Below are 57,671 nucleotides of genomic sequence, written 5' to 3'. Positions count from 1 at the left end.
TCACAGCCCAGCATGCCCAAATTCACGCCCAGCCTGAACCTTAGGGGGGAAGAGTTTGCCGATGAAACCGCAGAATCAGATGCGTATGACCACCTGTTTGTGCCCGCCGTCGAGCTCGAAGAGGAAAGCACGCCGCCGACACGCATCAATCCACTGATTGCCAGCCGTGAAGATGAACCGCTTCCCTTCCTAGCTTTTGAACAGGATCTTGAGCTGATTCTGCCCGCACAGGAAGCTGGCTATTTACTGCTGATCGATACCACCAGCGCGCATTCGGAATATGTTGAAGCAGAAGAGCACCAAGTTTTGATGCGCAATTATCGTGTTTTGGCCAATTCTGTAGCGTCAATTTACAACGGCCGCCTAGTGGTCAGTGCCCTAGGGGATATGCAGATCATTTTTGATCAAGCACAAGAAGATGACAGTCACGGTATCAACGCCGTCTGTGCCGCCATGCTGTTTACTCACCTGTACAAACAGTTTAATCAGAATCGTATTCGTCTTTTCCGCCCCGTGATGAATCTGCATATGGCGCTGGTCCGAGGTCGCAAAGAGCGTCTGGAGCGATTATTCGAGGAAGCGCAGTTCTTAACACGCAGCACGCAGAGCAATGAACTGATCAGCCATACGGCGTTAACTGAAGCACCAGATCTCAAGCGTTCATTGTTAGAAGGTGCAAGTTTCCGACGTGAAGATGAAGATAAGGTATTGATTTTACGGATTGCCGACTCCTATCAAGAGCTCTTAGAGAAGCAAGCACGCCACCTCTTAAGCAAACTCAGCCAAAAACCTGATCAGGCCGGATAAATAGCCTCCAAACGGCTATTTATCCAAGCCTTCAGGCTCAAGGCTCAAGGCTCAAGGGGTTCAGGTTTTACGCCTGAATCTCAGCCACCACACCTAAGGCATCCACCTTTTGATAACCACGCGGCAGTTTATGTCCGCGACGGCCACGCTCACCCTGATAGGGCTCCAGATCCGCACCCTTCAGCTTAAGCTGTTGACGACCACTGCTGACCAACAGCGTATCGGTTGCTGACAAGCAGGTCAGCGCCACCAGATACTCTTCCCGCGAGGCCGCACGCGCTGAAGGGATATTCAGAAGCTTATTCCCCTTGCCTTTGGACAACTCCGGCAATTCGGCAACGGGGAAAACCAGCAAGCGCCCTTCATTGGTCACGGCGGCGACCCGATCGGTTGCCAAGGAAGCAATCAGTACAGGTGACAACACCCTAGCCCCATCTGGGAGCGTCAAGGCTGCACGGCCATTTTTGGTTTTGCTGCTCATTTCAGCAATCGACGTAACAAAACCATAACCGGCATCCGAAGCCAGTAGCACCTTATCGGTCTCTTGTGCACAGATCAGGCCTTCAATACTAGCGCCTTTCGGCAGAGTCAGCTTACCGGTCACCGGCTCGCCCTGACCTCGTGCCGAAGGCAAGGCATGGGTGTCCAGACTATAACTGCGCCCCGTCGAATCGATTAAGATCGTTGGCTGGTTCATCCGCCCCAAACAGGCCAGCTTAAAACCATCACCGGATTTATAACTTAAGCCTGCCGCATCGATATCATGCCCACGTGCGGCACGTATCCAGCCCTGTTTAGATAACACCACCGTCACTGGGTCGGCACTGAGCAGGTCTTTCTCACTAAAGGCTTGAGCTTCCGCACGTGCCACGATCGGTGAGCGACGCTCATCACCATGCTCGGCTGCGGCCGCTTCAATTTCACTGCGTATGAGATCGCGCATTAACTCATCAGACGCCAGGGTCGCTTGTAAGGTTTGGCGCTCCGCATCCAACTCGCTTTGTTCGGCACGTATACGAAACTCTTCTAGCTTCGCCAAATGCCGCAGTTTCAAATCAAGAATGGCATCCGCTTGTTGTTCACTAATCCCAAAACGCGCCACCATCACCGCTTTAGGTTCCTCTTCTTCGCGGATAATTTGAATGACCTCATCGATATTCAAATAGGCAATCAACAAACCTTCCAGGATATGCAGGCGATCCAGCACCTTTTGTAAACGATGCTGTAAACGTCGACGGACAATCTGCGTTCGCCAGCTTAACCACTCAGTTAAAATTTGTCGCAGATCTTTTACCTGAGGGCGCCCATCGACCCCGATCATATTCAGATTGACGCGATAGCTCCGTTCCAGATCTGTGGAGGCAAACAGATGCGCCATCAACTGCTCAACATCGATACGCCCTGAGCGCGGGATAATCACTAAGCGCGTGGGGTTCTCATGATCCGATTCATCACGCAGATCGGTGACCATCGGTAGCTTCTTCTGCTGCATCTGTGCCGCGATCTGCTCAAGAATTTTGGCACCCGACACCTGATAAGGCAGCGCGGTAATGACGATCTCGCCCTCTTCCAGGCTATACACGGCGCGCATCTTCAAAGAGCCACGTCCGCTTTCATAAATTTTCTGTAATTCAGCCGCGGGGGTGACAATTTCCGCCTCAGTCGGCATATCCGGGCCGGGGATAAACGCACATAACTGGGCAACGCTGGCTTGGGGCTGGTGTAAGAGATGGATACAGGCTGCCGCCACTTCACGCAGATTATGGGGCGGAATATCGGTCGCCATACCCACCGCGATGCCTGTACTGCCATTCAACAGAACATTCGGCAGGCGCGCCGGTAGAACTTCGGGTTCCTCTAGCGTGCCATCAAAATTAGGCTGCCAATTCACCGTCCCCTGGCCCAGTTCACGCAGTAAAACTTCAGCATAGGGTGACAAGCGTGATTCGGTGTAACGCATGGCCGCAAAGGATTTTGGATCATCCGGTGATCCCCAGTTCCCCTGACCATCGACCAGTGGATAACGATAACTAAAGGGCTGAGCCATCAGCACCATCGCTTCGTAACAGGCAGAATCACCGTGCGGATGAAATTTACCGAGTACATCACCGACGGTACGCGCCGATTTTTTGTACTTGGCACTGGCTTTTAAACCCAGCTCCGACATGGCATAGACAATACGGCGCTGTACCGGTTTCATGCCATCACCCAGATGAGGCAAAGCACGATCTAGAATCACGTACATTGAGTAATCAAGGTAGGCTTTTTCGCTGAAGGCTTTAAGTGCCAGCGTTTCGGTTTCGCCATTAAAGGTGGTTTCGATGGACATCGGCTATCCCAGGAAGATTCAAAATTCGCATAAATATCAACAAACAGGCTGCAGAATTTCAAGCCTACAGCCATAATTAAACACGCCCAGTGGTTTATCTTTGGAGACTATACCATGACTGTGAGTAACAACCGGTTATTGTTGGAACTGGAAAAATATCGTCGTGAGATCAATCGTAGCATTATCAACCCTGCGATCCCCGAACTCAGTCTCGAAGATCTGAAACCCCTGCTCTCGATGGTGGCTCACACCCGTGCCGCTTATATCCGTGAACTTTTGGATATTGCGCGTATCTCACCGGATCAGGTGCCCTCACCCGATCAGATCAAACAACTACGTGCTTGTCGTGAAACCTTCGATGAGCTGGTGGCGGCCGTCAATGCTTTAGAAACTGTTATTCAACGTGATTATCTGGATGTCAAAACCCGGGAGCGCTAATGCGATTCAGACTTGGCCTAATTTTTATTCTTCTGATGAGCTTCAGGCTAGGGGTTCAGGCCTCACCTGAAAGCACCGAGCCGTCCTTGAATCCTCTGCCTGGCCAAGTTTGGTCACGTGAACAGCAGACATTAGGGCCACTGAACACGTGGCTGGATCAACTGAAACCCGGCACCTGGTTAATTATCGGTGAACAGCATGGCCACCCTGAACACCACGCCGCTCAGCAGAAAATTCTTCAACATCTTGCCGCTTCAGAACAGCTGGGTTATGTGGCTTTTGAAATGCTAAATAGCGGCCAGCAAGCCGCATTGGATGCGCTGCTGGCACAGCCGGAGGCACTCAGTCCCGAGGCGATTGACTGGAATCCTGGCTGGTCTTGGTCGGATTATTCGCCACTCATTCGCTTCGCCCTGGAACAGGCGAAGGGGGTGGTTGCTGCGGATCTAGAACCGTCTGCACAACGCCAGGCCTATCAACAGGGCGCACCCGAAGGAGTATTGGACAGTGCGCACAGCAGTTATATGTTAGAGCTGCTGTGGCAAAGCCATTGTGGCCATCTGCCCAGAAACCAACTGCCCTCGATGCTGAATGTACAGCTCGCAAGAGATCAACATATGGCGCGTCGTTTAAGCGCCTTCACGGCCAGGGATCAGGTGAATCTTCTGATCACCGGCGCGTTACATGCCCAGCGTGATCTCGGCATTCCACGCTGGTTAGGTCCAGAGGCTGTCGAGGTTTTACTCTTAACCTCTATCCAGCCAACTCAACTGCCTGAAGCCTATCTCCCAGCACCCTATACCGAGGCAGACAAACGGCTCTATAGCGCGGATGCGCTCCTCTTCACCCCTGCAGTGCCGGAACAGGATCACTGTGATGCCTTCCGTTAGCCACCGGCCGAGCGCTTCCCAAACCCGTAGAAAGCGCTCCGATCCATTCGCTTTTCTACTGCGCCTTTTACTGGCGTTGCTGTTTTGGTCACTGCTCAGCGAAGGGGCGCTCTCCGCTTGGCTACTGGGCCTACCGGCCTGCTTGCTCGCCGCCTGGTTAAGTCTGCGTCTTAGCCCCACGCCAGAGACAGCCGACCCTATGCAATCGGCGCGCCTGTGCCTGTTCGCTTTACCCTCTTTTTTGCTCTATTTCGTTCAGGCTTCTTGCGTTGCGGGTTTGGATATCGCGCGCCGCACTCTCGATCCTAAACTGCCGCTCCATCCCAGTGTTTTTACCTACCCGACTGAACTGAGTGGATTGCCACTTTGGTGCTTGATGGGTGTCATCAGCCTTTTGCCGGGAACCCTAAGTCTAAATTGGCAACCTAACTGCCTGGAGATCCATTGTTTGGATCAACCCGACAAGGCTGCAGCGGAGTTAGTTCAGGTGGAGAACCGTATCAGGCGTCTATTTACGCTCCCTCTTCTTCAGCTTCCTCTTTTGGATAGGTCAAGGAGTTAAATCCCGATGATATGGGTCTATAGCGTCACGCTTGTGCTTTTGCTCGGCTCATTATTACTGGGCTTGATCCGCATCTGGCGCGGCCCACGCTTGGCAGATCGTCTCTTAGGTGCACAACTCCTAGGCACCACCGGTGTGGCTGTTTTATTGATTCTGGCGGAATGGCAATTGCAGCCGGCCGCACGCGACACCGCACTGGTTCTGGCGATGCTGGCGATGATGCTGGCCGTTGCCTTGGTCGCTGGCCGTCATAAAAGTCGGAGTTCCTGATCATGGAAAGTTTCCTGCCGACACTACTTCTGACCAGTCTACAAGGTCTTCTACTCATCTCGGGAGGAGTTTTATTTGTGGTCGGCTCCATCGGCCTTTTACGCTTTCCGGATACCTGTAGTCGTGTGCATGCGCTGACCAAAGCCGATAACCTGGGACTCGGGTTGATCGTGCTAGGTTTAATCCTCGGCACAAACTCCCTTGGCGTGGCGCTCAAGCTCTTGCTGATCTGGCTGCTCGTCATGTTTGCCAGCACCTTGAGTGGTCATCTTGTCGCTTGGTATGCGTGTTATCACCCGGCAGAGAAGCCCTTGCCACAGGAACCGTCGGATGATTGATCTGCTGCTGGTCTGCGGCCTCTGGTCGCTCGCCCTGACCACCCTCCTGACCCCCAACGCTTTTCGGGCCTTGGTCTTTTTTATTTTATTAGGCTTACTGCTGACACTGGTCTGGATCCGTCTGGATGCACCGGACATTGCCTTAGCCGAAGCAGCTTTAGGAACCGGCATTACGGGCGTGCTGCTGCTCGATACCCTGAAGCAACAGCCGCAACATGCTTTACTTTGCGTTCATCGCACACGTATATTCTGGGCAGTGTTTTCCGGCCTGAGCCTGACACTGGCGCTGAGTTGGGCCTTGCTGCAAGCGCCCGCCATGCCGATTGCGCTCGATCAAACCTTAACGGCACAACTTGATGCCTCCGGTGTCAGCCATCCCATCACAGCGGTGCTCTTGAACTTTCGTGCCTACGATACACTCTTGGAAATAGGGGTGCTCCTGTTAGCGCTGTTCGCGGGGCAAGGCTTACATGAACGCCAGCACCCTCTTGAACAACTCAGCGGCGCCCAGCTGCATAACCCTTTCCTACGCGCCAGCCTCGCACTCTGGTTACCTGGCATGCTGTTATTAGCCACTTATCTCCTCTGGGCGGGCGCTCATCAACCTGGAGGCGCCTTTCAAGCCGGTGCCGTCCTTGCCGCTGCGTTCATCCTGATGCATCTGTGTGGTTTGGCTTTGGATGCGCAGGTCTCACAGCACCTACTGCGCATCGGCGTTCTGGTCGGTTTTGTTCTGTTTCTTGTGGTCGCCAGCAGCTCCATGCTGGCCGGACAAACCCTGCTAACCTATCCAAGCGCCTGGGCCGGAGAGCTGATCTTACTGATCGAGTTAGCGCTCACCTTTTCCATAGGTTTAATTCTATTCAGCCTCTTTACCCTCAATCATCAGATGCGTAAGGAATCGGCATGAACACCTATCTGATCTTTGCCCTCGGAGGGGCCGGTTTGTGTGGAATCGGACTCTTTGGTTTTATTCTGCATGATGATCTTCTGCGCCGCTTAATCGCTTTTAACCTGCTGGGGAGCGGCACCTTCTTAATTTTAGTGGGCTTGGCCCAATCTGGACGCGGCGGGGTGGATGCGGTGCCACAAGCGCTGGTGCTGACCGGCATCGTTGTGGCAGTGGCCGCAACAGCCCTAACACTCATGTTGATTCGACGCTGGACACAACTGAGCCAGCAGAGCCATCTCACCGAGGAGGACGAATGAGCAGCCTTGCCCTCCTGCCTTGGTTATTGATTCTTCCATTAGCCGCCGCCTGCTTAACCGGTCTTCTGCCTTTGCGTGCTACACAAATCAGCAGTCTTTTGGTGATCCTATCGCAAGCCCTCGCCAGCTTACTGCTCCTGCTCTGGATGCCCAGTGATGAGCCTTTGTTTTACTCTCTCGGCAGCTGGGGTGCTCCCCTTGGGATTGTCCTGCGTCTGGATGGCTTAGCCGCCGCTTTTTTGATGATGACGAGCCTAATTGCCTCCCTCTGCGGCCTCTATGCTCTAAGCTATCTTCGTCCCAGCCAACAACCGGGTTTTTGGCCACTCTTTTGGTTCCTCTGGGCCGCTCTGAATGGGATCTGGCTCGCAGGGGATCTGTTTAATCTCTATGTCGGTTTAGAGTTGTTAAGCCTCGCCGCCGTGGGATTAGTCGCTCTAGGCGGCGAAGCAAGTCGGGTCAAAGCCGCTTTACGTTATCTCTTTGCCGCTCTGCTAGGCTCTTTAGGGTATCTACTCGGGGTCAGCCTGCTCTATGGCGCGCACGGCACTCTCGATCTAGAGTTGCTGGCCGAGGTGTTTCACTGGGGGCCGCTCAGTGCTTTGGCCCTAGCCTTGATCCTGGCGGGCTTGGCCTTAAAAACCGCTTTTTTTCCATTACACACCTGGTTACCTCCGGCTCATGCCGGTGCCCTCACACCGGTAAGCGCACTACTCTCCGCCTTGGTGATCAAGGCTTCGTTTTATATCGCTTTACGTCTGTGGGTCGAATTGGAGATGCCAGAACGCAGCCTAGAGGTGGCACAACTGCTCGGTCTGCTCGGTGCCGGAGCACTCTTCTGGGGGGGCTGGATGGCTTTACAGCAGGTGAAATTAAAACAGGTCGTGGCCTACTCCACGGTTGCCCAACTGGGTTATCTCTTGCTGATTTTTCCTTTGCTGAGCAGTAGTTCGAGCGAAGCCAGTCACCTAGCCAGCCAGGGTGGCTGGTTAATGCTCTTATCACACGCGCTGGCCAAAGCGGGAATGTTTCTGGCGGCAGGTAATCTGATTCTTTGTGCCGGACGCAGTGAGCTGAGCGCCTTAGCCGGTTTAAGTCGTTATCGCCCCATGAACATTTTTGCTTTTGGATTAGCCGCGGTCAGTTTGATGGGCTTGCCTCCAAGCGGTGGTTTTAGTGCCAAATGGTTAATGCTGCAAAGCGCTCTCATTTCTGGACAATGGTGGTGGATACTGGTGATTCTTCTCGGCAGTTTATTGTCTGCGGCCTATCTATTCCGCGTCTTCAGTCACACCTATTTAGAAACCCAGGACAGCGTGCAATTTGGTCAACCTAGCCTGATGCTGGAGCTCTGCGCTTTAACCTTGGCGGCACTCAGTATTCTTTTGGGCTTTTTTGCGCCCTGGCCTTTAGCCTGGTTCGCGTTACCCGGTCCCTTTACGGAGGCTTTAGGATGAATCTGCTGCCGCTTGCAGTTCTGATGACCTCCTTCACGGCGGCGATGGTGATCTTTTTATTACCGGAAGCCCGTCACCGCTTACGCAGTCTGATTAATATTGCGGCGGCCTGCTTGAAGCTGGTGTTAGTCATTTTTCTCATCCAAGCAGTACTGCAACAGGATTACCCGGAATTTAGCTGGGAGATCTTACCCGGTTTATCGCTGGTCTTAAGAGCGGATGCACTAGCCATGTTGTTTGCCGGGCTCTCCTCCTTGCTTTGGCTCTTCACGACGCTTTATGCCATAGGCTATTTGGAAAACGCGCCGAATCGCAGTCGTTTTTTTGGATTCTTTAGCCTCTGTGTGGCCAGCACCATGGGCATCGCACTGGCAGGTAATCTCCTCACCTTCCTGATTTTTTATGAGCTGCTGACACTTTCGACCTATCCTCTCGTCGTACATCGTGGCACCCCCGAATCACTTCGCGCAGGACGCACTTACCTGATCTATACCCTGGCAGGCGGTGTATTGCTGTTACTCGGTGTCGCTTTACTCTATGCCGAAGTAGGTGAGCTGAATTTTGGTGACACGGCCGCCCTGGCCGAAGCCTTTCACGCACACCCAGGACGGATGAGTGGCATCTTTTTCCTGTTACTGGTTGGCTTAGGCGTGAAAGCCGCCATTTTCCCTTTGCATGCCTGGTTGCCGACTGCGATGGTTGCCCCAGCACCGGTCAGTGCCTTGCTGCATGCTGTCGCGGTAGTGAAGGCAGGCGCTTTTGGTATTATTCGCCTGGTGTATGATGTCTATGGTATCGAACTGAGCGCACAACAGGGGCTCCTCTTACCCCTGACACTGATTGCCGCATTTACCATTCTGTATGGCTCCTGGCGAGCCCTGCAACAGATCGATATTAAAAAGCGTTTGGCCTTTTCCACGGTCAGTCAGGTGTCTTACATTCTGCTCGGCATCAGCCTTTTTGGCCCACTGGGTACACTCGGCGGCTTAGTCCATCTACTGCATCAGGGTTTAATGAAAGTCACACTGTTTTTCTGTGCCGGTAATTACGCGGAAACACTGGGCATTCATAAAATCCATGAGTTAAATGGTGTAGGACAACGCATGCCTTTGACCAGTGCAGCCTTTACCCTCGGTGCGCTGGGCATGATTGGCTTACCTCCGATTGCCGGATTTATCAGCAAATGGTATCTCGGCCTAGGCGCCTTGCAGGCCGGCATGCCCTGGGTGCTCGGCGTATTGATCGCCAGCAGCCTACTCAATGCAGCTTATTTTTTGCCGGTGTTAAAACGCATCTGGTTCTCTGATCCACCCGCCGCTTGGCCGCAGCAGGCATCTGAATCTAAGCGGCTATGGCGCGACAGCTCACCCTGGTTACTGCTCCCCACTCTCGTGACAGCAACCCTCAGCTTAGCCGCAGGGTTGTTTGCCGCCGCCAGCTGGAGTCCTTTGAGCTGGGCTGAGTTGATCGTGATACGGGAGTATCTACCATGACTTGGGGGTTGCTCTGGATACCTCTGTTACCCCTGACCGGCTTTATCCTGCTGTGTCTAAGTGATTCCAAACGCCTACCTGTCTTTTGCGCGCTACTGGCCCCTCTGCCTGCTCTGATTTACAGCCTGGGCTCGCCGCTGCAATTAGATCTACCGCAACTTTTGTTGGGTAGCCTTTGGCACACCACGCCTTTAAATCAAACCTTTCTACTTTTCACCGCATTGCTGTGGATCTTCAGTGCACTCTACGCTTGGGGTTATTTTAAAGGTGATGAGACGCCTACTCGGCATACTCAACGCTTCTGGCGTCTCTGGTTATTAACCCTCACCGGCAACCTTGGGCTATTAATCAGCGCGGATCTGGTGAGCTTTTACACCTTTTTTGCTTTGATGACGTTTGCTGCTTATGGGCTGGTGATTCACTCTCAATCTGTACAAGCCTATCGTGCCGGGCGCGCCTATCTGAAGATGGCGATTCTAGGGGAGATGCTGATTCTCACCGGCTTCTGGTTAGCCAGCCAAGAACTGTCGGGACAGGTGCCGCGCTTAGAAGAACTAGGGGCTCTCCTCGTAGAATCCCCTCATCAAAATCTCATTTTGTTCTGCTGGTTACTGGGTTTTGGTGTCAAAGCCGGTTTGGCCGGTATGCATCTATGGTTACCTCTTGCGCATCCTGTGGCCCCGACACCGGCCAGCGCGGTGCTCAGTGGTGCGATGATCAAAGCCGGTTTATTTGCCTGGCTCAACCTCTTACCCCTGGGACTGATGACCTCTATTCCTTGGGGACATTTACTCTTAGTCTTGGCGGCGCTGGCGATTTTTGGTGCCGGGCTCATCGGCTCTCTACAAAGCGCACCGAAAGCGATCCTTGCCTACTCCAGCATTAGCCAGATGGGTGTCATGCTCCTGGCGATTGCCGCGATTTTTTATGTGCCTGAAGCCAGTGAAACATTAATCCCACTGATCGCATTTTATGCTTTGCACCACGGCCTGGTAAAAGGCGCCCTATTTTTGTCGGTCAACTTTAATCCCATCGGCAGCCTATTCACCCGCGTGCTCTTGGCCATCAGTTTGATGCTGCCCCCCCTGGCATTGATCGGTTTAGTGGGCGGTGGGATTGCCGCAAAACTGGGTCTTAAAGAGGGTTTAGGCCTCTTTCCGCTGCCCAGCCTGTTTATCACCCTAGTGAGTTTTTCAGCCGTCGCCACCAGCTTGTTGATGAGTCGATTCTTATGGCAACTCCAACGCCATGCCAAAGAGGCCTCTAGCGTTACCCAACATCCCAGCTTGGGTCTGGCTTGGTTAGGTTTGATGCTGGTGGCTCTCTTATTACCCACTTATCTGAGTATCGACCTCGCCCTGCCAGGTTTACTCAATACCCCGAGTGCCTACTTGAGCCTGATCTGGTTGCCCCTCTTTTCACTCTTACTGGCTTATCCCTTGTTACGCCGCAATCTGCCCAGCCTACCTGCCGGCGATCTATGGGTCTTAGGTGAAAAAATGGTTGAAAAATTGGGTGAAAAGCTGAATGCAAAACCTGATACAGAGCAGAATAAGCCACTTGGAAAAACACCGGAAAGGCTCACGGCTGATCCGGCAGCAAACGTGCGCGCCCTTCCAGACTCAGACGATTCTGGCAGAGCGGCATTTAACACCGGGCCTCGGCTTTGGGAGCGTTGGGGACGCACACAAGCCGTGGCACTCTTTAGTTTGATCTGGTTACTGTTATTCCTGGGCTTAGGCCTAGCCCTTTAGGGATCTGGCGCTTTGAAAGCAGGACACTCAAGGCAAGAGTGGACGTGCCGCATTCCACTGGAAGCGCCCCACCTCTTCGACATGAATCATCGGCAGCAAGGAGCCGGCATCTAAACGCGCTTTAAATAGATATTGAAAGCTGTCACGTTGCGTTGAAAAGAGATCACTGAGTAAGCGGGCACTGCCTAGGAGATCGGGGCTAGCCTGAATCACAAAGTCGGCACTGCCATAGGCCGGCACACGTGGCAGATCCGGTGTCGCACCACTGAGGATCCGATACCCCTCTATCTCCACGGCATAAGTCATGCCTTTGAGTGGCAAAGCCACACGATTGGGATTGACCACCTGCACCCCGATTTGAAAGCTCGGTGCCAAACCTGAACTGCCAGGCGCCAGGCTAAACGAGGTGATATTGACCTGTGGCTTTTCCGCGACCCCTTGCAAGCTTGAACAACCCTGCAGACCAAGGAGAAACACACTAAACAAGACAATACTGAACCAACGGGGCATGGTGAGCTCCTCACTTCATCTCGATTACAAATCGCCTGATGAATCTCAAGCGTGGCTCGCAATGAATAAACCTTAAGCCATCAAATGACCTTAGCCCGTTGCAAAGCCTTAGGTCGTTAGAAGCCTTATTAAAAGCCCTTGGGCCTGAGCCTAAGCTGAATATTAGCCCACTTCAGCCAGATTCCCTTTCTCTTCTAACCACTGTTTACGATCACCGGAACGTTTTTTCGCCAGCAGCATATCCAGCACTTCTTGCGTATCATCATTCGCTTCCAGCGTGAGCTGGACTAAACGGCGCGTATCAGGCGACATGGTCGTTTCACGCAGCTGCAGAGGATTCATCTCGCCCAATCCTTTAAAGCGTTGCACCCCAATTTTGGCGTTTTTACGTTCGGCTCGAATACGGTCAATAATGCCATCACGTTCAGCATCATCGAGAGCATAGTAGACCTCTTTGGCGACATCGATACGGTACAAAGGCGGCATCGCCACATATACATGCCCGGCCTCGACCAGAGGGCGGAAATGACGCATAAACAGAGCACACAAGAGGGTCGCAATATGCAGCCCATCGGAATCCGCATCCGCCAGAATACAAATTTTACCGTAACGTAAACCTTCAAGTTTGTCCGATCCTGGGTCAACGCCGATGGCCACCGAAATATCGTGAATCTCTTGTGAGGCCAGAATTTCTGTGGAATCCACTTCCCAAGTATTCAAGATCTTCCCGCGCAACGGCATGATGGCTTGAAACTCACGGCTACGCGCCTGTTTAGCCGATCCACCCGCGGAATCTCCTTCCACTAAAAAGAGTTCAGATAATGCTGTGTCGGCACCTGAACAGTCGGCGAGCTTACCTGGCAAGGCTGGACCTTGCGTCACCTTTTTCCGCACCACCTTCTTGCTGCTACGCAAACGCTTCTGAGCATTGCTGATCACCAACTCAGCAATTTTTTCACCCTCTTCCACATGCCTGTTCAACCATAGCGAGAAAGCATCCTTCACCGCACCGGAAATGAACGCGGCAATACCACGTGAAGATAAACGTTCCTTAGTTTGTCCGGAGAACTGAGCATCTCGCATCTTGGCAGACAGGATGTAACAGCATCGCTCCCAGATATCATCTGGAGCCAGTTTCACGCCACGGGGCAATAGATTGCGAATTTCACAGAACTCACGCATCGCTTCCAGTAAGCCCGTGCGTAAACCGTTCACATGGGTGCCACCCTGCGCGGTGGGTATCAAGTTGACGTAACTTTCCGCCGTCAGATCTCCCCCTTCCACCAGCCACTGTACCGCCCAATCTACGGCATCCTCTTCACCGGTGAGGCTGCCACAGAAAGGTTCAGCCGGGAGAGTTTCCCAAACCTGCGTCGCGCCTTTTAGATAGGATTCCAGCCCCTCCTCATAGAACCATTCCTCTTTTTCCACCTGGCCGCCGCTCAGTTGCTGCGTAAAGGTGACACGCAACCCCGGACAGAGTACCGCCTTGGCACGCAGATTGTGCTTCAGGCGCGACACACTAAAACGCGGACTGTCGAAATATTTGGCATCGGGTGTAAAACGCACGCTGGTTCCGGTATTGCGTTTGCCACAACTGCCAATCACTTCCAGATCGGAAACCTTCTCTCCATCCGCAAAGCCGATACGATACACCTGGCCATCGCGCTTGATCTCGACTTGCAGCAACTTCGACAAGGCATTCACTACCGAGACACCCACACCGTGTAAACCGCCGGAGAAGGTATAGTTGTCGTTGTTAAACTTACCCCCTGCATGCAAACGCGTTAGGATCAGCTCCACCCCACTGATGCCCTCTTCAGGATGGATATCCACCGGCATACCGCGTCCATCATCGGTGACCGACAGAGAACCGTCTTCATGCAGCACCACATCTATCTGCTTGGCATGCCCGGCCAGCGCTTCATCGACAGAGTTATCAATCACTTCCTGAGCCAAATGGTTTGGACGATCTGTCTCGGTATACATACCTGGACGGCGCTTGACCGGATCTAGGCCACTGAGAACTTCGATAGATTCTGCGGTATATTGCTTCGACATGGGGGTTCCGTTCAGCTAGTCACAAAGGGCAAAGGGGTCGCAGGCGGGAGTGCCAACTCACCCTGCGCAAAGTCTAAAATTGCGGGGATGAGTGTAGCAAACTCTTCAAAGCCATGACTGCCCCCTACCTGGACAAATTGGGGAGAATCCGGCAAGAAGGCCAGCGCCTCACGATAATCTAGGGTGAGATCCCCGGTTTGCACCAAGAGTAGGTAACGTTCGGGATGCGTCACACCACCGACACGTAGATCCAATAACTGCTGCAGATGCTCAGGTGTTAATTCATAGGCTTCGTGGGTGTAGAGGTTTTCATTCTGCCCCAACCAATCGGCCAACAAACGATAGGGATAAATCGCAGGATTCACCAACACAGCCCGCAGTTGTGGAGATTGCTCCGCGAGGTAGAGTGCATAATACCCCCCCAAAGAGCTACCAATCAGGGTGATGGGGCGAGCCCCTGCCGCTTGGATACCCGCTTGAAGTTGAGCCATCGCCTCGGCAGGCCAGTGAGATAAGCGCGGCACCCAAAGCTCAAAATCGGCGTCCGGATGCGCCTGCAGCGCGCTGTGCAGGACTTGCGCCTTCCAGGACTCGGGGGAGCTATTAAAGCCATGTATATAGATAAGCAGGGGGGTAGATCGCAGCATCACCTTCTCCAAGCGTTATACCGATCAGCCTTGTGGTGCATCATGCCAAGCCGACGCTAAACGTCGCACCTCACATTCAATGCGGCCATCGTCATGTAAATGATAGAGATTCACGCCCGGTAAGGATGCAGGCAGCAGATGTTCCACCTCAGCATGACCACAAGCCGGACTAAACTGCAAAGCCGTGGAAGGGGCGGACCAGACCTCAATTCCCTGATGTTGCCAATAGAGCGCTCGATGCAGATGTCCACAGATCAGCCCTTTCACTCGCGGAACTTCTTGCAGATAGGCCCAAAGCAACTCAGCATCTTGCAGCATAATGGCATCTTGCCAATCGGTGCCGGTCGGGAGGGGATGGTGATGGAGCATGAGTAGAACAGGCATTTGCTGAGGTTCACTGCGGATCTCTGCCAAAACCTGCCAACTTGCTGGACTTAAATAACCGGCTCCGCGTCCATCCGCGGCATAGGTCGAGTCGAGACAGACAAGCTGCCAAGCTCCCAATAGACATCGCGTTCGGCTCAGCTCAGCAGGCGCCTTGCGTTCCACTTCCTGCATTGCTGTGCGATCATCGTGGTTCCCTGGCAACCAAATCTTGGGACAGGGCAAGGCGGCTAGCGCCGCTAAAAGTGCTTGATAACGCTCAGCCGCACCATGATGAACCAGATCTCCCGTCAGCACTAACAGGTCAGGATAGATAGCTTCATCGAGCAATTGTGCGATCAACGCCTTGAGTTGAGCCTCTGGGTCTTGATCGCGAAACAAACCTCCCGCTTGCGGCATCCAATGGCAATCACTGATTTGCAGCAGCAACTTAGCGGCCATCAAATCAGCACCTTCTGGGTTTCTAAGCCATAACTCAGACATTGATTTAACCATTCCCCCAGGAACTCATTGAGCTGACGCTTTTCATCCGGTTGATGCATCTGCGGATTAGGATAAGGATACACACCACTGAGTTGACGCCGACGACGCGCACAGACCACCTCGGCCAAGCGCGCATCATGATACAAGCGTATCACCAACTCCGGTGATTGCAGCCAAGGCGAAGCATGCCCTTCCTGAACCCCCATTACTACGGTGCTGGTGTAACGAAATTCCTCTTCGACCTCTAAGCGAATACGCTGATGACCACGGCTAGACGCCAACTCAAACTCACGGCGCACGCCGGCCGTTAAATCGGGTAGAAGTTTATACAAACGCAGATAGTTACTTTGCCCCAATGCCATTTGGCGTGTGAGATCGGGCACATATTTCGCTTTCATTCATCTCTCTGGATTTGAGGGCGCCAATCGAGTTCGCCCTTGTGCCAAAATGCGCTCTTGGTGTAAGCGCAACCATTGTACCGCAATGATGATCGCACCATTGTTTAACACCCCTTGATCCAAGAGTTGAAATACCTCAAGCATCGGCAGGGTCAAGACTCGGATATCTTCCCCTTCTGCGATCAAACCGGAGATTTCGCCGGCCTGCGTTGAATCCACAAAACCATAAACCAGATGAATCCACTCATCGCTGCCACCGGGACTGCTGAGATAACCGAGAATCGGTTCTACGGCATCGATCTGCAGACCGGTTTCCTCCAAAGTTTCACGACTGGCCACCTGATCCAGCGCTTCATCTTCCTCGATCATGCCTGCGACCAACTCCAGCAACCAAGGGCCACCTGGCGCCTCTAAGGCACCGGCACGAAACTGCTCGATCAAAACTAAGGCTTCGCGCCAGGGATCAATCAGTAATACGGCCACGGCATGGCCGCGTTGAAAGATTTCACGGGTCACACTCAGGTAACCGCCCTGGAAAGTCGGGTGTTTGAGGTGTAAACGACTCAAGCGAAAAAAACCCTGATAGAGGGTTTCTTCCTGCTCTAGGCTCACCTCTTGTGTCGGCAGTTGCGGTTGCCAAAACGTCATACGCCCTCCTGAGCCAAAGCATGCGACAGAAATTCATCTGCCGGCATCGGGCGACCAAACCAATAGCCTTGGAAAGCCACACAGGCCGCCTCCAACAAAAAGTCTCTTTGCGCTTGGGTTTCCACGCCTTCGGCAATCACTTGCAAATTAAACTCCTGAGCCAAGCGAATAATGATACGGGTAATCGCCGCATCATTGCTGTCTAAGGGTAACCCATCAATAAAACAGCGATCAATTTTGATCTGATCCAGTGGCAACTGTTTAATGTAAGCCAAGGAAGAATAGCCTGTACCAAAATCATCCAACGCAAAGCCAAAACCTGCCGCTTTTAAATAGTGCATACGCTCGATGGCGAACTGGATATCATCGATCAAAACACTTTCGGTCAGCTCCAGTTTTAAGCGCTCGGCGGGAATTGCGTACTTTTGCGTTAAGGCGATTAAGGACTCAACAAAATCGTTTTGGCGAAACTGATGCGCACTGATGTTAATCGCCAGCACCCAATCGCGCGCGACAGGATGGGTTTGCCATACCTGCAACTGACGACAAGCCGCCTCCAAAACCCAGTGCCCTAAATCCAGTATCAAACCTGACGCTTCTGCTATCGGAATAAATTCAGCGGGCATCACCAAACCTCGCTGCGGGTGTAACCAACGGATCAAGGCTTCAGCACCCAGTATCCGGCCTTGAGCATCCACCTGTGGCTGGTAAAAAAGCACGCATTCATTAGTCTGCAGCGCATGGCGCAGCTCATGCTCCAACTGCGCCTTATGCAGCACCTGAGTTTGTAAGGTTGGATCAAAGAAGTGCAAACGATTACGGCCACTCTCCTTAGCTTTGTACATCGCCAGATCCGCTTGTTTCAGCAGTTCTTCAGCAGACGCCTGACCTGCAAACAGGGTGATGCCGATGCTGGGCGTAATCACCTGGGCCTTACCCCCTAAACGATAGGATTGACGCAGGGTATCAAGGATTTTTTCCGCGATTTCACGCACTTTGGCCGCTGCTTTAAGCTCCTCTTTGGTTAAATGTGACAACATAACGACAAATTCATCGCCGCCAAAGCGAGCAACGGTGTCTTCTTCTCGCACACAAAAGCCTAAACGTTGCCCCACCTGAATCAGGAGCTGATCCCCAACATCATGGCCAAGGGTATCATTCAGGGTTTTGAAGTTATCCAGATCGATAAACAACAAGGCCCCTAATTCTTGATGGCGCATCTGACTTTTTAATTGTTGTTGCAGACGATCCAATAACAGGCGCCGATTGGCTAATCCCGTCAGGGCATCATAAAAGGCTAGATGGCGGATTTGATCCTCCATCACCTTACGCTCACTGATGTCCGTGGCGATGCCACAAAGCGCATAAATTTCGCCATTTTCTCGACGCAGTGGCAACTTCACCGTCAGAAAGGTATGCCACGCATCTTGGCTGATTAAGTAGCTCTGCTCCTCAGTTGCCACGCGCTCACCTCGTTGCAGAACACGTGTATCCTGCTCAGCAATCAAGCGCGCACTTTCTGGGCTGAAAAACTGCGCATCTCCTTGACCCAGAATGGCTTCCCGCGGCTGTGCAAAAATCTGCTCGACCTTGTGATTGACATAGGTATAGCGATAGTCACAATCCTTAATGAAGATGTAAGCCTCTACACTGTCCAGAATGGTAGCAAGTTTACTCTCACTCTCTTTCAGTGCCTCAGCCTGTTCTGCGAGACGCTGTTGTTGCTCATGTCGCTCGGCATGATACGCCGCGAACAAACGTCCCGACCAACGCGAAAAGCCCAGTGAGCCCAAAAGCGCTAATCCCAGGGTTAACATCATCACGAGAAGATAATCTTTCCAGGCTAACGACAAGGCCTGCTCAAACGCCTGCATCTCGGATTGCAGTATGCCTTTTGCCTCATCCTCATATAGGGTGGCCACCAAAATCCAATCCCAGAAGGGTGATGATTCCACCCAGGCCGTTTTCCAAACAGGCTCCTCCTGATCCGGCAACCTCCAGAGGTAGCGCAGATAACCACCGCCGGCATTTGCAGTCTGCAGCATCAACGCCAAAGCCGCCGACACCTGCTCGTTGTATTCTGCCGGTGTATCTTGCTCAAGATGGGGGCTGTCCACGGATAACAAGACCTGACCCGAGCGATCCAGAATCGCAATATAGCCTTCCAACCCTATACGGTGAGTTCGCAAGCGCATCAGCATCTCGTATTGCTGACGCTTCTCCCACTCATAGGTGTAATCCCCAGCTCCAATCAGCCAGTCAAAAGGCTCAAAATAACGGACATAGGCTAACTTATCCGCCATACGGCTAGGATCATCAGGGCGATACCAACGGTAACGTGAATATCCCTCCCCCTCCGGCAAACGCGCCGCTTCGATCAGACCCTGCATAATAAAATGACCACGATCATCCTGATTATCAGGCAGGAGCTGGCCTTCAAATTCAGGCGCTGTGGGTAAAAGAATAAAGCGCCCGCTCATATCATCGATAAAATAATAACCACGCTCTTCAAAAAAACGTGCCGGGCGCAGAGCTTCCACAATTAAACGCTGCTGCTCTGCAACAGGTAGGGATTGGCTTTGTGTATAGAGGCTTTGTGCGATCGACCAGGCTTGATCGACCTGCTCTCGCAGATGCATTTTCAGCTGCGCATCCGCCTGTTGTTGGATGAAGTGAATGGACTCCAGTGCGGTTTCCATCTCAGCCTGTAAGCGCGCTTCAATTTGGCGTGAGACAGCCGCCTCGATACGCTGAATCGACGCATTGTGCTCTTGCACCTTGTGCCAGGTAAAGAATCCAGAGAGCATCAGTGTTAAGCAGCTGATGATCAATAGAGTGCCGATAAGGTGTAGACGCGGTAAGGTGCGTGCTTGATCCGACAGTTGCATACTTCTCCAATCTGCCGTGGGCCTTGAAAGATTCTGGCTCATCATAGAATGAAGGCAAGAGGCTGAACAGAGTCAGGGCAACCTCTTGCTGGAATTCGGTTCACAACCTCTGCTTATCGGGTGTTTATTTGACCCGTATCAAGCTTAGCAGACACCCAAAATCCGCGTTTGGGGCCACTAGGCTTGAGGGTCCGCGGCAAAACGGCGCAGTTGCTGTATCTCTTCAGTCCATCTTTCTGGCTCTAGCGTTTCCAGAATCAAAGGCATCTTTTGGAAGCGTGTATCGCGCATCAGATAACGAAACACGTCCCAACCGATCTCACCCTGCCCCAAACACTGGTGACGATCGATCCGACTGCCCAACCCTCCTTTCGAATCATTCAGATGCATCGCCTTGAGATACTGAAAACCGACGATCGAGGCAAACTCATCAAACGTCTGAGCGCAGGCTTGCGGGCTGCGTAAATCATACCCTGCCGCAAAAATATGGCAGGTATCGAGACAGACCCCCACACGCGTTTGATCCTCCACCTGGTCAATGATCTCAGCCAGCTGCTCAAACCTATACCCTAGGTTACTCCCCTGCCCAGCTGTTGCTTCAATCACCGCGCACACACCTGTCGAGCTCTCTAATGCCAGATTGATGGAATCAGCAATGCGCTGCAAACAGGCACTCTCGCTGATTTCACGCAGGTGGCTACCCGGATGAAAATTTAACAGACTCAAACCCAACTGCTGACAACGCTGCATCTCATCTTTAAACGCATGGCGTGATTTCTCTAAGGCTTCGGCATCAGGATGCCCCAGATTAATCAAATAACTGTCATGTGGAAGAATCTGCTCGGGCTGAAATCCGTAGTCTTCACAACGCCGCTGAAAGGCCTCTATCGACTGAGGCGTGAGAGGTTTGGCTTCCCAGCGTCGTTGATTTTTCGTAAACAAGGCAAAGGCATTGGCACCGATAGCCGCTGCATTATCCGGCGCATTTTCAACGCCACCTGAAGCGCTGACGTGGGCGCCTATCCAGTAATCCGTCATCTTGCCTCCACAGACGTATGATGAAAAAAAGCCCGGGCTGCAAGCAGGCCGGGCTTTGAGGAGAACGCTGAGTTATGCCGCTTCTTCGTCTTCTACTGAAGAACGAATCAGGTAATCAAAAGCACCCAGTGCTGAAGCGGCTCCACTGCCCATGGCAATGATAATCTGCTTGTAAGGTACGTTGGTCACATCCCCGGCAGCAAAGACACCCGGAATGCTGGTTTCACCCTGGCTATTGACTTCAATTTCACCGAAACGCGTCAATTCCATATCGCCTTTGAGCCATTCCGTGTTCGGCACCAAGCCGATCTGGACAAAGATACCGGCCACATCCAGATCAAAGAGTTCGTTACGCTCACGATCCTTATAGGTGAGGCCGATCACCTTCTTACCGTCACCCCGCACCTGGGTTGTCTGCGCCATCTTAATGATGGTGATATTTTTCATCGAGCTGGCTTTTTTCTGCAACACGGCATCGGCACGCAGAGTGTCACTAAATTCCAGGACGGTGACATGCTCAACAATACCGGCCAGATCGATTGCCGCCTCAATACCTGAGTTACCGCCGCCGATCACTGCGACACGCTTACCTTTGAACAGAGGGCCATCACAGTGTGGGCAGTACGCCACGCCTTTACCACGATACTCCTGCTCACCCGGTACGTTCATTTCGCGCCAGCGTGCACCCGTGGCCAGAATTACCGCTTTAGATTTCAGAGTCGCGCCGCTTTCCAGATCGATTTCGATCAGCTTGTCTTTACGCAGCTTCTGCGCACGCTGGTTAACCACCACATCCACATCATATTCTTTAACGTGCTGCTCTAAGCTTGCGACCAGCTTGGGGCCTTCGGTGTAATTGACCGAAATAAAGTTTTCGATTCCAACCGTATCCATCACCTGGCCACCAAAACGCTCAGCGACCACGCCAGTACGAATCCCTTTACGTGCAGCATAGATCGCCGCCGCTGCGCCAGCAGGTCCACCGCCTACGACCAAAACATCATAAGGCTCACGCTCATTCAGAGCCGCCGCTTCACGCTTCGCCGCTCCCGTATCCAGTTTGGCCAGAATCTCTTTCAGCGTCATCCGCCCCTGACCAAAGGGTTTACCATTAAGCAGAACGGTGGGCACCGCCATGATCTCACGCTCAGTCACCTCTTCCTGGAAGAGGGAGCCATCGACCATCACGTTGCTAATATTCGGATTCAAAATCGCCATCAGGTTGAGTGCCTGAACCACATCTGGGCAGTTCTGGCAGGACAGCGAAATATAGGTTTCAAAATGAAATTCACCCTTCAGGTTTTTGGCCTGTTCAATCAATTCCGGCTCAGCTTTGGATGGATAACCGCCCGCCTGCAATAAAGCCAAAACCAGAGAAGTAAATTCATGTCCCATAGGGATCCCGGCAAAGCGTACCCGTGCGGCTTGTCCCTGAGGACCGACGGCCATACTCGGCGCACGCTCACTGCCATCGTGAATCTGCGTCAGGCTGATCTTGCTGTTCAGCGCAGCAATCTCCTGACACAAACTCAGTAATTCTTGTGATTTAGCACTGTCATCCATGGACACGGATAGCTCAATCGGATTAACGATATTCTGCAGATAGGTGTCCAATTGCTTCTTAAGATTCGCGTCCAACATGAGACTGTCCTTTAATTTAATCAATCAAAGAGAGGGGGTAGAGAAACCGGCCCCAGATCAGGGCCGGCTATATCACACCTGAGGGGTGAGATTAGATCTTGCCAACCAGATCCAGAGAAGGCGCCAGAGTTTCGCCACCTGGCTGCCAAGCAGCTGGGCAAACTTCGCCGTCGTGAGACGCAACGTACTGAGCTGCCTGGATTTTACGAACCAGTTCTTTAGCAGAACGGCCAATGCCCAGATCGTGAATTTCAGCAACTTTGATCTGACCTTCTGGGTTGATCACGAAGGTACCACGCAGAGCCAGACCGTCCTGCTCGATCATCACGCCAAAGTTGCGAGTAATCACACCGGTTGGGTCGCCGATCATTGGGAACTGGATCTTCTTGATGGTTTCAGACGCATCGTGCCAAGCTTTGTGAGTGAAGTGGGTGTCAGTAGAAACTGAGTAAACTTCAACGCCCATTTCCTGCAGCTGTGGGTAGAAATCAGCCAGGTCACCCAGCTCAGTTGGACAAACGAAAGTGAAGTCTGCTGGGTAGAAGAAAACCACAGACCACTTACCTTTCAGGTCAGCATCAGAGACCTGAACGAACTCACCATTGTGGTAAGCAGTTGCGTGGAAAGGTTTTACCTGAGTATTAATCAAAGACATTGTGTTCTCCTATAAGGGTTGTCGTTACTCAACGAAGCCCATAGTAGGCGAATGTCTAAGATTTTGGAAATTAAGATATGTTACAGTTTTGATTGTTTTTAACTATCAAGAAGCGGAGGGTGTTAAAAAATCCACCATCAACTGCAACTGCGTCTGGCCTCGAAAGTGATTCACATCCAAGCGATAGACAAGATCCACCCACTCAATCTCTGGATTCGGCCAGATCTGCAGATCGATATTAAAAGCAATCGCGTCCCAGGCCTGCTGCCCCTGAGCTTTGGCCAGCAGTAATTTCAGATGTTTTTGCCCTACCAAGCGTTGCTGCAAAATACGAAAACGTCCTTGAAAGAGAGGCTCAGGGAATTGATGCCCCCAAGGACCGGCATCACGCAACAGCTGCGCCAGTTCTAGGGTCATCTCGCTTTCATGCAACTCACCATCTGTGAGCAAACGGCGTTGCAAGGCACTGGCATCTAGCTGACGGCGCACCTCCGCATCAAACGCCTGTTCAAAAGCTGATAAATCCGCACGCGCCAAAGATAAACCTGCCGCCATCGCATGCCCTCCAAACTTGCGGATCAAACCCGGATGCCGCGCAGCGATGGCATCCAGTGCATCACGGATATGCAAGCTGGGTATTGAGCGTGCCGAACCTTTAATTTCATCCCCCTCGCCGGGTGCAAAAGCGATCACAGGCCGATGCACACGCTCTTTAATACGGGACGCCAAGATACCCACCACCCCCTGATGCCAACTGGGTTCAAACAAGCACAAGCCCCAGGGGAGATCCTGCTGATCGAGGCTAAAACGCTCTAACCAAGCCTGTGCCTGCTGCTGCATGCTACCTTCAATATCGCGGCGCTCCAGATTCAGATCATTAAGGGTTTGTGCCATCTCCAGTGCCTCTTCATACACCTCAGACAAGAGACACTCTATACCGATCGACATATTCTCCAGGCGACCCGCCGCATTCAGGCGCGGTGCAACAGCAAAACCAAGATCCGAAGCCACCAACTGCTCACGCCGCCGACCCGACACCTCTAACAAGGCCAAAATGCCAGGGCGCGCCAAACCCGCACGAATCCGCTGCAAGCCTTGATATACCAGGGTGCGATTATTGCGCTCTAAGGCTACCACATCGGCAACGGTTCCCAGTGCAACCAGATCCAATAACTCGGCCAGATTGGGCACCGCACGTTGCTGTGCGATGAAATAACCCTGCTGTTGCAGATGGCGTCTTAAAGCGATCATCACATAAAAGATCACTCCCACTCCGCAGGTCGATTTAGCCATAAACTCGCATCCGGGTTGATTCGGATTAACGATGGCACAGGCTTGTGGTAGCTGCTCTCCAGGTAGATGGTGATCGGTGATGATCACATCCATGCCTAAACGCTTGGCCGTCTCCACCCCTTCTAGGCTGGAAATTCCATTATCCACCGTAATGAGTAGCTGCGGCTGTTGCGCCTGCGCGGCCATGACAATCTCAGGGCTCAAACCATAACCAAAACGAAAACGATCAGGCACAAGATAATCGACCTGTTCTGCGCCCATCATGCGCAAGGCCAAAACCGCTAGTGCCGTGCTGGTCGCACCATCACAGTCAAAATCTCCGATGATTAACATCCGTTCTTGCTGGCGTAACGCCTGCTCCAGACGCAAAACCGCTGAATCCAAGCCCTTTAGCGGTTGATCGGGTAAAAGCTCACTTAAACGACGCCCAAGATCTGCGGGATCTTCAATACCACGTGCCGCATAAATACGCGCCAAAACCGGATGCAGGCTTTGCAGCGCCGAGGGAAGACTGACAGGAAAAGACCGCGCGAGAACCTGAACGTTAGACATGCCAACTCAGCTGTAGGTAAGTGTGGCAGAGACCTTAGATGAGATCCCTGCCACAGGCTAGAACTTAAAACTCTGGATGGGTTTGCAGTGGCGCTTAATGTTTAACGCGCTCAGCCATAAAGGCTTGTACTTCGGCTATGCGATTTGGCAAGACGCTATAACGCTCTTCACGTTCAAACAGATCGCTCAGATGCGCGGGTAACTGCGGGGATTGCAAACCCGCTTTAACCACCGGCTCCGGGAATTTCACCGGATGCGCGGTCGCCAGCGTAATCATCGGCACCTTGCTATCACGACGGCATTCACGCGCCGCTTTCACGCCAATCGCTGTGTGCGGATCCAGCAAATAACCGGTCTCAGCATGTACCTGGCGAATCACATCACAGGTGGTAGCATCATCCACCGCATAGCTGTCAAACAGCGCACGGACAGCTTCCCAACGCTGGGGTTCAAGATGTACCGCCTCTTTCTTAAAGCGTTGCATCAGATCTGCAATCGCCGCACCATCACGGCCATACACATCAAACAACAGACGCTCAAAGTTAGAAGAAACCATGATATCCATCGAAGGTGAAAGGGTATGCTCCAACTGACCTTTGGACATATCGTTACCCGAGATCACACGGTGCAAGATGTCATTACGGTTGGTCGCCACTACGAGCTGACGTACGGGTAATCCCATCTGCTTAGCCAGATAACCGGCAAAAATATCACCGAAGTTACCCGTCGGTACGGAGAAAGAAACCTCACGATGCGGTGCCCCCACCGAGAGTGCCGAAGAGAAGTAATAGACGATCTGCGCCATGATGCGCGCCCAGTTGATCGAATTCACCGCACCTAGCTTTAAGCCTCCGAGGAAGGCTTGATCCGCAAAGCTGTCTTTGACCATCTCCTGGCAATCGTCAAAGTTGCCTTCCAGCGCAATGTTATAAACATTATCCGCTAGAATCGTCGTCATCTGACGGCGCTGAACTTCAGATACACGGTTGTAAGGATGCATGATGAAAATATCCAGGTGCTGGCTGTGGCGACACCCTTCAATCGCTGCTGAGCCGGTATCTCCCGAGGTCGCCCCCATGATCACCAAACGCTCGCCACGCTGGGCCAGCACATGATCCATCAGACGCCCTAACAGCTGCAAAGCAAAGTCTTTAAAGGCCAAGGTTGGGCCATGGAAAAGCTCCAGTACCCACTCATTGCTGCCCAACTGCACCATAGGCGCTACACCGATATGATTAAACCCAGTATAGGTTTCATCAATCATGCGCTGCAGATCAACGTCGGCAATACAACCGGCCACAAAAGGCTGAATGATTTTAAATGCCAGCTCGTTATAGGGCAGCTCAGCCCAAGAAGCGATGGTTGCGGCGCTGAAATGCGGCAGAGTCTCGGGGACATACAACCCTCCGTCTTCCGCCAAACCGGCTAATAACACATCCGCAAAATCCAGTACCGGTGCCTGACCACGTGTAGAGATATATTTCATCTGTTTAATCCTTAATCTGCCAGGTGATCAACACGAATACGAATCACCTCACCCAGAATATCGGGCAGGGCTTCAATTTCACGAATCGCTTCATTCATCATGCGCTCTTCGACACGCTGCGTCATCATGATCACAGGCACTTGGGCTTCCCGTGTTTCTTTCTGAATGATGGCACTGATATTGATGCCTTTTTCGCCGAGGATGCGGGTCACATGGGCCAGAACACCCGGGCGCTCAACCGCCTGTAAACGCAGATAATATCCGCTCACTACGGCCTCTACGGGTAAAACTGGAGTTTCCGCTAACTCAGCGGACTGGAAGGCTAAAGGCGGTACACGACTGTCCGCCGAAGCCCCCAACATACGTGCCACATCGACGATATCCGCCACTACCGCAGAAGCGGTCGGCTCGGCACCGGCACCCGGTCCGTAATACAGCGTTTGCCCTACCGCATCCCCTGAGACCACCACAGCGTTCATCACACCATTGACGTTGGCTAACAGGGCGGAAGCTGGTATCAGGGTAGGATGTACACGCAGTTCAATACCGGCTGAAGTACGGCGACTGATGCCCAGATGTTTAATGCGGTAACCCAACTCTTCGGCGTACTGCACATCATCCGGGGTGATTTTGCTAATGCCTTCGGTGTAGGCTTTGCTGAATTGCAGCGGAATGCCATAGGCAATGGAGGCCAGTATGGTCAGCTTATGCGCCGCATCGATCCCTTCAACATCAAAAGTTGGATCAGCTTCAGCGTAACCCAAGGCCTGAGCTTCCGCCAAAACCTCCGCAAAAGCACGGCCCTTGTCCCGCATTTCTGTCATGATGAAGTTGCCGGTACCGTTGATAATGCCCGCCAACCAATTAATTTTGTTGGCGGCCAAACCTTCACGTATCGCTTTGATAATCGGAATACCGCCCGCCACCGCTGCTTCAAAAGCCACCACAACGTTTTTCTTCTGCGCGGCCGCAAAAATTTCGTTGCCGTGCACCGCGATCAAGGCTTTGTTCGCTGTGACCACGTGTTTACCCTGCTCGATTGCCGTCATCACCAGCTCACGTGCCGTATCATAGCCTCCGATCAGTTCAACAATGATGTCGATTTCAGGATCACGTGCCAAGGCGAGCACATCCGCCTGCAAGGGTATCTCACCCGTAGCACAGGCAGGGTTAGCATGACGGCTAGCAATCGCAACCACCTCGATACGACGACCGGCGCGACGTGCGATCTCTTCGGCATTGCGCGTCAGGACATTAAACGTACCACCACCGACGGTACCCAGGCCACAGATCCCCACTTTTACCGGTTTCAAACGACACCTCACAAACTGATTTTAAGACAGACAGGCACCCAACAGGGCACTGAAAAAATGCGCACTAGTATAACGAAAAACGGGGAGCTTGCACCATGCATCCTCCCCGTTTCCAAGCTCTGGCTCAGAGTTTTAGCGTAGGCCCAGCGCCTGAGCTAACTGTTTGGCCGGTTGATATCCTGGAATCAAACTACCATCTTCCAGAACCAAAGCAGGAGTGCCCCTCACACCCATCGCCTGCCCCAGCTGGAGATGTTCACGAATAGGGTTATCACAACTCTGGTTTTCGATCGTTTTCCCCCCCTTCACCTGATCCATTAAGCGATTACGCTCAGCAGGGGTTTGACCGCACCAGATCGATACCATGGTGTTATAGGTCGCTGAATTCGGCCCCTGACGCGGGAAAGCCAAGTAACGAATCTCGATCCCCAGCTTATTTAACTCAGGGATCTCCGCATGCAAACGACGGCAATAGGTACAATCCACATCGGTATAAACCACCAAGCTTGCTTTGGTTTCTCCTTGAGCCGGATAGGTAATGAACTCGGCTTCCGGCACTTGTTTGAGCGCGGTGACACGCTGACGGTTCTGCGCCAACTCGGTTAGATTAATCAAGCCCGCTTCAGCATCCGCGCGGAACAGATGACCGATAAAAAAGTGCTGACCATCTGCTGTGGCATAAAGCAACTCACCACTGTCGAGCGTGACTTCATAAAAGCCATCCAGCTCTGCCGGGGAAATAGAATCCACCGGGATGCGTGCATCCGCCTCCTGTAACTGCGCACGTATCTGCTGTTCTGCGCTATCTTCTGCCCAAGAAAAACCTGCCAGCAAGAGCAGCACTAGGGTCAGCATCGATTTTTTCATAAATAGCCTCAAGCGTTTTTAAGTCCAAGTTGTACTCAGAGTCTGAGCAAAAAATAAAGTTCAACCTCGCGGATGGTGTTCCAGATGCAAGGCTTGCAAGCGCTGTTGCGCCACATGGGTATAGATCTGGGTGCTAGAGAGATCGGCATGGCCCAGCAACATTTGCACGACACGCAGGTCGGCACCATGGTTCAGCAGATGCGTCGCAAATGCATGACGTAATACATGGGGAGAAAGCGCTTTGTGAATCCCTGCCTGCTGTGCATAAAGGCGTATTCTGTGCCAAAAGGTTTGGCGTGTCATCTGCTGACCGCGCTGACTTAAATACAACACCTCTTCTCCGGACAAAGGGTGCAAATCGGCGCGCGCGCCTTGAAGATAACGCTGCAGCCAGTACAAGGCTTCATCGCCGATCGGCACCAAGCGCTCTTTATCGCCCTTCCCTATCACCCGTATAACCCCCAAACGCAGATTAACTTGGCTTAGAGTCAAACCCACCAATTCACTGATCCGCAAGCCCGAGGCATAGAGCAACTCCAGCATACTGCGATCACGTAACCCCAAGCGCTCCGAAGTATCAGGTGCCGCCAACAGTGCCTCAACATCGGCTTCGCTGAGCGTTTTCGGCAGAGGACGTCCAAGTTTAGGATTCGCCAAATTCAGTGTGGGATCGAGGGTGATATAGGCTTCACGCACCAAAAAACGGTAAAACCCTCGCACACAAGAGAGAAAGCGCGCATTGGAGACAGATTTAAATTCTGCTTGCTGTCGCCTCTCAAGGTAGGCTTGAAGATCGGCACGCCGCGCCTGAAGCAGGGTTAAAGCACGCGCCTCCAGCCAGCAGGCAAAGTGATTCAGATCGCGACGGTAAGCCGACTGAGTTTGAGCACTCAACCCCTTTTCCAGCCAGAGCGCTTGAATATAGTTCGAAATCAACGCCACAGAAGCCTCGGTAGGAATCTGCGCGTTAAAACGACGATCACTCAACGATACACTTCCATGCTTTGCAACTTATCCAGTTCCACTGGATATTCAGCCACACCTCGATTCACCCTCTCCGCAACCCTAACAACACCCCCTTCAACGCTGATCAGCACCCCCTCAATACGCTTACCAAAATAGGTGTAAAAACGCACTGGATGGCCAACGTACTGAGGCAATTCGCCAGCTTGCACCGCTTCAAAGCGCCGACTCATGGCTTGTGGGCGTATTGGCGTCTCGGATCTAGGCTCGACAGCCTCCGGCGTTATAGAAGAAGGACTCTCTAACTCAACGTCTACCTCCGACTCTGCCTCTGATGCCACTTCTGACGTCACCACGTCCGAGCCAGCCGTTGTCTGTGCAGGCACTGAGCCATACCCCTGCCACCACTGCATCCAATCAAACTCATCTTGCAGCGCGAGACTGTGTTCATTCACGTTTAACTGGATGCGGAGGCGCTCAAGCTTCGCCATCCAATCCGCTTCTGACATCATGGTGTCCGCAACCCCCAATCCACCCGGAAGAATCAGACTCACGCTGGCCTGCGCATTGGGTGTTTGCAATGCTTGATACGCACTTTGCAAGGCAGGGGAAAGCTCTACACCCTGGCTTGCCAACCATTGCAAGAGTAAGGCTTGATGATTTGCTTGATAGCTCGCGACATCGGTACCGGCTTGCGCCGCACAAAACTCCTGGCGGCGGCGGTTAAAACCGACATCCTGGTAATCAACACTCAGTTGATAAACACGTAAGGCCAAGGGTGACCAACCTGCTCCGGCGGCCGGTAAGGCCATATTCACACTTAATCCCGTTGTCCACCAACTACGCAGATCGGTATAAAGATTCAGGTCTAAACGTCCAGCGCTCGGATCAGGGCGTAGACTGACATCCATATCCAGCTGCACTTGCCGCATCCCCATCATACGCAAAGCGGTCAGATCAAAACGCCGCACCGGACCACACCCCAATGCCGCAGGATCAATACCTGGTTCAGCAGCATTCAAACTGCGACTCATCTGATCCAAGGAGAGAAACAGCGGTGAGTTCAGATCCAACGCCAAACCACGCAGATGCACACTTAGGTGTTCCGGCAACTCGGCCCGGTTCAGTGCTTTCTGCGGGTTGAGCAAAAACAGAGGATCAGCAGAACGCAGGGTTAGGCTTTCGATCACAATCGGTGCTTGCCCCATGGCCGCTAAGGAGAGTTGTGTTAAGCGCACTGCACCCCGCGGATCCAAACTGAATCCCTTGTAGTCAAGGGTGACCAAGGGCGCCGTCGCGGCCAACGCCGTATCCACTTCTTTTTTAATGCGATAGTAGGCATAGGCATAGACCGTCGCTGCTATCAGAATCAGCAGTAATACAAGCAGCAAGAACCGACGAATCCAACGCATAGTGGCATAATCCTTAGGGAATAATACTTCTCTGCATTCTAAGCTGAATTGTCCGAGAATGCGAAGCAGGCAGGGCCAAATCTGTTGAGGTTTCAAGGCCTCTTTGCACCTAATTTTAGGGCGAAAAAAAACGGCCACCAGGGCCGTTTTTTCTAGCAAGATCGTCAGATCAAGCCAGTTTTTCTTTGATACGTGCAGATTTACCGCTACGCTCACGCAAGTAGTACAACTTAGCCTGACGTACATCACCACGACGCTTGACGCTGATGCTGTCAATCACTGGGCTGTAAGTCTGGAAAGTACGCTCAACACCCACACCGTGAGAAATTTTGCGCACTGTGAAAGCTGAGTTCAGGCCGCGATTACGCTTGCCGATGACAACGCCTTCAAAAGACTGCAGACGTGTACGCTCACCCTCAACCACCTTAACCTGGACGATAACTGTATCGCCTGGTGCAAAAGATGGCACCTCTTTGTTCATCTGTTCAGCTTCAATCTGCTGAATAATTGTGCTTTTGCTGCTCATGGCTCGCTCCTGTATTTTTCAACCGCACGCCTGCTCGGCTTCGCGGATATATTCGCTTAACAGCGCTTGCTGCTGCGGGCTGAGATTGATCTTTTCTAACAGATCGGGACGTCTCTGCCAGGTTCGGCCCAATTGCTGTTTCAAACGCCAGCGCTTGATTTCAGCATGGTTACCTCCTAACAACACAGACGGCACTTCCAATCCATCTAGAGATTCGGGGCGAGTATAGTGCGGACAATCCAGCAAACCTGCTGCAAAAGAATCTTCGCTTGCAGAGTCCTGATGCCCAAGGACACCAGGCAGCATTCGTGCCACCGCATCTATCATCACCATGGCCGGTAATTCACCCCCACTGAGGACAAAATCACCTAAAGACCACTCTTCATCGATATCGGTCATCAACAGGCGCTCATCAATACCTTCATAGCGCCCGGCCACCAATATCAGACTTTCTTGGTTGGCCAATTCACGTACACCGCTTTGATCTAAACGCCGTCCCTGAGGAGACAAGTAGATCACTCGCGCCGCACCTGGAGCCGAAGCTCTTGCCGCTTGGATCGCATCACGCAAAGGCTGCACCTTCATCAGCATACCGGGACCTCCCCCGTAAGGGCGGTCATCGACTGTGCGATGGCGGTCCTGGGTGAAATCACGAGGATTCCAGCAACTGACCTCAATCAGTCCTTGGCGTACCGCTCTACCGGTGATTCCGAACTGCGTGACCGCGTTCAGCATCTCTGGAAAGAGACTGACGACTCCAAACCACATCACTCAGAACTCCGGGTCCCAATCGACCCGCATGCGTCCTGAATCTAGATCTATCTCTTTAACCACCTGATCCGGCAAATAGGGAATCAACCGCTCAACTGTATCGATGCTTTCTGCTGTGGGATAAACCACCAGCACATCGTTGGAACCGGTTTCCATCAGATGATCAACCCGACCCAGCAACACGCCGGATTCGGTATATACCAAAAGATTTTCAAGCTGACTCCAGTAGTACTCATCTTCTGCAAGTGCCGGTAATTGTGATGACTCGACTAAAAATTCGAGCCCCGACAACGCCCGTACCGCTTCAGGGGTATCATAACCAGAGAGCTTGGCAATCAAGCCTTTACCATGACGTTTACCTTCCTCCAGCTTGAGCTGAACCAGGCGCCCATCATGGATAACCTGCCAGGGAAGATACTTCAGTACATTGTCCATCGGCTCGGTGAAAGAAAAAATCTTCACCCAACCCCGCACACCGTAAGGTGCCGCAAAACGGCCCACTACGACTGCCTTAGTTCCTGCCGACTGAGAGTCTACTGAGTTCATACCTATCAGGCCCGTCAACCTGCTTACTGTGCAGCTTTACGTGCTTCTTTCACCAGCTGGGCAACACGCTCAGACGGCTGTGCACCTTTGCTGATCCAGTAATCTACACGTTCCAGGTCGAGACGCAGACGCTCTTCCTGACCCCGAGCAACCGGGTTGAAAAATCCCACCCGCTCAATAAAGCGGCTGTCACGCGCACAGCGTGAATCGGCAACAGTGATTTGATAAAACGGACGCTTTTTAGCGCCACCGCGAGACAAACGAATAGTGACCATGCGCTGGACCCCTTTATTTCGCAAGGATGGGTTTTGAGATCGCCCATCGTTAATAAACCCCACCTGGATCGCTTTAAGAGCCGGCCAGATAAGGACCTTTCAGAAAACAAGCCGCGAATTGTACGCGAAACAAACAATCTTGGAAAGGCGCAATCACAAGTCAGATGCGCGGAAATCCGCCGCCACCGCCCATTCCGGGTGGCATCATTCCTTTCATGCCACGCGCCAGCTTCATCATGCCGGATTTGCTGCCAAACTTTTTCATCATCTTCGCCATCTGCTTATGCTGCTTGAGCAGGCGATTCACGTCCTGAATCTGAGTGCCCGATCCGAGCGCAATACGGCGCTTGCGTGAACCTGAAATCATATCAGGGTTACGACGCTCAGCCGGTGTCATGGAGTTAATAATGACTTCAAACTGCTTCATGCCTTTTTCAGCCTGCGCGGCTTGCGCCGCCTGAGCCATCTGTCCCATACCCGGCAGCTTCTCCAGCATACTCATCATGCCGCCCATATTGCTCATCTGCTGGATCTGCTCACGGAAATCTTCAAGATCAAAGAGTTTGCCTTTAGTAATCTTTTTCGCCAGCTTTTCCGCTTTGTCTTTATCGATCTTCTGCTCAGCTTCTTCAATCAAGCTCAGCACATCCCCCATTCCCAGAATGCGGGACGCGACACGATCTGGGTGGAAGGGTTCTAAGGCATCACTCTTCTCACCGACACCAAGAAACTTGATCGGCTGCCCGGTGATATGACGCACCGATAAGGCCGCCCCGCCACGCGCATCACCATCGGTTTTGGTCAGAATCACACCGGTTAATGGCAGGACTTCACTGAAGGCCTTGGCGGTATTCGCGGCATCCTGGCCGGTCATGGAATCGACCACAAACAGGGTTTCGATCGGCTTCACCGCGTCATACAGCTGACGTATTTCGGCCATCATTTCACTGTCAATCGCCAGACGACCTGCCGTATCCACGATCAGCACATCATGATGCTGCAAGCGTGCATGTCGGATCGCGGCATTCACGATATCAATCGGTTTTTGCTCAGCCGTCGAGGGGAAAAAATCCACCCCGACTTCGCCGGCCAGCGTTTCCAACTGACGAATCGCTGCAGGGCGATAAACGTCAGCCGAGACCACTAGCACTTTTTTCTTTTTCCGTTCTTTTAAAAAGCGTGAGAGCTTGGCCACCGATGTGGTTTTACCCGCCCCCTGTAGACCTGCCATCATCACAACCGCCGGCGGTGTGACACTCAAATTGAGTTCTGAGTTGGCTTCACCCATCACCCGGACCAGCTCTTCGTTGACAATTTTTACGAAGACTTGTCCTGGGCTCAGGCTCTTGCTGACCTCTTGGCCGACTGCGCGCTCTTTCACGCTATTGATAAATTCTTTCACTACAGGCAGCGCAACATCTGCCTCCAGCAAAGCCATACGCACTTCACGCAGCGTGCCTTTGATATTCTCTTCCGTCAGCCGCGCCTGACCGGTCACGCTGCGCAGCGTCTGGGTGAGTCGTTGTGTCAGATTGTCAAACATGCAGTGCCTCAATCATCTAGAGCTGGGGGTCGCTTTTCAGGCGCATCGGCCCAGGGCAAAATCGAATAACCCAACATTATACAGAAGCCACCGAGTGGTAGGCAGCTTATATTTCCTCAAGACTGAGTTTATGCCACACTTGTTGGCCTGTATGGAGACTTGTAAGCAATGCTGAGCCTGACCACCCTGACTGCCAGTGCCGCCTATCTTTTGGCGAGTGTTTTACAATGGCAATATGCCTGCGCTAAACGCCCGGACCCACGTCTTAAGGTGCTTGGCTTGGCCTTTATCGCCTTTCTTTTACATGGTGCTTCGGTTTACCAAACGCTACACCAACCTCAGGGCATCGACCTGGGTGTGTTTAGTGTTAGCAGCCTGATTACTTGGTTGGTGGCAGCATTGGTGATTGGCAGCAGCTTACGTCAGCGCATCGACAACTTGTTTATCGGTGTCTTTCCCATTGCTACCCTCTCCTTGCTTTGCGCTGCCTTTATCCCCTATTCAGGCCTAATCAAACCCTATGAAGGCGGCTTGATTCTGCACATCCTCTTATCGGTTTTGGCCTATAGCATCTTCACCCTGGCCAGCTTACAAGCCATTCTTTTATCACGTCAGCAACTAGCCCTGAAACAGCACCATACGCGCGGTTTAGTGGCCAGCCTGCCGCCCTTGCAGATTATGGAGCGCTTATTATTTGAGATGCTCTGGGTCGGAATTTTCCTCCTCAGCGCCGCACTGATCAGCGGCTTTGTCTTTGTAGACGATCTATTTGCTCAGCACTTAGTCCATAAAACCCTGCTGTCTTTGGCTGCTTGGCTGATTTTTGCCCTGCTCTTGGCCGGCCATCATTTCTTAGGCTGGCGTGGCCAAACAGCGCTACGCTGGACGCTGAGCGGCTTTATTTTGTTGATGCTCGGCTTCTTTGGTTCAAAAATCGTTTTGGAGTTGATTCTACACTCCTGACTTAGGATCTATTGACAGCCAGGGCCAGTGTCCAGACAATGGCAAGCCATCTGATCAATAAAGGTTCCCTCTTTTGGAAGACGCGTCGATAGGCTCATTACTGATCCTCCTGGGTTTTCTGATACTTCTTTCCGCATTCTTCTCCAGCTCGGAGACTTCGATGATGGCGCTAAATCGCTATCGTCTTCGCCATCTGGTCAAAAAGAATCATCGCGCTGCCACCAAAGCCAGCAAGTTGCTTGAGCGCCCCGATCGCTTGATTGGTGTGATCCTGATCGGTAATAACTTTGTTAATATTCTGGCATCTGCGATTGCAACGATCATCGCCGTTCAACTCTGGGGAGAAGCTGGAATTGCGGTCGCCACCGCTGTATTAACATTGGTCATTTTGATCTTTGCGGAAGTCACTCCGAAAACCCTGGCCGCGCTGCATCCTGAGCGAATCGCTTTTCCCGCCGCCTATGCGTTGCAACCTCTACTCAAATTATTTTATCCACTGGTTTGGCTAATTAATGCTATTACCAATGGTTTGCTGCGCCTTTTACGTGTAAATACCCTGCACAATGGCAATGACCACCTCAGCACCGAGGAGCTGCGCACACTGGTGCATGAGGCCGGCGCCTTATTACCGAAGCGCAACCAATCGATGCTACTCGGCGTACTGGAACTGGAGGCAGTGACGGTTAACGATATTATGATTCCGCGTAATGAGGTTGAAGGCATCGACCTGGATCAAACGCTGGATCAAATCCTGTTACAGCTCTCACGTACTAAACACACCCGCTTACCGATTTTCCACGGTGATGTGAATCAGGTGGTGGGCATCCTACACATGCGCAATCTCGCGCAGCTGATTCAACGTGGCGAAGTCACTAAAGAAGCGATCGTTCAGGTCGCGCGCGAACCTTACTTTGTCCCAGAAAGTACGCCTCTGCAAACCCAGCTCCTCAACTTCCAAAAGCAAAGCCGCCGTATCGGTATTGTGGTGGATGAATATGGAGATGTGCTCGGAATTGTGACGTTGGAAGATATTCTGGAAGAGATCGTCGGTGAACTCTCCGCTGAGCACAACGATCTGATTGAGGATATTCATCCTCAGGATGATGGCAGCTTTTTCATCGATGGTGGTGCTTATATCCGTGATATCAACCGTGCTCTGCACTGGGATCTGCCCACGGATGGCCCCAAAACCTTAAATGGCCTCATCACCGAAACCCTGGAGTCCTTGCCCGATGCCAATGTCTGCTTAGAGATTGGCCACTATCGTGTCGAAACACTGCAGATTCAGGATAAATTTATTCAAACCGCACGCATGATTCGCCAGCCAAAAAGCAGCCAAGCTTAAAACCAGCATTGGATACCGGACAGAGACCGTCTGCTATCTCTGTTCCGGTCGTTGGGTTCGCACTCCCTCCAGACCCAAACCCACCTCTAACAACTCCGCAATAATGCAAGCCGTTAGGCCCCAAATGTGTTCACCCTCATAATCCCAAGCAGGCAAGGTGACTTGTAATCCGCGCAGAGCATAGTGCTCAAAACGCACGGGGGTCTCCAGAAAAAAAGCCAGAGGGACACGAAAAATCCGCGCCAGCTCATCTGGATTGGCAGACAAGGCTTGCTCAACGGGAATCAAACCCACCCAAGGGGTCACCAGAAGCTGATGCTTAGAAAGTAACTGCCCCAAAGGAGCAACCAACTCCACCTGCTCACTCGGCAGCGCGATCTCTTCCTGCGCTTCTCTGAGCGCAGTCGCCGCCAAACTCAGATCTCCGCTGTCCTGTTTACCGCCGGGGAAACAGACTTCACCCCGATGCGTATTCAAATGCTGAGCACGCACAGTCAACACCAACTCAGGATGCTGTTCATGGCGGGTAATGGGTACTAACACCGAAGCCTGTTGTGGACGTGGCGGCAACGCCTGCGCCTGATGGGCCTGTAATCTCTGCACTAAGCTTTGCAGCATGAACTCTCCTTTTATTTCAGGATCATAACTTAGCTCACAAAGCTCGACCAGCCATACCGCTCTGTCTACAATGAAGACACCCATTCAAGGACTGTTCGGATGAAATACTGCTCACAATGTGGCCAAGCGGTCACACAAAAGATTCCCGCGGGCGATAACCGGCATCGTTATGTCTGTGACCACTGTCATACGATCCATTATGAAAATCCGCGCATCATCGCCGGCTGTCTACCGGTTTATCAAAACCAGGTACTTCTCTGTCGTCGTGCGATTGAACCACGCTACGGTCTCTGGACCTTGCCGGCAGGCTTTATGGAAAATGGCGAATCGACTGAACAAGCGGCATTACGTGAAACACTTGAGGAGGCCAATGCTGAAGTGGTGATTCGTAAGCTCTATACCCTAACCTCTATTTTGCATGTTGATCAGGTACAGATGATCTATTTAGCCGATCTACCTGAACCCATCTTCAGCGCCAGCGAGGAGTCCTTAGAGGTACGCCTATTTAGTGAGGAGGAGATCCCTTGGCAGGAGCTGGCTTTCCCCACCATTGGTAATGCCTTGCGCTTTTATTTTGCGGATCGCAAAACCGGCGACTTCCCACTACGCCATCTTCACCTCGATCGAGGTGCCGATGGCACAGTGAATTGTGAGCTTGGTACACATCAGTGAGCCACCGTACCCAGCTGTTCAATCTCTTGAATGTAGCGCTGATATTCCGGACTGTCCGTACGGGTGTAGTTCAGGTTACGGAAAAGGTTGGTTAACTGCACAAAATGATGCCGCGCCGCCTCTTTATCCGTAAAGGGCGGTAGCTGCTGCAGACTGCGATAGAGCAAGCGAAAGAGATCACGCTGACGCATAATCGGCGCTGAAATATCTACCGCATCAAAGGCATCCTGCTGAAGATACACTTGGTCCAAGCACTGAGCTTTCTGCCAAATCAGATAATCATCCAAGGTAACGCCTTCTTCCCCAGTCACTTGCATCATCTGCTGAACTTCTTCACCTTTACGCAAAAGTGTCAGCATCTGCCTAACCTGCGGCACCCAATCCTTATCCATATGTGTCTGGAACCAACCTTCTAACTGCTCCAGATAACGCGACCAAGAGATCAGCGGATCAACAGCAGGATAGGCACGTTTATAGGCACGATCCGCACTGAGCCCTAGAAAGGTTTTCACGGTACGCAGCGTCGATTGGGTAACAGGCTCCTCAAAGTTACCGCCCGCGGGTGACACCGTCCCAATTAATGTCAGGCTACCTAAGGAGCCATCATTGGTGCGCACCACACCGGCTCGCTCATAGAGCGCACGCACGGCGGAATCCAGATAGGCTGGAAAGGCTTCTTCACCGGGAATCTCCTCAAGACGCCCCGAGGTTTCACGCATCGCCTGCGCCCAACGCGAAGTCGAGTCAGCAATCAGCAGCACGTTATTGCCCATCTGACGATAGTACTCACTGATGGTAATCCCCGTGTAAATAGACGCCTCACGTGCGGCGACCGGCATAGAGGAGGTGTTACAAATAATCACCGTACGATCCATCAGCGTTCCGCCTTTGGGATCTGGGGTTTTCGGAAATTCCGTTATGGTTTCCACCACTTCACCGGCACGCTCACCGCAGGCAACGATCACCACGATATCGACATCAGAGAAGCGTGAAATCAGGCTTTGCAAAACCGTTTTACCGGCCCCAAAAGGCCCAGGTATACAGGCTGTGCCGCCTTTAGCAACGGGAAAAAAGGTATCGATCAAGCGTATCGTGGTGAGCATAGGCTCATCAGGATAAAGACGCTCACTGTAGCCTTCACGCAGAAGATGACGATTCACCGGAATACGCACCGGCCAAAATTGCTGCAGAGTGATTTCCCGCTCTTCTCCACGTGCATCCCGCAACCTAACGACAGGCGTAGTCACCGTAAAGCTCCCTTCCTGTACCCAGGTCACCTCTGCTTCTCCACGCAGATCAAAAGGCACCATAATTTTGTGTGCAAAGCGACGCTCTTGGACACTTCCCAGGGCATCACCGGCTTTCACCCTGGCACCTATTTTGACACAGGGCTGAAAGGACCAGTGCTGCTGTTGATCAATACCCGAAACCTCCAAACCACGCGGCAGGAAGAATCCCTGTTGGGCGGCGATCAGCTCCAACGGATTTTGCAGACCATCATAGACCTGTCCGAGCAAACCTGGCCCTAAAGCCACCGATAAAAGACGCGCACTCTGCTCAACCGGATCGCCTATGGCCACACCACGCGTATTTTCAAATACCTGGACATCCGCTTCACCGTGACGCACCCGCAGAACTTCTGCTTGCAAGCGCTCTTGTCGACCATCCACGGCCAAACGACTGGGACAAATATAGACCACTTCGTTTTTGGTCAGTGGAAAATACTCACCGGATTCATTCTGCATCAGCACGATGGTGACGATGTCATCGCGCACACCCGCGACGCGAGCGGTTACCTGTGTTTCCTTCATCAGGAAAAATCCTCAAACATCTGCTCAAGTTGACGCTCTATGCCGCTGTGCTGCATCAGATCATCACTGAGGGTGGCAAAATAAGTCAGTGCCGCATCCGCATCACTTTGCAGGCGCTGTTCGGCCAAGCCAAAACGCAGCACAAAGCAGGCGACGGTTTCAAACGTAAAATGTTCACTGCGCTCAACCCTTAACAAGTCTTGCCAGAGATAGTCATCCATAAAGGTTTGCAGATCGCCCGACAAACCCTGCTGAAACAATTTCCCCATCTCCTCCAGATAAGGGATGGCACCTTCCAGACCAAACAAGGGCTCTTGCCAATGTTGCTGAATACGCTGGGTCCAGCGCCCTATGCCACGAAAGTGCTCAGCCTGGGTCCGATCGCGCTGGCGATAACGTAATGCGGCCAGTAATGTCTGCATCTCTAAGCGCAACAAGATACACTCATGCAACGGAGCCGAATCAATTTTCAAGCACAGCGTTTGCCACTCTTTAACCCAATCTTGATCGGGCTGCAGGCTGATACGCGAAGCAAACCGATGGTAGAGTGCTTCAGCCCATTGCAGACGCTGTTTATCCTCATCTGCCAGCAGACTCAAACGCCGATCCAAGGCGATACGTGAGATCGGCAAATCTCGACAGCGCTGCATCTTTTCGGGCAACCAGGGTAATGAAGTCACCAACGTATAGTAGGCAGACACTAGCGGATCACTCCCTCAAGCAGCGCTCGAAAGCGCGGCTGAAGGTGTTTGAGTAACACCTGAGCCACCGCCGCATCGGTCATGTCGATTTCGACATCACGTCCCTGCAAACGAATACGAATGCCCTGACCTTCGTGTGTATCAAACACCACACCTTCACGCAGTAAATCTGCAGACAAGGACTGTACAAACTGACTCAAACGGCCTTGGCGATACTCATGCGCATTGCGGCGCAGCTCATCCAGCCCGATAAACTCCTCCGGCAGTAGAACTTCCAAACCTTCAGCGTCCATCTGCGTTTGCCGACATACTTTACCCGCTAGCTCCAGGATTAAGCGCTGCATGAACTCGCGATTATCCATCTGCTGTTCAACCAGACGCTCCACCTGATCGGCAAAACTGCGTGCCATACTCTCCTTCAGATCTAAGAGTAAATCACGAGCTGCCATTTTCAGGGCGGCTTCGCCCGCTTGATGCAGTTGTTCGGCTTCACGCTTGGCTTTTTGTAAAAGCTGCTCCGCCTCATGTTCAGCGGCTTCGCGAAGCTTTTGTGCCTCTTGGCGTGCGTCTTTCAGCAAGGCCTGCGCTTCTTCACGCCCCTTATCCACCCCTTGACTGCGCAACTGCTCGATCAGCGCTTCGACACCCGAGGAGGGATGATGCTTTTCCTGCCTATTCATAGACTCACTCCTAAGCGGGGACGCCGGCACTGAGCACCAGTGCAAAAATAAAGGCAAAAACCGCAAAACCTTCGACGATAGCCGCCGGGGCTAAAGACATACCAAAGATTTCTGGACGAATTTTTGAGACATTAATCGCAGACGCACAACTGCGGCCTTGATAGATCGCACTGAACATCAATGCCAAACCACACAGCAAACCAATCGCGGCCAAACCCGGTGCACTTTCCGGGGTCATTTCACGATTTAACGCAAACATGACCACGATGCCGTAGATTGACTGTGAGGAAGGCATGGCGGAGATCCCGATATAACGACCATGCCCGGTTTCCGTTTCCAACAAAGCCCCCGCTGCCGCTTGCCCGGCCAGAGAACAGCCGATCATACTGCCGATTGCACCGAGTGCCATCGGACCGTACAGACCCGCCCAGCCTAAAGCCATAATTAGGTTTTCCAAGGGGTTACCTCCTGTTTTGCAAAGGGCTGGAAGGCATAGCCTTCATCCGCCAAACTCCAGTTATAAAATTCAATCAGATTCAGACGCAATCCATGAATCACGCCACTGACTACGGTCAACACAAAATTCAACAGATGCCCGGTTAAGAGAATCAACACCTGCAAAAATACACCTATCCCCGGCAGGGCGGTGGCCACATCACTGGCTAATTGATTAAACGTGATGGCCAAAGATGCACTGGCCAAACCCAACGCAAAAAGGCGCAAATAACTCAGCACATCCCCAAACAGCTTGGTTAAGTTGGTCAATGCCAGCCCACCACGCCAAATCTGTCGAAGCTGCCAAACCTGCCCCTGCTCGGTCATCACCAGAACCAAGACGACCCCTGCTAACAATCCAAACTGAGTGATCCAGGGCCAGCTGAACAACCAGCCCAAAAGAGCGGATAAGACAGCGAGAGCCCAGCCCAAAGAAGCATAGGCTTGGAGCGAGCGCCGCCGCACCCAGGCCATCATGACATTCGCCAAAATCAGGTGCGCCGCACCGATACTGATCGACAGTGCCATCATGCCGTCAAAATCTTTGAGATCGAAGAATTTCAGTGCTGCTAAAGCCGCGATCGGTGCTTCCGCACCAAAATAACTACCAACGGCCACACCCCAGACTAAACTGGCCGTTACCAAAGCCAGGCTCAGATTGCGCAAACGTCGCGCCGTGACGGAACTGTCTAAACGACGCCAGTAGTAGGCTAATAACCCACCCATCAACAAGGCATAACCGGCGTCGGACATGATGATGGCAAAAAAAGCGGTGAAGGAGAAAAACACGACACGCGACGGGTCCCAAGCATGGTAGTTGGGCGTCTGGAAGAAACTCACCACCTCCTGACCACCGCCTAGGATTTCGGCATTTTCCAAGCGTGTCGGCGGCAACTCATCCACATCCGCTTCTTCCACCAAAAACACCAGCCCCTGTTGTTGCGCAAAGTCGTATAGCGCCTCGATATCTTTAACGGCGACCCAGCCTTGTAACGCAAACACGTCCTCTACATCCCAGGTCATCTCGGCCACGCGCGCTAAATCGGCTGCATCAGCGGTGCTGGCCATATAGAGTTGCAACTGGTAGATCCAGCGCGTCAAAGCTTCACGTTCTGCTTCCACCGATTCCAATGCGATTTCGAGATCTTCTAACTCTTGTTCCAACTGCGACAAGGGCACCTGACCGGTTAAGGTACGCGCCACCGGCATACGATTGGCATCAGGTTCGGTTGCAGACAAGACCACAATATAGTGGTAACGGTTGTCTTGATGCACCGATGTCCAGATCAAACCTGAGCGTTCCACCTCACGCATCTTGAAGTTGGGAACCAGATAGAACCAAAGCTTTTGATGCGCCAGCGCCTCAACCTCAGGCAGGTTAAAATCGCCCCAGGGTTCAAGATCGCGGATGCGTTTCTCTAGAAAGTCACGACGCGAGGTCATTTCTAAGCGCTGGCTACGATTCTTGTCGATGCGTGTCAGCATCTCAGCCAGATTAAAATTAGGCGCACGCAGGACCTGGCGACGCTTTTCTCGCGATGCCAGAAGGTATTGCAATGCACGTTTCAAGCGCTCAGGGTTGACCTCCAGCGCATCGTCCTGGGTATGCGTACCGGCGGCCTGCAAAGGAATCACATGCATCAACCCCAGACTTTGCACCGCATCCAAGATCGAGGGTTTATCTTGTGTCAGCCCAATCAGGGCGACTTTTTGCACCCGTAAAATTGTCATGCACTGGCCTTTAAGCGTTTGTTTTTAGCAATTTTGGCTCTGACCACACCGGCACGCTCTGCATCCGCCAGAGCGATATGGATCTTGCGGATGTTTTTCTGTGATTGCGGGATCAACACCTTATCAAACAGATTCAGACGCTGCGTGGTTTTCTGCAAACCGCGATTGAGCAAACGCAAACGCTGCTCGGTAATCTGCAGCTGGGTCTTTAAGCGCACCATTTCACACAACTGCTCACTTAAGCGATCCAACCAGTGCGCACTGGCTAAACAGGAGTAAGGCGGAATCTCAATCTCCAAAGATTGCAATAAAGGCAGGCGGATACCGACTAGGTTCGTTTCACTCAATTGCAAAGATTTAATCCTCACCAGATCGGTAACACGACCTTGAAACTGCGGCAACATCGGCAGTTGTGCTTTTACCAAGGCTTGTAGGGCTTGCAATCCGGCTTCCTGTGCATGCTTTTCTTTTTCCGTGCTCACTCGTGCGGCCAACAACTGCTTACGCTTCAGATCCAACGCCGGCACAAATTTCTGGTAGGCTTTAACCTTTCGGCCTTCTTTATTTAACGTGCTTTTGTTAAGCGCCAGACGTGTCACGGCCTACCCCTTTGCCAAGGCTGCAGTCGGAAAATACTTATCAATCAACGCCTGTTTCATCAATAACTCTTCAGGTTCAAAACACTCAGCCAGCGTTTTCCAACACAGATCCAAGGCTTTTTCCAGAGGCAAGGACACACGAATATCCATAAAACGTTGATGAAACAACTCACCAAACTTCAACAACCGCTGATCATACTCTGTCAATTCAAAAGACATCGCCTGCTTCTGCAAGGCATCCTGTGAGGCGGCATAAAAACGCACCATGGTGTTCATAATCTGACCATGATCCTCACGAGTCACTTTGCCGATCACATGCTGTTTAAGACGCGACAGGGAACCAAAGGGATCGAGTACACCATTGTGTAAGTAGAACTGGCCTTCGGTGATATAGCCGGTGTTATCCGGTACCGGATGGGTGACATCATCACCCGGCATAGTGGTCACCGAAAGAATAGTGACGGAACCCGCGCCTTTATAATCACAAGCTTTTTCATAGCGCCGCGCTAACTGTGAGTAAAGGTCACCGATATAGCCTCGGTTAGAAGGCACATGCTCCATCGCGACACCCACCTCTTTTAAGGCATCTGCATAAGCCGTCATGTCGGTTAATAACACCAGCACTCGCTTACCTTCCTCGACAGCAAACCGCTCTGCCACGGCCAGCGCCATATCCGGCACTAACAGGGCTTCCACGGTCGGGTCTGAGCCTAGATGCACATACATCACCGTTTTAGCGAGCACACCCGCTTGTTCAAAGGCACGGCGAAAGAAGTGATAATCGTCAAAGATCAAACCAATACCGCCAAAGACGATGATATCGGCATCGGCATGAGCACCGATCTGCGCTAACAATTGATTGTAGGGCTCACCGGCAACAGAGAAGATGGGGATTTTCTGGCTTTCAACCAGGGAGTTAAAGATGTCGATCATCGGTACATCGGTACGAATCATGCGCGAGGCCAAAACGCGTCGTGCCGGATTTACTGTGGGGCCATCGATTTCAATATGCGGCTCTTCACTCAGATTCGGGCCGGAATCGATCGGCTCTCCCGCTCCAGAAAACACGCGCCCTAGAATATTGCCGGAGAAAGCCACCTGCATCGAGTGCCCTAGAAAGCGCACACTCGCTTGCGTGGAAAGGCCTTTAGTACCAGAGAAAACCTGAAGTGAAACACTTTCACGCCCAAGCTCAATCACCTGAGCTAGATAAGGCGGCTGCGAGGGGTCTTGCGTATTTTCGATCAGCGCGAGGTCACCAAAACCGATCTTGCCGACCTCTCCCTGCGCGGGAGCGGGGACATAGACACGAACTAGATCACCCACTATCTCAAGAATCTTTGAGTAACTTAACAGCAGCTGTGACACAAGCTCACTCCCTGACGATTCACGATAACGTCAGATTAAGCCATGCTTGTGACACTTAAGCAACAGAGTCGAGGGAAGTGCTTGATTTAGAGCAAATCAGGATCGATTAGAGCGCTCAGTTCATAAGCGATCTCTTCGTAGGGATGCGAGGATTTGAGGGTTTCTACCGCTTGTCGAGCGACCTCAGGAGATAGAACCATCTCCACCTTCCACTCCGGCAAAATTTCGAGTTGCATCTGCGCACCAATATGCGGCTGGCTGCCCGGCAAGGGGCGAAACTGCCCCTGGCCTAGCACCTGCCAACAACAGCTGTCATAGTGACCGATTCGGCCCGCACCGACAGCAAAGAGCGCCTGCTTAACTTCTTCCAGATGACTATCAGGGACAAAAAAGCAGAGCTTATACATACTTATTTCAGCCCCAGCACATCTTGCATATCATACAGTCCGGCAGAACGATTTTTTAACCAAATTGCCGCACGCACCGCTCCCTTGGCAAAGGTCATACGACTGGAAGCCTTATGCGTGATCTCAATTCGTTCACCTTCGGTCGCAAACAGCACCGTGTGATCACCCACCACATCGCCAGCTCGAATGGTTTCAAAACCTATCTCTTTCGCGCTACGTGCACCGGTATAACCTTCACGCCCATACACTGCGCAGGTTTTCAGATCACGACCTAAGGCATCCGCCACCACTTCACCCATACGTAGCGCCGTACCAGACGGGGCATCCACCTTATGACGATGATGGGCTTCAATCACTTCAATATCGTATCCGCCATCGTCCCCGAGGGCTTTAGCCGCGACTTCCAGAAGCTTAAAGCAAAGGTTTACACCCACACTCATGTTAGGTGCAAACACTAAGGCCATATCGGCAGCGGCCTGTTTTAGCTCGGCTTTATCAGCGTCGGTTAAACCGGTTGTACCGATCACCATCTGTTTCGCCTGAGCGCGACAGATCGCCAGATTCTCGAGGGTCACCGCGGGTGCGGTGAAGTCAATCAACACATCAAACGCATCGATCACCTGCTGCAGACTGCCGACCAGCACGACTCCCAGCTTACCAACACCCGCCAACTCACCTGCATCGGCACCGATCAGACTACTGCCTGGCTCCACAATCGCGGCACTCAGGCAAACCCCATCACTCTGCTGAATCGCTTCAATCAGCGTTTTACCCATACGGCCGGCAGCACCGGTTACTGCGATTCGGATCATTTATTCACCTCTGTATGACCCCTCGTTCAGGTCATATCCTCAAAGAACTTCTTCACGGAATCAAAAAAACCATGACGTTTCGGGCTGTGCTTATGTTGGCCTTCTTCAGTGGCATCCTGAAACTCTCGCAGCAACTCTTTCTGGCGACTGTTCAGATTAACCGGTGTTTCCACGATAACTTTAACCATCAAATCACCAACCCCGCCACCACGCACAGGCAACACACCCTTACCGCGTAAGCGAAACAGCTTACCGGTTTGTGTTTCAGAAGGCACTTTTAACTTAACGCGGCCATCCAGGGTCGGCACATCCAGTTCACCACCTAGCGCAGCATCCACGAAACTGATCGGCACTTCACAGTAGAGATGCTTACCGTCACGCTGGAAGATCGGATGTTCTTTTACATTTACCTGGACATAAAGATCACCGGCGGGTCCTCCAAAGGAACCGGCCTCACCCTCGCCCGCCAAGCGGATGCGATCTCCGGTATCAACTCCTGCTGGAATCTTAACCTGAAGAGTTTTGACCTTCTCAACACGACCATGCCCACGGCAGTCTGTACAAGGGTCAGGAATGACCTTACCGCTACCATGACAGGTCGGGCAGGTTTGCTGAACCGAGAAGAAACCCTGCTGCATGCGTACCTGACCCGCGCCACCACAGGTACCACAGGTACGTGCACTGGTTCCCGGCTTAGCGCCACTTCCATCACAGGTTTCACAGGCAACCAGCGTTGGCACACGCAGGCTCTTTTCACAGCCACGCACCGCCTCTTCCAGGGTGAGATCGAGGTTATAGCGCAGGTCAGAACCGCGTTGCACACTGCTACGACGTGACCCACCGCCACCAAAAATATCACCAAAGACATCGCCAAAAATATCGGAGAAATTGCCTTCGAAGCCGCCATGGAAACCACCGCCGCCCTGACCGTTCACGCCGGCATGACCAAACTGATCATAGGCAGCACGCTTTTGCGCATCGGAGAGGACTTCATAAGCTTCACTCAGCTCCTTGAACTTCTCTTCGGCTTCTTTGTTGTCAGGATTACGGTCGGGGTGATACTTCATCGCTAAACGGCGATAAGCTTTTTTGATGTCTCGCTCTGAGGCATCACGCGGTACATCTAATAGTTCGTAATAGTCTTGCTTTGACATAGTCCGAAATCAGTCCGGTTAGGCTTGACTCTCTAGGAGCCGGACACGACAACGCGGGCCAGTGCCCGCGTTGCCTCACATTACGTTGTAACCTGCTGGCAAACGCTTACTTTTTGTCGTCTTTCACTTCTTCAAATTCAGCATCAACCACATCATCTGCAGGCTGGCCTTCTGCCGCCTCAGCACCTTCCGCTGCCGCCGCATCCGCATACATCTTCTGAGCGACGCTAGAGATTGCTTCAGTCAGCGCTTCCGTTTTGCTTTCGATGTCCGCCTTATCATCCCCTTTCAAAGATTCTTCCAAAGCGGTAATGGCCACTTCAATCTTCTCTTTTTCATCCGCAGAGACTTTATCGGCCGCATCTTTTAAAGTTTTCTTGGCCGTGTGCACCATGGCATCACCCTGGTTACGCGCCTGCGACAGTTCTTCAAACTTCTTGTCTTCTTCCGCATGGGCTTCTGCGTCACGTACCATCTGTTCGATCTCGTCATCACTCAGACCGGAAGAGGCCTTGATCACGATCGACTGCTGTTTGCCGGTCGCTTTATCCTTCGCTGACACATTCAGAATACCGTTAGCATCAATGTCGAACGTCACTTCGATCTGCGGCACACCACGGGGTGCCGGTGGAATATCCGCCAAATCAAAACGACCCAGAGACTTATTCTGGCTCGCCTGCTTACGCTCCCCCTGAACCACATGAATCGTCACCGCGGTCTGGTTATCATCCGCGGTTGAAAACACCTGGGATTTCTTAGTCGGAATCGTGGTGTTTTTCTCGATCAGAGGTGTCGCTACACCGCCCATAGTTTCGATACCCAGCGTCAGAGGCGTCACGTCCAGCAGCAACACATCTTTGACGTCACCGGAGAGCACCGCACCCTGAATCGCCGCCCCAACCGCAACCGCTTCATCCGGGTTCACATCTTTACGTGGCTCTTTACCAAAGAAGTCCGCGACACGCTTCTGCACCAGAGGCATACGCGTCTGGCCTCCGACCAGAATCACTTCTTCGATGCTGGAAACAGACAGACCCGCATCTTTCAGCGCGATACGGCAAGGCTCCAGTGAGCGCTCAACCAGATCTTCAACCAAAGATTCCAATTTTGCCCGTGTCAATTTGACGTTCAGGTGCTTAGGACCGCTGGCATCGGCTGTAATGTAAGGAAGGTTGACATCTGTCTGCTGAGAAGAAGACAACTCAACCTTGGCTTTTTCAGCCGCTTCTTTCAAACGCTGCAGGGCCAAAGGATCGTTGTGCAGATCGATACCAGACTCTTTCTTAAACTGATCTGCCAAATAGTTGATGATGGCCAAATCGAAGTCTTCACCGCCGAGGAAGGTGTCCCCGTTGGTCGCCAAGACTTCAAACTGGTGTTCGCCATCTACATCCGCAATTTCGATAATGGACACGTCGAAGGTACCACCACCCAGGTCATATACCGCGATGGTCTTGTCACCTTTGCCCTTATCCAAACCATAAGCCAAGGCCGCTGCCGTCGGTTCGTTAATGATACGTTTGACTTCCAAACCCGCGATACGGCCTGCATCTTTAGTGGCCTGACGCTGAGAGTCATTGAAATAAGCCGGTACCGTGATCACTGCTTCGGTGATGGTTTCACCGAGAAAGTCTTCAGCGGTCTTTTTCATCTTCTTCAGAACTTCAGCCGAAACCTGAGGTGGGGCCATTTTTTTATCACGCACCGCAACCCAAGCATCACCGTTGTCTGCTTCGATGATTTTATAGGGCACCATTTTGATGTCTTTCTGCACCACATCATCTTTAAAACGACGACCGATCAAACGCTTGATCGCAAACAGGGTGTTGTCAGGGTTAGTTACCGCCTGACGCTTCGCGGATTGACCCACCAGTGTTTCACCATCAGCGGTGAAAGCAATAATAGAAGGCGTGGTACGATCACCTTCAGCATTTTCGATAACACGTGTTTTGTCACCGTCCAAAATGGCCACACAAGAGTTGGTGGTGCCAAGGTCGATACCGATAATTTTAGCCATGTTCTGCTCCGTATTCTGTTGCCCTAACTGGGCGAAATTCTGTCTTAAGGACTTGCTGCCTATATAAGGCCATAGATTTACTTTTCAAGCGTGAATTAGGCTTTTGCAACCATCACCATCGCAGGACGTACCAAGCGGCCATTCAGGCTGTAACCCTTCTGCATCACCGCGACCACGGAATTCGGGGCCGCATCCGGCGCTGGCACCATAGAAATCGCCTGATGTAGCTCAGGATCAAAGGCTTCACCCAAAGGATTCACCACCACCAAGTTAAATTTCGCAACACTGCTTAAGAAGATGCTGAGTGTCATTTCCACCCCTTCACGCAGGGCTTTGACGGCCGCATCATCAGACTGACAGGCTTCAATCGCACGCTCTAAACTATCGAGAACGGGCAAGAGTTCTTGGGCAAATTTTTCCAACGCAAACTTATGTGCCTTTTCAACATCCTGCTCGGCACGGCGACGCATATTTTGAATTTCAGCCGCTGTGCGCAACTGCTGCTCAGCAAGTTCAGTCGTTAAGCGTGCGATTTCGGCCTGTGCCAAAGCCAAGGCATCGGTTTCAGGTTCGGCTTGTGCAGTCACCTCCGGACTTTCCACCACGGATTCTGCCGCCGTAGCCTGGATGTCCTGTTCAGCCTGTTGGGGTGCAGCGGGCTCGACCGGCTTCTGCTGTTCATTCGCCATGCGCAAGTCTCCTGTTGTGCTTGAATTGCAATTAGATAAGCTTGCTTTGCTTTATTGGGCCAGCCGCTTTGAATTCAAGCCCAACCGCGAAGAAGTTTTTCACAAGACTTGCAGGAAAGAGCAAAATGCCCTATACATAAAACACTGTATAAATAACCATGTATGAGATCAGCATGCTCACACAACTTCTGATTCAGAATTTCGCGATCGTCGATCACTTGGACCTAGACCTTAAAGTCGGCATGACGGTCATCAGCGGCGAAACGGGTGCCGGAAAATCCATTATGCTGGATGCACTTGCCCTGGCATTAGGAGATCGCGCCGATAGCGATAGTGTCAGACTGGGTGCAGAACGTGCCGAAATCACCGCGCTGTTTGATCTAGCAGACATCCCGGAAGCACGCGAATGGTTAGCCGCACAGGATCTGGACATGGACAACGAATGTCAGCTGCGTCGCGTGATCACGCGCGAAGGCCGCAGCCGCAGCTATATCAATGGTCAACCCACACCTCTGAATCTGGTACGTGAGCTGGGACAGTTTTTAGTTGATATCCACGGCCAGCACGAACATCAACGCCTGCTGAAAAAAGATTTTCATCGCGTTTTGCTGGATGATTTTGCGCAACAAACCGCCCTAGCACTGGACGTCAAACAGCACTATCAGCACTGGCAAGGCCTACAAAAACGCTTACAACGCCTCACCGATGACAGCGCCGAAAAAACAGCCCGCCTGCAACTCTTAAGCTACCAACTCAATGAACTGAATCAATTGGACTTACGTGAAGGCGAGCTCGAGCAGTTAGAGCAGGAGCAGCAGCAACTGGAAAACGCCGGCAGCCTACTTCAAACTGGACACCAAGTTTTGCAACTCACTGCAGAAGGCGAAGGCGAACAGACAACCTGTTTAGAGCTTCTCAGCCACAGTTTGCAGCTCCTCGAAGGCTTACAAAAATTTTCCCCTTTTCTGCCGCAAGCTGCCGACATGCTGAGCAGCGCCCAAATCCAAATAGAAGAAGCCAGCCGTGAGATTCGCCACTTTATCGATCAGGTTGAGATGAATCCCGAACGCTTACAAGAAGTAGAGGAGCGCTTAAGCAGCATCTATGACATCGCACGCAAACACCGTGTCGCACCGGAAGCACTCTGCGCCCTGCATCGCCAGTTAGAGGCGGAAATGGCCGGTTTAGAGCAATCGGATGAAGCGATTGAACAGCTGCAACACGAAGCCGATCAAGCACGCCTGCGTTTTCTTCAACAGGCACAGCAACTCAGCCAGAAACGCAGCAGCGCTGCCCTAGCCTTAAGCCAAGCGGTCGATCAGCAACTGCACAGCCTCGGCATGGCTTCTGCACATTTTCGCGTACAACTGACGCCGCTCGATAGCCAACACGCCGGTGCACAGGGCTTAGAAGAGGTGGAATTTCTGATTAGCACCAATAAAGGCCAAAGCGCCAAACCACTCGCTAAGGTTGCGTCAGGCGGTGAACTATCACGTATCAGTTTAGCTATTCAGGTGATTACCGCACAAACCTCGTCCACACCGACACTGGTATTTGATGAGGTGGATGTGGGCATTGGTGGCGCAATCGCGGAAGTGGTCGGGCGCTTATTAAAGGAGCTGGGGCAGCGCACGCAAGTCCTTTGTGTGACCCATCAACCTCAGGTCGCCGCTCAGGGCGATCAGCATCTGCACGTCAGCAAAATCGATTTAGAGCATGCAACGGCGACACAGATCCAAACGCTAGAATCTGATGCCAGAATTCAAGAAATTGCACGTATGCTCGGCGGCATCGAGCTGACATCCACCACATTGAAACATGCAAAAGAGATGCTCAAACACTAAAGGTCGGACTGAAGATTTAGACGGTGTTGGAGGAGAAGCGGCACAGATGGCGGTTAAAGACCACCATCTGTATCAGGACAGAAAGATCTTACTTGTCGTCGTTAAAATGGCCGTAGAGATAAAGGGTACGATCCGTGATCGTGAAGCCGGCATTTTCGGCAATTTCATCTAATAAGGCATTTAAACGTGGATCGGTGAACTCATTCACGCGACCGGTTTTGACACACACCATGTGATCATGATCATCATCTCGGGCCAATTCAAACACAGAATGACCACCTTCAAAATGGTGACGAGATACAAGACCGGCGGACTCAAACTGAGTTAACACACGGTAAACTGTGGCCAAGCCCACATCTTCACCCTGCTCCATCAGCATCTTATAGATATCTTCAGCACTGAAGTGCTCACCTTCACCAGCGCGTTCGAGCAACTGATAAATTTTCACTCGAGGCAAGGTCACTTTTAGACCTGCTTTACGGAGTTCCTGATTTTCAAGTGCCATAATCTATCTCTATTCACTATGCGGTTTGGGATATGCAGTGGTAGACTTCATTATCATTGTTTACGCTGCAAAGTGGAAGTTATTTACAAATGCGAAAGATCCTGATTCTCCTGAGCGCCACACTTCTTTTGAGCGGTTGTTTCCCCGGTGTTTACAAAATAGACATCCCACAAGGCAATGTAGTCACCCAGGAAATGGTGGATCAGTTACGCCCCGGCATGACCCACAACCAGGTGCGTTACATCATGGGTACTCCTCTGGTTACCGACACCTTTACGGATAACCGTTGGGACTATCTCTACAGCTTAAAACCTGGCTCAGGCCCACGTGTTCAAGAACGCATTACGCTGTATTTTGAAGAAGGTGTTCTGGTGCGCTTCAGCGGTGATTTCAAACCCACTGGTGCGACCAACCCTTAAAAGCTATCACCTCTGAGTCGATGCTACCTCTTAAGAGCTGGCATCTTTTTCCGCCGCTTCTTGAGCTTCACGAGCGGCCTTCTCCGCTGCTTTACGCGCACGAATCTCCTTCGGATCGGCCAATAAAGGACGATAAATCTCCACTCTATCCCCAGGATTGAGCAGAGTGGTCTTTGGATCTTTCACGGCCTTGCCAAAAATTCCCATCGGATCGGTCTCTGGCTGAATTTGCGGAAAGCTTTCAAAAATACGCGACAGAATCACCGCCTCATAGACCGTGCAATCTTCTTTCACATTTAAGCGCACAATTTTCTGCTCATCTGGCAGCGCATAGGCCACCTCAACACTCATCATCACTTACGCCTCAGCCATAAAGTTTATCGGCTCTTTCGACAAAGATATCCACCATCGTTGTCGCCACGCTATTAAACACCTTGTTCATTGCCAAGTTCGCCAGCTTGCCGGAAAAGTTAAACTTCATGACAAACTCAACCTTACACGCCTCTTCATTCAAAGGCGTAATGGTCCAACCGGCACTAAACTCAGAGAAAGGCCCTTCCACCAGCTCCATGTCCATTAACAACGGACGCTGCTTACGATTGCGCGTCGTGAAACTGTAGCTTAATCCCGCTTTCGAGACATAAAGCTTGGCTTCTATCATCTCTTGCGTTTCGGCCAGCAGCTCGGTTTTTGAGCACCAGGGCACAAACTCGGGATAACGCCGCACATCGTTGATCAGATCAAACATCTGCTCTGCAGTGTGCAGCACTAAAGCACTTCGATACACCTCAGCCATCCGACTCGGCCCTATCTTCTACAAAATTAAATAATATTATACAGATTCGCGACAAAGATGATCCCCAGCGCAGCCGGGACTAAATAACGGATCGCAAAATACCAGGCCAAGTAGAGCCAGGTTTGTTGTAAATGCAACTCGCTCTCAGTCACACGCCGGCTCAATTTCCATCCTACAAAAATCGCCAAGCCCAATCCCCCCAGAGGTAGAAACAAATTACTGGTAAAGTAATTCAGCCAATCAAACAGATTGCGCGAGAAAAAACGCAAACTCGACATGGTTTCAAACGAAACTAGCACCGCCAAACCCAGCAGCCAAGCCAACACACCCCAGATGAGCGCAGCCTGCCAACGCATGACTTTAAAGCGCTCAACCGTCCAAGCCGTGACCGGCTCCATCAAGGAGATGGCCGAAGTCAAAGCAGTCAAACCCACCAAGATAAAGAACACAAAACCCAATACCTGCCCTGCTGGCATCTGCGCAAAAGCAACAGGCAAGGTAATGAACACCAACCCAGGCCCCGAAGCAGGATCTAATTGACTGGCAAAAACGATGGGGAAAATGGCCAAACCGATCATCAAGGCGATCAAGGTATCCAGCAAACCTATCCACAGCACACTACGCCCAATGGAATCCCGACGCCCCATATAAGCGCTATACATCATTATCGCCCCCATCCCCAGCGACAGGGTAAAAAAAGCATGCCCCATCGCCACCAATACACTCTGGGGCGTCACTTTCTCCAGATCAAAATGAAACAGATAGACCAATGCGTGTTTAAAATAGCCCGTATTGGCGGCATAAATTAATAAAAGTAACAATAAAAAGAAGAGCGCCGGCATCATGATCCGCACCGCTCGATCCAAGCCACGCCGCACGCCCAATGCCAACACCGTCATGACCACCCCAACAAAAGCACTATGCCCCAGAATTAACCTTTCGGGGCTGACCAGCAGTGCCTCAAAGTAGCGCGACGTTTGCTGAATGCCGGCACCGGCTAGCACACCTTTCGCCATGGCGGGGATGTAATGCAGAATCCAAGCGGCAACCACGGAGTAAAAAGAGAAGATCAAGAAACCTGTCAGCATGCCCAACCAACCTAGAAGCTGCCAACGCGGAGAAACACTGGTTTCACGTGCGCACAGAGCAATGGCATTCACTGGACTCAGGCGCCCACGACGCCCAATCAACACCTCTGCCATCATCAACGGCAGGCCGATTAAAACGACACAGAGCAGATAAATCAGGACAAAGGTGCCGCCGCCATTTTCCCCGGTGATATAAGGAAACTTCCAAATATTGCCTAAGCCCACAGATGAGCCCAGCGCCGCCAGGATAAACACCCAGCGATGCGACCAGCGCCCGTGTATCGAAGTTGTACGCTGCATAAGCTCAAGCTGCACTCTGCGAAAATAAGGTGCAGGGATTGTTGAACTTTCCCGCGCCTTTGACAAGCCACATGCGCCGGCAAATGTCGCTTTCAAAGCCGCAAGCGCATCGATATAATGCCGCCATGTCAAAAAAGAAAGCTAAACCTACCAGCGCCACCATCTGCCAAAACAAGAAGGCACGTCATGAATACAGCATCGAACAAAAGTTCGAAGCAGGCATGGTGCTGACCGGGTGGGAGGTCAAAAGTCTACGTGATGGACGCGCCCAACTGGTCGATTCCTATGTTGTGTTAAAAAATGGCGAAGCCTGGCTAGTCGGCGCACACTTCACACCGTTAATTCAGGCTTGCACCCACGTTGTGGCTGATCCGCGTCGTGATCGCAAACTGCTTTTGCATAAGCGTGAAATCGACAGGCTCGTAGGTGCAACACAGGCCAAGGGCTATACCTGCGTGGCACTTGCGCTCTATTGGAAGCAAGGCCGTGTAAAATGTGAAATCGCCTTAGTGAAAGGCAAGAAGCTGCATGACAAACGTGCCGCTGAAAAAAATAAAGACTGGGAGCGCCAAAAACAGCGCGTGATGGCCGCTCAGTAAAGCCTGCTTGTATTTGCAACGGACTGTAGTATACTCGCGGGTCTTCCGGGGGTGACTTGGCTTCGACGCTGATTACGAACCCTTGGGTGCATGCCGAGAACGTGATGATTCTCGTAAATCCCTCATCACACAGTTATAGTTGCAAACGACGATAACTACGCTCTAGCTGCTTAAGTCAGCTAGCGCCGCACTCTAAGGTGTCTGTAACTCAGAGGTTCGCGGTGTCATATGAGACAGAATCGCCCGGATGCTTCGCCTTAAGCTGAACGGTTAAAACTAAAAAGGCTCGCCCTAAACACCCTGGCTCTCGGGTCGTGATGGGTTAACTCAATAGAGATGCCTAAGCATGTAGGTCCTGAGGCAGAGGATTGGCGGACGCGGGTTCGAAACCCGCCACCTCCACCACATACCCTTCACACCCATTCCCAGACAGTCTTGAACCCCTTGAAACATAAGGCATCAAAGCCTATTCTCAGTTTCAGACAATCCCAACAAGTGCCACCAAATCCAGGGCATAATGGGGGCATCTCTGGGGGCAGATCACCGACTTGAATTTCTCATGCCCCCAAACTGATGCCCCCTCTCGAATTGAGGAGAGGGCGACATGCCACTTTCAGACCGTCAGATCAAAGCTGCTAAACCCCAAGAAAAGACTTACCGCCTGAGCGATGAAAAGTCTCTGTACTTAGAAATCACTCCTACCGGGGGCAAATACTGGCGCTTAAAATTCCGCATTCATGGAAAAGAAAAACGTCTTGCGATTGGTGTATACCCTGATGTGAGTCTGGCCGCCGCCCGTGAACAGCGAGACATTGCCCGCCAGCAACTGATGCAAGGTATCGACCCCAGCGCAGCCAAGAAGGCTCAGAAGCAGACTGGCCGCGAAGCCGCAGAAAACAGCTTTGAGATGATCGCCCGTGAATGGTTTTCTATACGCATGAGCGATAAATCAGAAGGGCACCAAGCCCGGACAATACGAGCGCTGGAAAAGCACCTGTTCGGATCAATCGGCAACCGTCCTATATCAGAGATCAGTGCGCTCGACCTGCTGCCGGTACTTCGCAAGATCGAGGACAAGGGCCACGTAGAAACCGCGCACCGAGTAAAGCAAGTGGCTGGGCAGGTATTCCGGTATGGCATTGTGACTGGCCGTTGTGAGCGGGATCCATGTACGGATCTTAAAGATGCATTACGACCCACCAAGAAAAACCACTTCGCAGCAATTACAGATCCAAAAGAACTTGGACGCTTACTGGTTTCTATCGACGAATACACTGGTACTCCGGCTGTTATTGCCGCACTGAAATGCTCTGCGCTTTGGTTCTGCAGACCAGGTGAGCTTCGTCACGTTCGCTGGGATCAGATAAACTGGGATGAAAAACGCATTGAGATTACCGCCGAGAAAACACACCAACAGCACATCATCCCTCTAGCACGGCAAAGTATCGAGATTTTGGAAAGCCTTAAGCCTATTACGGGGCGTAGTCAATTCGTCTTCCCAAGCGCCCGAGGTGCCAGCCGCCCTATGTCAGACGGGGCTGTGCGTATCGCATTGCGAGGAATGGGCTACGACAGAGAAACACATACAGCACATGGTTTTAGAGCCACTGC

General features: G+C 52.1%; 57 protein-coding genes and 1 other RNA gene (2 of these 58 only partly in view). 19 read left to right on the top strand and 39 right to left on the bottom strand.

The window, feature by feature from the left end; translation table 11 throughout:
• Positions 1 to 807, top strand: the 3' end of a protein-coding gene (locus E1H14_RS02030) for a hypothetical protein (protein WP_149389776.1). The gene continues 1,209 nt to the left of window position 1, outside the view; 807 of the gene's 2,016 nt are visible here — the last part of the coding sequence; its start codon lies beyond the left edge, outside the window; it ends in the stop codon at positions 805 to 807.
• 67 nt (positions 808 to 874) lie between these two features.
• On the opposite strand, the gene parC is transcribed toward E1H14_RS02030, so the two are convergent.
• Positions 875 to 3,136, bottom strand: coding sequence for a DNA topoisomerase IV subunit A (gene parC, locus E1H14_RS02025; RefSeq protein WP_149389775.1), 2,262 nt, complete (start codon positions 3,134 to 3,136; stop codon positions 875 to 877).
• Positions 3,137 to 3,250: 114 nt separating this feature from the next.
• Here parC and E1H14_RS02020 point away from each other — a divergent pair, with 114 nt between their 5' ends.
• The 10 genes from E1H14_RS02020 to E1H14_RS01975 are packed head-to-tail and all read left to right on the top strand — an operon-like array spanning position 3,251 to position 11,547.
• Entirely contained in the window at positions 3,251 to 3,574 is a 324-nt protein-coding gene (locus tag E1H14_RS02020; protein WP_149389774.1) for a hypothetical protein, read from the top strand.
• On the top strand, positions 3,574 to 4,464 hold the full coding sequence (locus tag E1H14_RS02015) for a ChaN family lipoprotein (RefSeq protein ID WP_149389773.1): 891 nt from the start codon (positions 3,574 to 3,576) through the stop codon (positions 4,462 to 4,464). The genes E1H14_RS02020 and E1H14_RS02015 overlap by 1 nt, the downstream gene beginning before the upstream one ends.
• Positions 4,451 to 5,026, top strand: a complete 576-nt coding sequence (locus E1H14_RS02010; RefSeq protein ID WP_160142001.1) for a Na+/H+ antiporter subunit E — start codon at positions 4,451 to 4,453, stop codon at positions 5,024 to 5,026. The genes E1H14_RS02015 and E1H14_RS02010 overlap by 14 nt, the downstream gene beginning before the upstream one ends.
• Before the next feature lie 6 nt (positions 5,027 to 5,032).
• A complete protein-coding gene (locus E1H14_RS02005) occupies positions 5,033 to 5,296 on the top strand; it encodes a monovalent cation/H+ antiporter complex subunit F (protein WP_149389771.1) in 264 nt (87 codons plus the stop codon).
• Between the two features lie 2 nt (positions 5,297 to 5,298).
• Complete coding sequence (locus tag E1H14_RS02000) at positions 5,299 to 5,634, top strand: cation:proton antiporter (RefSeq protein ID WP_149389770.1); 336 nt, start codon at positions 5,299 to 5,301, stop codon at positions 5,632 to 5,634.
• Positions 5,627 to 6,544 (top strand): hydrogenase subunit MbhD domain-containing protein, encoded by a 918-nt coding sequence (locus E1H14_RS01995; protein WP_160142000.1) that lies wholly within the window; start codon positions 5,627 to 5,629, stop codon positions 6,542 to 6,544. Before E1H14_RS02000 ends, E1H14_RS01995 begins: the two co-directional genes overlap by 8 nt.
• On the top strand, positions 6,541 to 6,843 hold the full coding sequence (locus E1H14_RS01990) for an NADH-quinone oxidoreductase subunit K (RefSeq protein WP_149389768.1): 303 nt from the start codon (positions 6,541 to 6,543) through the stop codon (positions 6,841 to 6,843). Before E1H14_RS01995 ends, E1H14_RS01990 begins: the two co-directional genes overlap by 4 nt.
• Complete coding sequence (locus E1H14_RS01985) at positions 6,840 to 8,300, top strand: complex I subunit 5 family protein (protein WP_149389767.1); 1,461 nt, start codon at positions 6,840 to 6,842, stop codon at positions 8,298 to 8,300. Before E1H14_RS01990 ends, E1H14_RS01985 begins: the two co-directional genes overlap by 4 nt.
• Positions 8,297 to 9,793 (top strand): complex I subunit 5 family protein, encoded by a 1,497-nt coding sequence (locus E1H14_RS01980; protein WP_149389766.1) that lies wholly within the window; start codon positions 8,297 to 8,299, stop codon positions 9,791 to 9,793. Before E1H14_RS01985 ends, E1H14_RS01980 begins: the two co-directional genes overlap by 4 nt.
• A complete protein-coding gene (locus E1H14_RS01975; protein ID WP_149389765.1) occupies positions 9,790 to 11,547 on the top strand; it encodes a complex I subunit 5 family protein in 1,758 nt (585 codons plus the stop codon). The genes E1H14_RS01980 and E1H14_RS01975 overlap by 4 nt, the downstream gene beginning before the upstream one ends.
• Before the next feature lie 27 nt (positions 11,548 to 11,574).
• On the opposite strand, the gene E1H14_RS01970 is transcribed toward E1H14_RS01975, so the two are convergent.
• The 21 genes from E1H14_RS01970 to ffh all read right to left on the bottom strand — a co-directional run bounded on the left by E1H14_RS01970 (position 11,575) and on the right by ffh (position 34,447).
• A complete protein-coding gene (locus E1H14_RS01970; RefSeq protein WP_149389764.1) occupies positions 11,575 to 12,057 on the bottom strand; it encodes an LEA type 2 family protein in 483 nt (160 codons plus the stop codon).
• Between the two features lie 162 nt (positions 12,058 to 12,219).
• Positions 12,220 to 14,118, bottom strand: coding sequence for a DNA topoisomerase IV subunit B (parE, locus tag E1H14_RS01965; RefSeq protein WP_149389763.1), 1,899 nt, complete (start codon positions 14,116 to 14,118; stop codon positions 12,220 to 12,222).
• A gap of 11 nt (positions 14,119 to 14,129) precedes the next feature.
• A complete protein-coding gene (locus E1H14_RS01960; protein ID WP_149389762.1) occupies positions 14,130 to 14,765 on the bottom strand; it encodes a YqiA/YcfP family alpha/beta fold hydrolase in 636 nt (211 codons plus the stop codon).
• Between the two features lie 24 nt (positions 14,766 to 14,789).
• Positions 14,790 to 15,632: a metallophosphoesterase gene (locus tag E1H14_RS01955; protein ID WP_160141999.1), complete on the bottom strand. Its 843-nt coding sequence runs from the start codon at positions 15,630 to 15,632 to the stop codon at positions 14,790 to 14,792.
• Positions 15,590 to 16,030, bottom strand: coding sequence for a DUF1249 domain-containing protein (locus E1H14_RS01950; RefSeq protein ID WP_149389760.1), 441 nt, complete (start codon positions 16,028 to 16,030; stop codon positions 15,590 to 15,592). The genes E1H14_RS01955 and E1H14_RS01950 overlap by 43 nt, the downstream gene beginning before the upstream one ends.
• Entirely contained in the window at positions 16,031 to 16,678 is a 648-nt protein-coding gene (locus E1H14_RS01945) for an NUDIX domain-containing protein (protein ID WP_149389759.1), read from the bottom strand.
• Entirely contained in the window at positions 16,675 to 19,566 is a 2,892-nt protein-coding gene (locus tag E1H14_RS01940) for a bifunctional diguanylate cyclase/phosphodiesterase (RefSeq protein ID WP_149389758.1), read from the bottom strand. Before E1H14_RS01940 ends, E1H14_RS01945 begins: the two co-directional genes overlap by 4 nt.
• A 177-nt stretch (positions 19,567 to 19,743) precedes the next feature.
• Positions 19,744 to 20,604 (bottom strand): deoxyribonuclease IV, encoded by an 861-nt coding sequence (gene nfo, locus E1H14_RS01935; RefSeq protein WP_149389757.1) that lies wholly within the window; start codon positions 20,602 to 20,604, stop codon positions 19,744 to 19,746.
• A 72-nt stretch (positions 20,605 to 20,676) separates the two neighbouring features.
• On the bottom strand, positions 20,677 to 22,245 hold the full coding sequence (gene ahpF, locus E1H14_RS01930) for an alkyl hydroperoxide reductase subunit F (RefSeq protein ID WP_149389756.1): 1,569 nt from the start codon (positions 22,243 to 22,245) through the stop codon (positions 20,677 to 20,679).
• 91 nt (positions 22,246 to 22,336) lie between these two features.
• Positions 22,337 to 22,900, bottom strand: a complete 564-nt coding sequence (gene ahpC / locus E1H14_RS01925; protein WP_149389755.1) for an alkyl hydroperoxide reductase subunit C — start codon at positions 22,898 to 22,900, stop codon at positions 22,337 to 22,339.
• Between the two features lie 105 nt (positions 22,901 to 23,005).
• Positions 23,006 to 24,745: a single-stranded-DNA-specific exonuclease RecJ gene (recJ, locus tag E1H14_RS01920; protein ID WP_149389754.1), complete on the bottom strand. Its 1,740-nt coding sequence runs from the start codon at positions 24,743 to 24,745 to the stop codon at positions 23,006 to 23,008.
• Between the two features lie 94 nt (positions 24,746 to 24,839).
• Entirely contained in the window at positions 24,840 to 26,231 is a 1,392-nt protein-coding gene (gene thrC, locus E1H14_RS01915) for a threonine synthase (protein WP_149389753.1), read from the bottom strand.
• A gap of 11 nt (positions 26,232 to 26,242) precedes the next feature.
• Positions 26,243 to 27,544, bottom strand: a complete 1,302-nt coding sequence (locus E1H14_RS01910) for a homoserine dehydrogenase (protein ID WP_149389752.1) — start codon at positions 27,542 to 27,544, stop codon at positions 26,243 to 26,245.
• A 132-nt stretch (positions 27,545 to 27,676) separates the two neighbouring features.
• Entirely contained in the window at positions 27,677 to 28,411 is a 735-nt protein-coding gene (locus E1H14_RS01905) for a DsbC family protein (RefSeq protein WP_149389751.1), read from the bottom strand.
• A gap of 60 nt (positions 28,412 to 28,471) precedes the next feature.
• Positions 28,472 to 29,398, bottom strand: coding sequence for a site-specific tyrosine recombinase XerD (gene xerD / locus E1H14_RS01900; RefSeq protein ID WP_200834003.1), 927 nt, complete (start codon positions 29,396 to 29,398; stop codon positions 28,472 to 28,474).
• A complete protein-coding gene (locus E1H14_RS01895) occupies positions 29,395 to 30,786 on the bottom strand; it encodes a hypothetical protein (protein ID WP_149389750.1) in 1,392 nt (463 codons plus the stop codon). The genes xerD and E1H14_RS01895 overlap by 4 nt, the downstream gene beginning before the upstream one ends.
• A gap of 169 nt (positions 30,787 to 30,955) precedes the next feature.
• Positions 30,956 to 31,312, bottom strand: coding sequence for a 50S ribosomal protein L19 (gene rplS / locus E1H14_RS01890; RefSeq protein ID WP_149389749.1), 357 nt, complete (start codon positions 31,310 to 31,312; stop codon positions 30,956 to 30,958).
• A gap of 18 nt (positions 31,313 to 31,330) precedes the next feature.
• Positions 31,331 to 32,080: a tRNA (guanosine(37)-N1)-methyltransferase TrmD gene (trmD, locus tag E1H14_RS01885; protein WP_149389917.1), complete on the bottom strand. Its 750-nt coding sequence runs from the start codon at positions 32,078 to 32,080 to the stop codon at positions 31,331 to 31,333.
• 3 nt (positions 32,081 to 32,083) lie between these two features.
• Positions 32,084 to 32,629, bottom strand: a complete 546-nt coding sequence (gene rimM / locus E1H14_RS01880) for a ribosome maturation factor RimM (RefSeq protein WP_149389748.1) — start codon at positions 32,627 to 32,629, stop codon at positions 32,084 to 32,086.
• Between the two features lie 23 nt (positions 32,630 to 32,652).
• The gene (rpsP, locus tag E1H14_RS01875) at positions 32,653 to 32,904 is read right to left on the bottom strand and encodes a 30S ribosomal protein S16 (protein ID WP_149389747.1); all 252 of its coding nucleotides are present in this window, start codon (positions 32,902 to 32,904) and stop codon (positions 32,653 to 32,655) included.
• Between the two features lie 160 nt (positions 32,905 to 33,064).
• Positions 33,065 to 34,447, bottom strand: coding sequence for a signal recognition particle protein (ffh, locus tag E1H14_RS01870; protein WP_149389746.1), 1,383 nt, complete (start codon positions 34,445 to 34,447; stop codon positions 33,065 to 33,067).
• Positions 34,448 to 34,615: 168 nt separating this feature from the next.
• Here ffh and E1H14_RS01865 point away from each other — a divergent pair, with 168 nt between their 5' ends.
• Both E1H14_RS01865 and E1H14_RS01860 read left to right on the top strand, forming a co-directional pair.
• Positions 34,616 to 35,410, top strand: a complete 795-nt coding sequence (locus tag E1H14_RS01865) for a cytochrome C assembly family protein (RefSeq protein ID WP_149389745.1) — start codon at positions 34,616 to 34,618, stop codon at positions 35,408 to 35,410.
• Positions 35,411 to 35,483: 73 nt separating this feature from the next.
• Positions 35,484 to 36,755, top strand: coding sequence for an HlyC/CorC family transporter (locus E1H14_RS01860; protein WP_149389744.1), 1,272 nt, complete (start codon positions 35,484 to 35,486; stop codon positions 36,753 to 36,755).
• A 33-nt stretch (positions 36,756 to 36,788) separates the two neighbouring features.
• On the opposite strand, the gene E1H14_RS01855 is transcribed toward E1H14_RS01860, so the two are convergent.
• On the bottom strand, positions 36,789 to 37,373 hold the full coding sequence (locus E1H14_RS01855) for a CoA pyrophosphatase (protein ID WP_149389743.1): 585 nt from the start codon (positions 37,371 to 37,373) through the stop codon (positions 36,789 to 36,791).
• 99 nt (positions 37,374 to 37,472) lie between these two features.
• On the opposite strand from E1H14_RS01855, the gene E1H14_RS01850 reads away from it, so the two are divergent.
• Entirely contained in the window at positions 37,473 to 38,045 is a 573-nt protein-coding gene (locus tag E1H14_RS01850) for an NUDIX hydrolase (RefSeq protein WP_149389742.1), read from the top strand.
• On the opposite strand, the gene E1H14_RS01845 is transcribed toward E1H14_RS01850, so the two are convergent.
• The 12 genes from E1H14_RS01845 to grpE form a co-directional block, all read right to left on the bottom strand.
• The gene (locus E1H14_RS01845; protein WP_149389741.1) at positions 38,039 to 39,856 is read right to left on the bottom strand and encodes a V-type ATP synthase subunit A; all 1,818 of its coding nucleotides are present in this window, start codon (positions 39,854 to 39,856) and stop codon (positions 38,039 to 38,041) included. The two genes, E1H14_RS01850 and E1H14_RS01845, sit on opposite strands and share 7 nt — an antisense overlap.
• Positions 39,856 to 40,557, bottom strand: a complete 702-nt coding sequence (locus tag E1H14_RS01840) for a hypothetical protein (RefSeq protein ID WP_149389740.1) — start codon at positions 40,555 to 40,557, stop codon at positions 39,856 to 39,858. Before E1H14_RS01840 ends, E1H14_RS01845 begins: the two co-directional genes overlap by 1 nt.
• On the bottom strand, positions 40,557 to 41,237 hold the full coding sequence (locus tag E1H14_RS01835; protein ID WP_149389739.1) for an ATPase: 681 nt from the start codon (positions 41,235 to 41,237) through the stop codon (positions 40,557 to 40,559). Before E1H14_RS01835 ends, E1H14_RS01840 begins: the two co-directional genes overlap by 1 nt.
• Positions 41,238 to 41,247: 10 nt before the next feature.
• Positions 41,248 to 41,694 carry an ATP synthase subunit C gene (locus E1H14_RS01830; RefSeq protein WP_149389738.1) on the bottom strand — a complete coding sequence of 149 codons (447 nt, stop codon included), beginning with the start codon at positions 41,692 to 41,694 and terminating at the stop codon, positions 41,248 to 41,250.
• Positions 41,682 to 43,463, bottom strand: a complete 1,782-nt coding sequence (locus E1H14_RS01825) for a V-type ATP synthase subunit I (RefSeq protein WP_149389737.1) — start codon at positions 43,461 to 43,463, stop codon at positions 41,682 to 41,684. Before E1H14_RS01825 ends, E1H14_RS01830 begins: the two co-directional genes overlap by 13 nt.
• Positions 43,460 to 44,062, bottom strand: a complete 603-nt coding sequence (locus E1H14_RS01820) for a V-type ATP synthase subunit D (protein WP_149389736.1) — start codon at positions 44,060 to 44,062, stop codon at positions 43,460 to 43,462. Before E1H14_RS01820 ends, E1H14_RS01825 begins: the two co-directional genes overlap by 4 nt.
• A gap of 3 nt (positions 44,063 to 44,065) precedes the next feature.
• A complete protein-coding gene (locus E1H14_RS01815) occupies positions 44,066 to 45,430 on the bottom strand; it encodes a V-type ATP synthase subunit B (RefSeq protein ID WP_149389735.1) in 1,365 nt (454 codons plus the stop codon).
• 86 nt (positions 45,431 to 45,516) lie between these two features.
• Entirely contained in the window at positions 45,517 to 45,837 is a 321-nt protein-coding gene (locus tag E1H14_RS01810) for an NGG1p interacting factor NIF3 (protein WP_149389734.1), read from the bottom strand.
• 2 nt (positions 45,838 to 45,839) lie between these two features.
• Positions 45,840 to 46,649, bottom strand: coding sequence for a 4-hydroxy-tetrahydrodipicolinate reductase (dapB, locus tag E1H14_RS01805; protein WP_200834002.1), 810 nt, complete (start codon positions 46,647 to 46,649; stop codon positions 45,840 to 45,842).
• A 26-nt stretch (positions 46,650 to 46,675) separates the two neighbouring features.
• Positions 46,676 to 47,803 carry a molecular chaperone DnaJ gene (gene dnaJ / locus E1H14_RS01800; protein ID WP_149389733.1) on the bottom strand — a complete coding sequence of 376 codons (1,128 nt, stop codon included), beginning with the start codon at positions 47,801 to 47,803 and terminating at the stop codon, positions 46,676 to 46,678.
• Between the two features lie 106 nt (positions 47,804 to 47,909).
• A complete protein-coding gene (dnaK, locus tag E1H14_RS01795; protein ID WP_268814349.1) occupies positions 47,910 to 49,883 on the bottom strand; it encodes a molecular chaperone DnaK in 1,974 nt (657 codons plus the stop codon).
• 32 nt (positions 49,884 to 49,915) lie between these two features.
• Positions 49,916 to 50,509, bottom strand: a complete 594-nt coding sequence (grpE, locus tag E1H14_RS01790) for a nucleotide exchange factor GrpE (RefSeq protein WP_149389731.1) — start codon at positions 50,507 to 50,509, stop codon at positions 49,916 to 49,918.
• Between the two features lie 173 nt (positions 50,510 to 50,682).
• Between grpE and recN the strand changes: the two genes are divergently transcribed.
• Positions 50,683 to 52,353, top strand: a complete 1,671-nt coding sequence (gene recN, locus E1H14_RS01785) for a DNA repair protein RecN (RefSeq protein WP_149389730.1) — start codon at positions 50,683 to 50,685, stop codon at positions 52,351 to 52,353.
• A gap of 88 nt (positions 52,354 to 52,441) precedes the next feature.
• On the opposite strand, the gene fur is transcribed toward recN, so the two are convergent.
• The gene (fur, locus tag E1H14_RS01780; protein ID WP_149389729.1) at positions 52,442 to 52,858 is read right to left on the bottom strand and encodes a ferric iron uptake transcriptional regulator; all 417 of its coding nucleotides are present in this window, start codon (positions 52,856 to 52,858) and stop codon (positions 52,442 to 52,444) included.
• Between the two features lie 89 nt (positions 52,859 to 52,947).
• Here fur and E1H14_RS01775 point away from each other — a divergent pair, with 89 nt between their 5' ends.
• Positions 52,948 to 53,277, top strand: coding sequence for an outer membrane protein assembly factor BamE (locus E1H14_RS01775; RefSeq protein ID WP_149389728.1), 330 nt, complete (start codon positions 52,948 to 52,950; stop codon positions 53,275 to 53,277).
• A 30-nt stretch (positions 53,278 to 53,307) separates the two neighbouring features.
• On the opposite strand, the gene E1H14_RS01770 is transcribed toward E1H14_RS01775, so the two are convergent.
• From E1H14_RS01770 to E1H14_RS01760, 3 genes are read right to left on the bottom strand one after another with little or no spacing between them, the layout of a single operon-like run.
• Positions 53,308 to 53,631: an RnfH family protein gene (locus E1H14_RS01770; RefSeq protein ID WP_149389727.1), complete on the bottom strand. Its 324-nt coding sequence runs from the start codon at positions 53,629 to 53,631 to the stop codon at positions 53,308 to 53,310.
• 10 nt (positions 53,632 to 53,641) lie between these two features.
• Positions 53,642 to 54,073: a type II toxin-antitoxin system RatA family toxin gene (locus tag E1H14_RS01765; protein WP_149389726.1), complete on the bottom strand. Its 432-nt coding sequence runs from the start codon at positions 54,071 to 54,073 to the stop codon at positions 53,642 to 53,644.
• A 26-nt stretch (positions 54,074 to 54,099) separates the two neighbouring features.
• Complete coding sequence (locus E1H14_RS01760) at positions 54,100 to 55,461, bottom strand: sodium-dependent transporter (protein WP_149389725.1); 1,362 nt, start codon at positions 55,459 to 55,461, stop codon at positions 54,100 to 54,102.
• A gap of 125 nt (positions 55,462 to 55,586) precedes the next feature.
• Here E1H14_RS01760 and smpB point away from each other — a divergent pair, with 125 nt between their 5' ends.
• The 3 genes from smpB to E1H14_RS01745 all read left to right on the top strand — a co-directional run.
• The gene (smpB, locus tag E1H14_RS01755) at positions 55,587 to 56,060 is read left to right on the top strand and encodes an SsrA-binding protein SmpB (protein WP_149389724.1); all 474 of its coding nucleotides are present in this window, start codon (positions 55,587 to 55,589) and stop codon (positions 56,058 to 56,060) included.
• 47 nt (positions 56,061 to 56,107) lie between these two features.
• Positions 56,108 to 56,465: a transfer-messenger RNA gene (gene ssrA / locus E1H14_RS01750) on the top strand.
• Between the two features lie 199 nt (positions 56,466 to 56,664).
• Positions 56,665 to 57,671 carry the 5' portion of a tyrosine-type recombinase/integrase gene (locus E1H14_RS01745; protein WP_149389723.1) on the top strand. The gene runs 226 nt beyond the window's last position, so 1,007 of the gene's 1,233 nt are visible here — the first part of the coding sequence; its start codon is at positions 56,665 to 56,667; its stop codon lies off the right edge, out of view.

The organism is Nitrincola tapanii (assembly GCF_008368715.1).
GTDB classification, from domain to species: Bacteria; Pseudomonadota; Gammaproteobacteria; order Pseudomonadales; family Balneatricaceae; genus Nitrincola; species Nitrincola tapanii.
The sequence above is the reverse complement of the archived record's forward strand: the minus strand, read 5'-3'. Positions and strand labels throughout refer to the sequence as shown.

What these genes read in the sequence shown, in the direction of transcription:
- E1H14_RS02015 (WP_149389773.1), top strand. Translation starts at nt 3,574, where the DNA reads ATGCGATTCAGACTTGGCCTAATTTTTATTCTTCTGATGAGCTTCAGG.
- E1H14_RS01980 (WP_149389766.1), top strand. Translation starts at nt 8,297, where the DNA reads ATGAATCTGCTGCCGCTTGCAGTTCTGATGACCTCCTTCACGGCGGCG.
- recN (WP_149389730.1), top strand. Translation starts at nt 50,683, where the DNA reads ATGCTCACACAACTTCTGATTCAGAATTTCGCGATCGTCGATCACTTG.
- E1H14_RS01950 (WP_149389760.1), bottom strand. Translation starts at nt 16,030, where the DNA reads ATGAAAGCGAAATATGTGCCCGATCTCACACGCCAAATGGCATTGGGG.
- E1H14_RS01940 (WP_149389758.1), bottom strand. Translation starts at nt 19,566, where the DNA reads ATGCAACTGTCGGATCAAGCACGCACCTTACCGCGTCTACACCTTATC.
- smpB (WP_149389724.1), top strand. Translation starts at nt 55,587, where the DNA reads ATGTCAAAAAAGAAAGCTAAACCTACCAGCGCCACCATCTGCCAAAAC.
- E1H14_RS01955 (WP_160141999.1), bottom strand. Translation starts at nt 15,632, where the DNA reads ATGTCTGAGTTATGGCTTAGAAACCCAGAAGGTGCTGATTTGATGGCC.
- E1H14_RS01970 (WP_149389764.1), bottom strand. Translation starts at nt 12,057, where the DNA reads ATGCCCCGTTGGTTCAGTATTGTCTTGTTTAGTGTGTTTCTCCTTGGT.
- E1H14_RS01850 (WP_149389742.1), top strand. Translation starts at nt 37,473, where the DNA reads ATGAAATACTGCTCACAATGTGGCCAAGCGGTCACACAAAAGATTCCC.
- rpsP (WP_149389747.1), bottom strand. Translation starts at nt 32,904, where the DNA reads ATGGTCACTATTCGTTTGTCTCGCGGTGGCGCTAAAAAGCGTCCGTTT.
- rplS (WP_149389749.1), bottom strand. Translation starts at nt 31,312, where the DNA reads ATGAGCAGCAAAAGCACAATTATTCAGCAGATTGAAGCTGAACAGATG.
- dapB (WP_200834002.1), bottom strand. Translation starts at nt 46,649, where the DNA reads ATGATCCGAATCGCAGTAACCGGTGCTGCCGGCCGTATGGGTAAAACG.
- E1H14_RS02005 (WP_149389771.1), top strand. Translation starts at nt 5,033, where the DNA reads ATGATATGGGTCTATAGCGTCACGCTTGTGCTTTTGCTCGGCTCATTA.
- E1H14_RS01810 (WP_149389734.1), bottom strand. Translation starts at nt 45,837, where the DNA reads ATGTATAAGCTCTGCTTTTTTGTCCCTGATAGTCATCTGGAAGAAGTT.
- E1H14_RS01855 (WP_149389743.1), bottom strand. Translation starts at nt 37,373, where the DNA reads ATGCTGCAAAGCTTAGTGCAGAGATTACAGGCCCATCAGGCGCAGGCG.
- E1H14_RS02000 (WP_149389770.1), top strand. Translation starts at nt 5,299, where the DNA reads ATGGAAAGTTTCCTGCCGACACTACTTCTGACCAGTCTACAAGGTCTT.
- thrC (WP_149389753.1), bottom strand. Translation starts at nt 26,231, where the DNA reads ATGAAATATATCTCTACACGTGGTCAGGCACCGGTACTGGATTTTGCG.
- ffh (WP_149389746.1), bottom strand. Translation starts at nt 34,447, where the DNA reads ATGTTTGACAATCTGACACAACGACTCACCCAGACGCTGCGCAGCGTG.
- ahpF (WP_149389756.1), bottom strand. Translation starts at nt 22,245, where the DNA reads ATGTTGGACGCGAATCTTAAGAAGCAATTGGACACCTATCTGCAGAAT.
- dnaJ (WP_149389733.1), bottom strand. Translation starts at nt 47,803, where the DNA reads ATGTCAAAGCAAGACTATTACGAACTATTAGATGTACCGCGTGATGCC.
- ahpC (WP_149389755.1), bottom strand. Translation starts at nt 22,900, where the DNA reads ATGTCTTTGATTAATACTCAGGTAAAACCTTTCCACGCAACTGCTTAC.
- E1H14_RS02010 (WP_160142001.1), top strand. Translation starts at nt 4,451, where the DNA reads ATGCCTTCCGTTAGCCACCGGCCGAGCGCTTCCCAAACCCGTAGAAAG.
- E1H14_RS01975 (WP_149389765.1), top strand. Translation starts at nt 9,790, where the DNA reads ATGACTTGGGGGTTGCTCTGGATACCTCTGTTACCCCTGACCGGCTTT.
- fur (WP_149389729.1), bottom strand. Translation starts at nt 52,858, where the DNA reads ATGGCACTTGAAAATCAGGAACTCCGTAAAGCAGGTCTAAAAGTGACC.
- parC (WP_149389775.1), bottom strand. Translation starts at nt 3,136, where the DNA reads ATGTCCATCGAAACCACCTTTAATGGCGAAACCGAAACGCTGGCACTT.
- E1H14_RS01905 (WP_149389751.1), bottom strand. Translation starts at nt 28,411, where the DNA reads ATGAAAAAATCGATGCTGACCCTAGTGCTGCTCTTGCTGGCAGGTTTT.
- E1H14_RS01775 (WP_149389728.1), top strand. Translation starts at nt 52,948, where the DNA reads ATGCGAAAGATCCTGATTCTCCTGAGCGCCACACTTCTTTTGAGCGGT.
- E1H14_RS01865 (WP_149389745.1), top strand. Translation starts at nt 34,616, where the DNA reads ATGCTGAGCCTGACCACCCTGACTGCCAGTGCCGCCTATCTTTTGGCG.
- E1H14_RS01945 (WP_149389759.1), bottom strand. Translation starts at nt 16,678, where the DNA reads ATGACGTTTTGGCAACCGCAACTGCCGACACAAGAGGTGAGCCTAGAG.
- E1H14_RS01835 (WP_149389739.1), bottom strand. Translation starts at nt 41,237, where the DNA reads ATGAATAGGCAGGAAAAGCATCATCCCTCCTCGGGTGTCGAAGCGCTG.
- E1H14_RS02020 (WP_149389774.1), top strand. Translation starts at nt 3,251, where the DNA reads ATGACTGTGAGTAACAACCGGTTATTGTTGGAACTGGAAAAATATCGT.
- E1H14_RS01845 (WP_149389741.1), bottom strand. Translation starts at nt 39,856, where the DNA reads ATGAAGGAAACACAGGTAACCGCTCGCGTCGCGGGTGTGCGCGATGAC.
- trmD (WP_149389917.1), bottom strand. Translation starts at nt 32,080, where the DNA reads ATGTGGTTTGGAGTCGTCAGTCTCTTTCCAGAGATGCTGAACGCGGTC.
- E1H14_RS01960 (WP_149389762.1), bottom strand. Translation starts at nt 14,765, where the DNA reads ATGCTGCGATCTACCCCCCTGCTTATCTATATACATGGCTTTAATAGC.
- E1H14_RS01760 (WP_149389725.1), bottom strand. Translation starts at nt 55,461, where the DNA reads ATGCAGCGTACAACTTCGATACACGGGCGCTGGTCGCATCGCTGGGTG.
- recJ (WP_149389754.1), bottom strand. Translation starts at nt 24,745, where the DNA reads ATGTCTAACGTTCAGGTTCTCGCGCGGTCTTTTCCTGTCAGTCTTCCC.
- E1H14_RS01765 (WP_149389726.1), bottom strand. Translation starts at nt 54,073, where the DNA reads ATGGCTGAGGTGTATCGAAGTGCTTTAGTGCTGCACACTGCAGAGCAG.
- E1H14_RS01770 (WP_149389727.1), bottom strand. Translation starts at nt 53,631, where the DNA reads ATGATGAGTGTTGAGGTGGCCTATGCGCTGCCAGATGAGCAGAAAATT.
- rimM (WP_149389748.1), bottom strand. Translation starts at nt 32,629, where the DNA reads ATGAACTCAGTAGACTCTCAGTCGGCAGGAACTAAGGCAGTCGTAGTG.
- E1H14_RS01985 (WP_149389767.1), top strand. Translation starts at nt 6,840, where the DNA reads ATGAGCAGCCTTGCCCTCCTGCCTTGGTTATTGATTCTTCCATTAGCC.
- nfo (WP_149389757.1), bottom strand. Translation starts at nt 20,604, where the DNA reads ATGACGGATTACTGGATAGGCGCCCACGTCAGCGCTTCAGGTGGCGTT.
- E1H14_RS01895 (WP_149389750.1), bottom strand. Translation starts at nt 30,786, where the DNA reads ATGCGTTGGATTCGTCGGTTCTTGCTGCTTGTATTACTGCTGATTCTG.
- E1H14_RS01990 (WP_149389768.1), top strand. Translation starts at nt 6,541, where the DNA reads ATGAACACCTATCTGATCTTTGCCCTCGGAGGGGCCGGTTTGTGTGGA.
- parE (WP_149389763.1), bottom strand. Translation starts at nt 14,118, where the DNA reads ATGTCGAAGCAATATACCGCAGAATCTATCGAAGTTCTCAGTGGCCTA.
- E1H14_RS01825 (WP_149389737.1), bottom strand. Translation starts at nt 43,463, where the DNA reads ATGACAATTTTACGGGTGCAAAAAGTCGCCCTGATTGGGCTGACACAA.
- E1H14_RS01995 (WP_160142000.1), top strand. Translation starts at nt 5,627, where the DNA reads ATGATTGATCTGCTGCTGGTCTGCGGCCTCTGGTCGCTCGCCCTGACC.
- grpE (WP_149389731.1), bottom strand. Translation starts at nt 50,509, where the DNA reads ATGGCGAATGAACAGCAGAAGCCGGTCGAGCCCGCTGCACCCCAACAG.